At 73.9% G+C, this 40,528-nt stretch carries 38 protein-coding genes (1 of these 38 running past the window's edge); 12 read left to right on the top strand and 26 right to left on the bottom strand.

Going from position 1 to position 40,528, the window contains the following annotated elements; all coding sequences use genetic code 11:
* The 3 genes from H9624_RS10005 to H9624_RS09995 form a co-directional block, all read right to left on the bottom strand.
* Nucleotides 1-3,536 (bottom strand): 3-keto-alpha-glucoside-1,2-lyase-like domain-containing protein (locus tag H9624_RS10005; RefSeq protein WP_251839748.1); only part of this gene is annotated, 3,536 nt, incomplete at its 3' end.
* A gap of 266 nt (nt 3,537-3,802) precedes the next feature.
* The gene (locus H9624_RS16905) at nt 3,803-4,870 is read right to left on the bottom strand and encodes an adenylate/guanylate cyclase domain-containing protein (RefSeq protein WP_251839747.1); all 1,068 of its coding nucleotides are present in this window, start codon (nt 4,868-4,870) and stop codon (nt 3,803-3,805) included.
* Nucleotides 4,867-5,727, bottom strand: coding sequence for a biotin--[acetyl-CoA-carboxylase] ligase (locus H9624_RS09995; RefSeq protein ID WP_251839746.1), 861 nt, complete (start codon nt 5,725-5,727; stop codon nt 4,867-4,869). Before H9624_RS09995 ends, H9624_RS16905 begins: the two co-directional genes overlap by 4 nt.
* A gap of 70 nt (nt 5,728-5,797) precedes the next feature.
* Between H9624_RS09995 and H9624_RS09990 the strand changes: the two genes are divergently transcribed.
* The 3 genes from H9624_RS09990 to H9624_RS09980 all read left to right on the top strand — a co-directional run bounded on the left by H9624_RS09990 (nt 5,798) and on the right by H9624_RS09980 (nt 8,434).
* Nucleotides 5,798-6,505, top strand: a complete 708-nt coding sequence (locus tag H9624_RS09990; RefSeq protein WP_251839745.1) for a DsbA family protein — start codon at nt 5,798-5,800, stop codon at nt 6,503-6,505.
* A 94-nt stretch (nt 6,506-6,599) separates the two neighbouring features.
* Entirely contained in the window at nt 6,600-8,192 is a 1,593-nt protein-coding gene (locus H9624_RS09985) for an acyl-CoA carboxylase subunit beta (protein ID WP_251839744.1), read from the top strand.
* Complete coding sequence (locus H9624_RS09980) at nt 8,189-8,434, top strand: acyl-CoA carboxylase subunit epsilon (protein WP_251839743.1); 246 nt, start codon at nt 8,189-8,191, stop codon at nt 8,432-8,434. Before H9624_RS09985 ends, H9624_RS09980 begins: the two co-directional genes overlap by 4 nt.
* A 43-nt stretch (nt 8,435-8,477) precedes the next feature.
* Here the strand turns inward: H9624_RS09980 and focA are convergent, their stop codons facing one another.
* On the bottom strand, nt 8,478-9,332 hold the full coding sequence (gene focA, locus H9624_RS09975; RefSeq protein ID WP_251839742.1) for a formate transporter FocA: 855 nt from the start codon (nt 9,330-9,332) through the stop codon (nt 8,478-8,480).
* 320 nt (nt 9,333-9,652) lie between these two features.
* On the opposite strand from focA, the gene H9624_RS09970 reads away from it, so the two are divergent.
* From H9624_RS09970 to H9624_RS09955, 4 genes are all read left to right on the top strand, one after another.
* On the top strand, nt 9,653-11,368 hold the full coding sequence (locus H9624_RS09970; protein WP_251839741.1) for a DUF885 domain-containing protein: 1,716 nt from the start codon (nt 9,653-9,655) through the stop codon (nt 11,366-11,368).
* Between the two features lie 40 nt (nt 11,369-11,408).
* Nucleotides 11,409-12,017: a Maf family protein gene (locus H9624_RS09965; RefSeq protein WP_251839740.1), complete on the top strand. Its 609-nt coding sequence runs from the start codon at nt 11,409-11,411 to the stop codon at nt 12,015-12,017.
* Nucleotides 12,018-12,185: 168 nt separating this feature from the next.
* On the top strand, nt 12,186-12,557 hold the full coding sequence (locus tag H9624_RS09960; protein ID WP_251839739.1) for a hypothetical protein: 372 nt from the start codon (nt 12,186-12,188) through the stop codon (nt 12,555-12,557).
* A 318-nt stretch (nt 12,558-12,875) separates the two neighbouring features.
* Nucleotides 12,876-14,690, top strand: coding sequence for an acetyl/propionyl/methylcrotonyl-CoA carboxylase subunit alpha (locus H9624_RS09955; protein WP_251839738.1), 1,815 nt, complete (start codon nt 12,876-12,878; stop codon nt 14,688-14,690).
* A 3-nt stretch (nt 14,691-14,693) separates the two neighbouring features.
* Here H9624_RS09955 and H9624_RS09950 read toward each other — a convergent pair whose 3' ends face one another.
* Nucleotides 14,694-15,617, bottom strand: a complete 924-nt coding sequence (locus H9624_RS09950; protein WP_251839737.1) for an NUDIX domain-containing protein — start codon at nt 15,615-15,617, stop codon at nt 14,694-14,696.
* Between the two features lie 156 nt (nt 15,618-15,773).
* Between H9624_RS09950 and dapD the strand changes: the two genes are divergently transcribed.
* Together dapD and H9624_RS09940 are read left to right on the top strand one after the other, a co-directional pair.
* Nucleotides 15,774-16,727, top strand: coding sequence for a 2,3,4,5-tetrahydropyridine-2,6-dicarboxylate N-succinyltransferase (gene dapD, locus H9624_RS09945; RefSeq protein ID WP_251839736.1), 954 nt, complete (start codon nt 15,774-15,776; stop codon nt 16,725-16,727).
* Complete coding sequence (locus H9624_RS09940; protein WP_251839735.1) at nt 16,720-17,574, top strand: hypothetical protein; 855 nt, start codon at nt 16,720-16,722, stop codon at nt 17,572-17,574. The genes dapD and H9624_RS09940 overlap by 8 nt, the downstream gene beginning before the upstream one ends.
* Here H9624_RS09940 and H9624_RS09935 read toward each other — a convergent pair.
* The 10 genes from H9624_RS09935 to H9624_RS09890 form a co-directional block, all read right to left on the bottom strand.
* A complete protein-coding gene (locus H9624_RS09935) occupies nt 17,571-18,404 on the bottom strand; it encodes a hypothetical protein (protein ID WP_251839734.1) in 834 nt (277 codons plus the stop codon). The two genes, H9624_RS09940 and H9624_RS09935, sit on opposite strands and share 4 nt — an antisense overlap.
* Nucleotides 18,401-19,150 carry an ABC transporter ATP-binding protein gene (locus H9624_RS09930; protein ID WP_251839733.1) on the bottom strand — a complete coding sequence of 250 codons (750 nt, stop codon included), beginning with the start codon at nt 19,148-19,150 and terminating at the stop codon, nt 18,401-18,403. Before H9624_RS09930 ends, H9624_RS09935 begins: the two co-directional genes overlap by 4 nt.
* Nucleotides 19,147-19,776 (bottom strand): YIP1 family protein, encoded by a 630-nt coding sequence (locus tag H9624_RS09925; protein ID WP_251839732.1) that lies wholly within the window; start codon nt 19,774-19,776, stop codon nt 19,147-19,149. The genes H9624_RS09930 and H9624_RS09925 overlap by 4 nt, the downstream gene beginning before the upstream one ends.
* Entirely contained in the window at nt 19,773-20,057 is a 285-nt protein-coding gene (locus H9624_RS09920; protein ID WP_251839731.1) for a hypothetical protein, read from the bottom strand. Before H9624_RS09920 ends, H9624_RS09925 begins: the two co-directional genes overlap by 4 nt.
* A gap of 13 nt (nt 20,058-20,070) precedes the next feature.
* A complete protein-coding gene (locus H9624_RS09915; protein WP_251839730.1) occupies nt 20,071-20,592 on the bottom strand; it encodes a stage II sporulation protein M in 522 nt (173 codons plus the stop codon).
* A gap of 2 nt (nt 20,593-20,594) precedes the next feature.
* On the bottom strand, nt 20,595-21,290 hold the full coding sequence (locus tag H9624_RS09910) for an ABC transporter ATP-binding protein (protein ID WP_251839729.1): 696 nt from the start codon (nt 21,288-21,290) through the stop codon (nt 20,595-20,597).
* The gene (locus H9624_RS09905) at nt 21,250-22,911 is read right to left on the bottom strand and encodes a hypothetical protein (protein ID WP_251839728.1); all 1,662 of its coding nucleotides are present in this window, start codon (nt 22,909-22,911) and stop codon (nt 21,250-21,252) included. Before H9624_RS09905 ends, H9624_RS09910 begins: the two co-directional genes overlap by 41 nt.
* Nucleotides 22,912-22,920: 9 nt before the next feature.
* Nucleotides 22,921-23,265, bottom strand: coding sequence for a hypothetical protein (locus tag H9624_RS09900; protein WP_251839727.1), 345 nt, complete (start codon nt 23,263-23,265; stop codon nt 22,921-22,923).
* Nucleotides 23,266-23,384: 119 nt separating this feature from the next.
* The gene (locus H9624_RS09895; protein ID WP_251839726.1) at nt 23,385-24,542 is read right to left on the bottom strand and encodes a sensor histidine kinase; all 1,158 of its coding nucleotides are present in this window, start codon (nt 24,540-24,542) and stop codon (nt 23,385-23,387) included.
* Between the two features lie 39 nt (nt 24,543-24,581).
* Nucleotides 24,582-24,758, bottom strand: a complete 177-nt coding sequence (locus H9624_RS09890) for a hypothetical protein (RefSeq protein WP_251839725.1) — start codon at nt 24,756-24,758, stop codon at nt 24,582-24,584.
* A gap of 138 nt (nt 24,759-24,896) precedes the next feature.
* Here H9624_RS09890 and H9624_RS09885 point away from each other — a divergent pair, with 138 nt between their 5' ends.
* Nucleotides 24,897-25,562 carry a response regulator gene (locus tag H9624_RS09885; protein ID WP_251839724.1) on the top strand — a complete coding sequence of 222 codons (666 nt, stop codon included), beginning with the start codon at nt 24,897-24,899 and terminating at the stop codon, nt 25,560-25,562.
* A gap of 67 nt (nt 25,563-25,629) precedes the next feature.
* Here the strand turns inward: H9624_RS09885 and H9624_RS09880 are convergent, their stop codons facing one another.
* From H9624_RS09880 to fdxA, 3 genes are all read right to left on the bottom strand, one after another.
* The gene (locus H9624_RS09880) at nt 25,630-26,922 is read right to left on the bottom strand and encodes a citrate synthase (protein ID WP_251839723.1); all 1,293 of its coding nucleotides are present in this window, start codon (nt 26,920-26,922) and stop codon (nt 25,630-25,632) included.
* A gap of 197 nt (nt 26,923-27,119) precedes the next feature.
* Nucleotides 27,120-28,256, bottom strand: a complete 1,137-nt coding sequence (gene dapC, locus H9624_RS09875) for a succinyldiaminopimelate transaminase (protein WP_251839722.1) — start codon at nt 28,254-28,256, stop codon at nt 27,120-27,122.
* A gap of 1 nt (nt 28,257) precedes the next feature.
* Nucleotides 28,258-28,575, bottom strand: a complete 318-nt coding sequence (gene fdxA, locus H9624_RS09870; protein WP_251839721.1) for a ferredoxin — start codon at nt 28,573-28,575, stop codon at nt 28,258-28,260.
* A gap of 259 nt (nt 28,576-28,834) precedes the next feature.
* Here fdxA and H9624_RS09865 point away from each other — a divergent pair, with 259 nt between their 5' ends.
* On the top strand, nt 28,835-29,059 hold the full coding sequence (locus H9624_RS09865; RefSeq protein WP_251839720.1) for a putative acetyltransferase: 225 nt from the start codon (nt 28,835-28,837) through the stop codon (nt 29,057-29,059).
* 1 nt (nt 29,060) lies between these two features.
* On the opposite strand, the gene H9624_RS09860 is transcribed toward H9624_RS09865, so the two are convergent.
* From H9624_RS09860 to typA, 4 genes are read right to left on the bottom strand one after another with little or no spacing between them, the layout of a single operon-like run.
* The gene (locus tag H9624_RS09860; protein WP_251839719.1) at nt 29,061-30,803 is read right to left on the bottom strand and encodes a VanW family protein; all 1,743 of its coding nucleotides are present in this window, start codon (nt 30,801-30,803) and stop codon (nt 29,061-29,063) included.
* A gap of 42 nt (nt 30,804-30,845) precedes the next feature.
* Complete coding sequence (locus tag H9624_RS09855) at nt 30,846-31,343, bottom strand: flavin reductase family protein (RefSeq protein WP_251839718.1); 498 nt, start codon at nt 31,341-31,343, stop codon at nt 30,846-30,848.
* Nucleotides 31,340-32,830 (bottom strand): PIG-L family deacetylase, encoded by a 1,491-nt coding sequence (locus H9624_RS09850; RefSeq protein WP_251839717.1) that lies wholly within the window; start codon nt 32,828-32,830, stop codon nt 31,340-31,342. Before H9624_RS09850 ends, H9624_RS09855 begins: the two co-directional genes overlap by 4 nt.
* Before the next feature lie 37 nt (nt 32,831-32,867).
* A complete protein-coding gene (gene typA, locus H9624_RS09845; RefSeq protein WP_251839716.1) occupies nt 32,868-34,775 on the bottom strand; it encodes a translational GTPase TypA in 1,908 nt (635 codons plus the stop codon).
* Nucleotides 34,776-35,152: 377 nt separating this feature from the next.
* On the opposite strand from typA, the gene H9624_RS09840 reads away from it, so the two are divergent.
* Complete coding sequence (locus H9624_RS09840) at nt 35,153-36,211, top strand: hypothetical protein (RefSeq protein ID WP_251839715.1); 1,059 nt, start codon at nt 35,153-35,155, stop codon at nt 36,209-36,211.
* A gap of 83 nt (nt 36,212-36,294) precedes the next feature.
* On the opposite strand, the gene H9624_RS09835 is transcribed toward H9624_RS09840, so the two are convergent.
* From H9624_RS09835 to H9624_RS09820, 4 genes are all read right to left on the bottom strand, one after another.
* Nucleotides 36,295-36,975, bottom strand: a complete 681-nt coding sequence (locus tag H9624_RS09835) for an ABC transporter ATP-binding protein (RefSeq protein ID WP_251839714.1) — start codon at nt 36,973-36,975, stop codon at nt 36,295-36,297.
* Nucleotides 36,968-38,098 (bottom strand): ABC transporter ATP-binding protein, encoded by a 1,131-nt coding sequence (locus H9624_RS09830; RefSeq protein ID WP_286011028.1) that lies wholly within the window; start codon nt 38,096-38,098, stop codon nt 36,968-36,970. Before H9624_RS09830 ends, H9624_RS09835 begins: the two co-directional genes overlap by 8 nt.
* 85 nt (nt 38,099-38,183) lie before the next feature.
* A complete protein-coding gene (putP, locus tag H9624_RS09825) occupies nt 38,184-39,689 on the bottom strand; it encodes a sodium/proline symporter PutP (protein ID WP_251839713.1) in 1,506 nt (501 codons plus the stop codon).
* A 75-nt stretch (nt 39,690-39,764) separates the two neighbouring features.
* Nucleotides 39,765-40,528, bottom strand: the 3' portion of a protein-coding gene (locus H9624_RS09820) for an ABC transporter permease (protein WP_251839712.1). The gene runs 2,029 nt beyond the window's last position; 764 of the gene's 2,793 nt are visible here — the last part of the coding sequence; its start codon lies beyond the right edge, outside the window — the gene reads right to left on this strand; its stop codon occupies nt 39,765-39,767.

Here is a 40,528-nt window from a genome sequence, read left to right as displayed (position 1 = left end):
TACTCCTGACCGATCGTCTCGACGTACTCGAGCGTCTCGTCGAAGCCCGCCTCACCCACGTCGAAGTGCGAGGACGGGATCTCCAGACCGATCTCCTCGGCCATCGCCCGCACCTGCTCCGCGGTGTAAGGGTTGAGGTTGCCGCCGTAGGGCTCGATGTTCTCCAGCCCGATCTCCGCCAGCCGCGCGAGCACCGTCTGCTGCCCCTCGGCGTTCACCCACGGGATGAGGGAGTACAGACCGATGGAGACCTGGTCCACCGGCACGCGGACCGGCTCGCCGCCCTCGGTGGAGAAGGTGTGGGTCCACTCGGCCGCAGCGCCCTCGGGGAAGGCGAAACCGTCGAGCGGGCGGGCCGTGACGATCACCGTGCCGGCGCCGTCGTACTCGCCGGCCTCGACGACCTCACCGTCGACGACGTACTCGACGCCCTCGACCGCGGGGACCGTGTAGACGTCGTCCTCGGTGCCGTCCTCGTCGGTGAAGGTCACCGGCGCGGGCGTCACCTCGACGACGGCGAGGTCCTTGACCTGGATGTCGCGGTAGAAGACCGTCTCACCGCCGCCGTGGTTCTGGATCCCGATGAAGCCGGCGCTGAGGTCACGGGCCGGGTCGGTGCTCGTGAAGTCGTTGACCAGGACCTCGTTGAGGTAGATCTTGATGTTGTCGCCCTGGACGACGATCTCGTAGCTGTTCCAGCTGCCCACCGGGTTGAGGGCCGCGTCGCGGGCCTCGAGGTCGGCGCCCTGGAAGGTGTAGATCGCACCGGTCGTGCGGTCGTCGGCGTCCGTCGCGTCGATCTGGATCTCGTAGCCCTGGTTCACGGCCACCCACGGGTCGTTGCCCGGGTTGGGGAAGCCGACGAACACACCACCGTTGTCGTCCTTCACGAGCTTCCAGTCGAGCTTGAGGCTGTACTCGCCGAGCTCGTCCTGGTGCCAGAGCAGGCCCATGCCGCCGGTCCCGCGCAGCGAGCAGTCGTCCCAGCGGCCGAAGGACCCGGCGCCGGCGAGCTTCCAGTCGGAGAAGCTCTCGAGCGTGCCGTCGAAGAGGGCGGTGTAGCCCGGCTCCGTCGTCATCGGCTCACAGATGTCGGGCTCGCCGACGGACAGGACGTCGAGGTTGACGTTGCCGTCGTCGCCCTGGTCGTAGCGCAGCGCGATCGTGTTCGCCCCGGCGTCGAGCTCGATGTCACGGGAGGCGGTCGCCCACGTCTTCCAGTCCCCGAGGCGGGGCAGCACCCACGGCCCGACCTTCTCCCCGTTGACGTAGAGGGACATGGTCTTGTCCTTGTCGGACGGGTTGGGGCCGTTGGCGTAGCGCAGGTGGACCGGGTGGGTGCCCGCCTCGTCCACGTTGACGGTGAAGCGCACCTCGGCGCCGACGTTCTGGATGTTCTGGGCGAAGCCGGTGCCGGAGTACCCACTGTGCTCGTCGTGCGTGTTCGCGCCACCGAGGAGGGTGGCCTCCTCCGCCTCGTAGTAGCCACGGTCGGCGGGGCCGACGTAGCCGGGCAGGGAGTTGAGGGTGTACCACGCCTCGGTGCTCCACAGCTCGTCGCCGTTCGCGTCCGTGAAGGGGCGGGGCGAGCGGAAGTGGACGACGTGCCCCGGCTTGAGGCCGTCGATCGCCAGCGTCACGGTCGTGCCGTCCTCGGAGAGGTCGGCACCGGTGACGAGGAGGGACTCCTCGCCCACCTTGGGGCCGCCGTAGGAGGGCGTGGGCACGTAGCGCCACTGGTTGACGTCGTAGGCCTCGGCGAGCCCGTCGACGGTCTCCTCGGAGAGCGGCTGGGTGTACTCGAGCTCGAAGCCGCCGTCGACGACACGGACCTCCTTGATGTCGAAGGTGTCGTCGCCGACGACCTCCAGCTTCTGCAGGCCGTAGCGGAGCTTGCCGGACTCGCCCCAGTTGCCGCCCTCGCCGATGCCGCCGACGTAGATCGAGCCGTCGGGACCGACGATGGTCCGGTTGACGCCGGCCTCGAGGCCCGCGGTGTGGCGGAAGACGGCACCCTGGTACTCGCCGTCGACCTCCTCGAGGAAGGCGCGCTGCAGGCCGCCGTAGGTGACGTCACCGAAGAGCATCTGCCCCGCGAAGGGGCCGTCCGTCAGCTGGAACGGCGCGCTCGGGGAGTTGCCGATCTCGTTCTGCGGCACCCACACGGCGGGCGGGCTCACCGGCTGGTCGTCGAAGGGACCGGCCGGGTTCGTGTAGTGGTTGAAGAAGCGCCCCTCCTTGATGTGGACGAGCTTGGAGCTGGGCAGCCAGTCGCCCTGGTTGTCCATGGCGAAGAGGTCGTCACCGTCGGTGCCACCCCAGCCGATGCCGTTGGGGGTGCGCAGGCCGCCGGCGATGAAGTCGACCTCGCCGCTCTCGCGGTCGATCGAGATCGTCGTGCCACGGTTCTGCGCGGGCTGCGGGTTCGTCGACGCGCCGCCGTTGTTGATGGCGACGGAGAGGTTGACGTAGAAGTTCTCCTCGTCGTGGACGAGGCCGAAGGCGAACTCGTGGAAGTTGCCGCCGTCGGGCCAGGTGGCGAACTTGCCGGTCACCTCCCCCTCGTCGTCCGTGTACTCCGGGTTCCGGACGTACGTCGGGTTCTCCGGGTCCTCGGACTCGGGGTCGGGGACGAGCTCGGTGAGGCCGTCACGCTCGGAGACGAAGATCGAGTCGCCGATGACGTCGACGCCCATGGGGTTGAACAGCCCGTCGTGGACGAGCCGGTAGCTCACGTCCTCGGGCCCGTCGGCGTCCTGGACGCCGTCCATGAGGTAGACCTGGCCGGTGTACGGGTCGGGCTGCCAGCCGCCCGGGCTCACCTGTCCGGCCGTGACGACGACGAGCTCGCCGTCCTCGGTGAAGTCGAGGGCCGAGACGGCGGGGGCGAAGCCCTCGGGGCGCAGGTCGACGAGCTCGTAGTTCGGGTTGACGTCGAACAGGCGCAGGCCGTCACCGGGGGTGTCGGTCGCGCCCTCGCAGAACTTCACGCCCGGGGCCGTGACGCGGACGACGCCGGCCTCGGTGCTGAGCGCGGAGGTCGGGACGACCTCCCACTGGGTGCTGCCCGGCGTCTTCCACGAGAAGGTGAGCCGCTGGCCGAAGCCGCCCTCGTAGTGCTCGATGCGCAGGTCGTGCGTACCGGCGGTGAGGGAGACGGTCGCCTCCACGGACGTCGAGTCCTGGGGGCCGTCGTTCTCGAGGATCAGCTGGTCGTCGAGGTAGACGAGCGCGCCGTCGTCGTTGGTGACGCGGAAGCCGTACTCGCCGTCCGTGGGGACGGTGAGGGTGGCGAGCGCGTGGGTGATGAAGTTGTCGGAGGCGCCGAAGTCGGCGTCGGTGCTCCAGTCGATCGTCGGCATGAGCTTGTCGACGTTCGGAGTGGTAGCCGAGCGGAGGGTGCAGACCCCGCCCGGGTCACTCGCGAGCTGGAAGGTGCGGAGGGTGACGCCTGGCTCCTGGGGAGGGAGGACGTCGGCGGCGGCGGGTGCCGCCATGCCTGCCCCGATGACGGCGGCTGTGGCAAGTGCTGCCACGACCCGGCGCCCGGTGGAGGCTCTCGGCGCGGGGCCGCGAGCGGGCAGGACAGAGGGGATGAGCATCATTACTCCTTCGGTCGTCCACGAAACCTGGCGACACGTCGTCCCTGACGACGCCGCCCGGCAGGTGTGACGCTAGCCCCACTTTTCTAGGCCGTCAACCAACTTCCGATCGCCCAAAAGCAAAAGCCGGGCGTGTTCGAATTGCCCCGATCGAGGCTCTCCCGGCCCGCACGTGACGGTCCGGTGACGCCGGAGCGCGGCTATGCGCGGCGGAGCTCCACGGGGCTCATCTGGCCGATCCCCGCCATGTCGACGGGCGGGAGCGGCACGAGCTGGAACTCCGCAGCCGCCGAGGAGGTCGACAGCCGCTCGCTCGTGGCGGGGTCGGTGATGACGGAGTCCGGCTCGGCGACGTCGGCCAGCCGGGAGGCGAGGTTGACGACCGGCCCGAAGACGTCGCCCGAGCGGGAGATGACCCGGCCCCACACGACCGAGCCGCGCACGGGGAGCAGCCCCGGCCGGGAGCGGATCTCGGTGACGAGGTCGACCGCGACACGGGCGGCCGTGGGGAGGTCGTCGGCGATGAAGAGCACGGCGTCGCCGATGGTCTTGACCACGCGCGCGCCGTGGGAGGTGATGACGTCCCTGGCGGTGAACTCGAAGCCCTGGACGAGCTCCGCCAGCTCCCGGGAGCCGAGGCGGGCGGAGCTGGAGGTGAAGGACACCATGTCGATGAAGCCGAGCGCGCGCGGCAGCGGCAGGGAGTCGCTCGTCGTCTCCTCCACGGACCTGCTCGCGACCTCGGCGTCCATCCGCACGGCGAGTGCTGCGAGCTGCCGGCGCCAGGCGTAGACGAGCTGACCCTCGAACATGCCGGCGATGTCGGCGATGTTGTCGAGGACGACGAGGCGCGCGCCGGTGTCGTCCAGCCGGTGACGGCGGCTCACGTCCTCGACCAGCGCCTCCACCTGCCACAGGGCGAGGCGGTCGGCGAGGTAGCTCTGCGCCCGGAGCAGGGAGACCGCGGTGGCGCGGTCGACGTGGCCGCCGCGGACCAGTGAGTCGATCGACGTCAGCGCCGAGACGTCCCGGTCGGTGAAGGTGACGGCGTCGTCGGCCACGTTCTGGAAGCCCATGGCGCGCCAGAAGAGTCGCGCGGTCGCGAGGTCGACCCCTGTGCGCTCGGCGAGCTCGACCATCGTGAGGCTCGGCGCGCCGCCGACGAGCTCGGCCACGCGCTCCTCGACCGTGGACCGCCCCTGCGGCGCCTCCTCGGAGGGTCGCTCCGCCGGCGCGGTCGTCTCCCCGAGGTCTGCGGCATCCGTCACAGTTCCAGGTTAACGTCCGCCCCGGCCTCCGCCGACCCCGTGTCCGCCCGCACGTGCAGGACGTCCCCTGCCAGCACCCTGTGCAGCACCCCGGCGGCGTCACGCACCGCGAGGCAGCCGTCGGGCTCGAGCGCCTCGGCGCGCCCGTGGAGAACCCGGCCACCCGGCTGCTCGACCCGCACGTCACGGCCCAGGGTGAGGCAGGCGGCGGCCACCTCGGCGAGCAGTCCGGACGCGCACGCGTCACCGTCGTGCTCCTCCCAGCGGCGCACGAGCGGCCCGAGCTCGCGCCCGACGGCGTCGAGCAGGGCCGTGGGCGCGGGCACCGGCAGGCCGGCGAGGGCCATGGATGTCGCCGAGGCCACCGGCAGCGCGCCCGCGTCCTGGGCGAGGTTGACGCCGATCCCGACGACGGCCACCGGGCTGCCGTCGGGTGCAGGCGGGAGGAGCTCGGTGAGGATCCCGCCGAGCTTGCGGGCGGTGCCCCACCCCGCGAGCGCCGGCCCGCCGTCGTCGACGAGGACGTCGTTGGGCCACTTGAGGCCGACGCCGCCGGCCCGGTCCCCGCCACCGGAGCGGACCGCCCGCACGACGGCGAGGCCGGCGAGGAGGGTGAGCCAGGGGACGCGCTCGAGCGGCACCCGCGGGCGCAGCAGCAGCGAGGCGGTGAGCGCGACGCCCGGCGGGGTGAGCCAGCTGCGGCCGGTGCGGCCACGGCCGGCGGTCTGGTGCTCGGCGACGAGCGCGGACAGGTGCGGCCAGGCGGCCGGGTCGGCAGCGACGGCCTCGCGCAGGGCGGTGCTCGTCGAGCCCACCTCGGCCAGCCGGACGACACGCGCGAAGGGCTGCTCGGTCACGCGCCCACCCAACCACAGCGCCGCGGGCCGGGCTTAGCATGGCCGGACCGCCTACCTCTGGAGCCCGTCCATGCCCGCGTCCCGCGCCCGCATCCTCGTGCCCGTCCTGCTCCTCCTCGTCGTCGTGGCGGTGGTCGGCGGGCTCCTTGTCGGCAGCACCGGCGACGAGGACGCCACCCCCTCCGCGGTCCCGGTGACGACGCCGCCGGCCCCCTCCGCCGCCCCCACCGAGTCCACCGCGCCCGCGCCGGCCCCGGACCTCACGAGGCGCCTGGAGGGAGACCCCATGGCCGCGGGACCTGTCGACGCTCCGGTGGGCGTGGTCGTCTTCTCCGACTACAGCTGCCCCTACTGCCAGCGCTGGGTGGTGGAGACGCAGCCGACGGTCCTCGAGTACGTCGAGGAGGGCTCGGTGCGCCTCGAGTGGCGCGACATCAGCATCCTCGGTGAGGACTCCACGCGCGCCGCCGTGGCGGCCGCTGCCGCGGCGGAGCAGGGCCGCTACCAGGAGTTCCACGAGCTGCTCTTCGCCGACATGGACGCCCGCTCCCCCGAGCAGCTCACCGCCATGGCCGAGCAGCTGGGCCTGGACCTCGAGCAGTTCGGCGCCGACCTCACCGACCCCGCCGTCCTCGGCACCGTGCAGCGCAACGTCGACGAGGCGCAGAGCCTGGGCCTGCAGTCCACGCCGAGCTTCGTCGTGGCCGGGACGCCCGTCGTGGGCGCACAGCCGGCGGAGGTCTTCGTCGAGCTCATCGAGGCGGCCCTCGCCCCGTAGCGAGCACCGTTTGTCGGGGCCCCACAACACCGCGTCGCCGAAACGCCGCGTCCAGGCAGCGAGGGTGGTGGCCCGCCACACGTACGCTCGCCGGGTGACCTCCGAACCCACAGACCTCACCGGCACCGCTGCCCGGCTCGCCGATCTCACCGCCCGGAACACCGAGCTCGAGCGCGCCGAGGCCGTGGCGCAGGAGAAGCAGCACGGGCGCGGCAAGAAGAGCGCCCGCGAGCGCATCGAGGGGCTGCTCGACGAGGGCAGCTTCGTCGAGCTGGACGCCTTCGCCACCCACCGCTCGACCAACTTCGGGCTGGACAAGCGCAAGGTGGCCGGTGACGGCGTCGTCGTCGGGTACGGGACGGTCGACGGCCGCCAGGTGTGCATCTACTCCCAGGACTTCTCCGTCTTCGGTGGCAGCCTCGGTGAGGTCCACGGGCAGAAGATCACCAAGGTCATGGACCTCGCCCTGCGCACCGGGGTGCCGCTCATCGGGATCTCCGACGGCGGAGGCGCCCGGATCCAGGAGGGCGTGGCCGCGCTCACCCAGTTCGCCGAGATCTTCCGCCGCAACGTCGCGGCCTCCGGGGTCATCCCGCAGATCTCCCTCATCCTCGGCCCCAGCGCCGGCGGCGCCGTCTACTCCCCCGCCCTCACCGACTTCATCGTCATGGCGGACAAGACGTCGAACATGTTCATCACCGGCCCCGACGTCATCAAGGCGGTCACCGGTGAGGAGGTCGGCTTCGAGGAGCTCGGCGGCGCGGCCACGCACAACGAGCGCTCCGGCGTCGCCCACTACCTCGCCGAGGACGAGGAGGACGCGCTCGACTTCGTCCGTGCCCTGCTCGCCTTCCTCCCCGCCAACAACCTCAGCGAGCCGCCCACCTGGCCGGCGGAGAACGAGCCGCTCGAGGTGACCGACGCCGACGTCGAGCTCGACGCGCTCGTCCCGGACTCCGACAACCAGCCCTACGACATGCGCACCGTCGTCGAGCACGTCGTCGACGACGGCGAGCTCCTCGAGGTGCAGCAGCTCTACGCGCAGAACATCATCACCGCGTTCGGGCACGTCGAGGGTCGTCCCGTCGGGATCATCGCCAACCAGCCGCTGCAGATGGCCGGGACGCTCGACATCAACGCCGCGGAGAAGGCGGCCCGCTTCGTGCGCACCTGCGACGCCTTCAACATCCCCGTCCTCACCTTCGTCGACGTGCCGGGCTTCCTGCCGGGCACCGACCAGGAGTGGAACGGCATCATCCGCCGCGGCGCCAAGCTCATCTACGCCTACGCCGAGGCGACGGTCCCGCTCGTCACCGTCATCACCCGCAAGGCCTACGGCGGGGCGTACATCGTCATGGGCTCCAAGCAGCTCGGCGCGGACGTCAACCTCGCGTGGCCCACCGCCCAGATCGCCGTCATGGGCTCCGGCGGCGCGGTCAACATCCTCCAGCGCGGCGCGCTGAAGAAGGTGGCCGACGAGGGCGGCGACGTCGAGGCGGAGCGGGCGCGGCTCACCGCGGAGTACGAGGACGCGATCGTCAACCCGTGGGACGCGGCCGCGCGCGGCTACGTCGACGCCGTCATCGCCCCGTCCGAGACGCGTGTCCAGGTGGTGCGGGCGCTGCGTGCGCTGGCCACCAAGCGCGCGACGCTGCCGGCGAAGAAGCACGGGAACATCCCGCTGTGAGCAGCGCGACGGGCGAGTCCGGGGACCTCACCGCCGCGCAGCTGCGCGTCGTGCGGGGCGTGCCCGACGACGTCGAGCTCGCGGCCCTCGTCGCGGGGATCGTCGCGGCGCGGGCCGCGGCGGCCGACGCCGCCGGCGCAGCCGCCGCCCGCGTCCCGTCCCCGTGGTCCGACCACGGGCGCCGGCTCGGCCGCCGGCCGGTGGCCGGCCCCGGCGCCTGGCGCTGGTCCCTGCACCCCTGACGCAGCCCGTCCCCACAGCCCGACGCGGGGGACCCGACGTCGGTCACCCCGCCGACGGCGCGTGGCGGGCAGGTCGGCGGAAGATGGTCCAGTACATGAGGCCGATCATGACGCCGCCGCCGACGACGTTGCCCAGGGTCACGGGCAGCAGGTTCCCGAGCAGGACCGCGTCCCACGTCACCGCGGCGTAGTCGCCGGCGAGCTCGGCACCCGCGGTCCCGCGCAGGAGCAGCGCGAGCGGCAGGAGGAACATGTTCGCCACCGAGTGCTCGAACCCGGCGGAGACGAACAGCGCGATGGGCAGGGTGAGGGCGAGGACCTTGTCGGTCGTCGTGCGCCCCGAGTACGCGGCCCACACGGCCACGCACACCATGAGGTTGCACAGCACCCCGAGGACGAAGGCCTCGACGGCGGAGTGCCCGACCTTGCCGACGGCGGTGTCCAGGATCACCCGGCCCCAGGCGCCGTCGGCGGCGTGCCACGTGCCACCGGCGTAGACGAGGGCGACGACGGTGAGGGCACCGAGGAAGTTGCCCGCGTAGACGACCGCCCAGTTGCGCAGCAGCTGCGCCCAGGTGATCCGGCCGCTCGCCCGCGCGGTGAGGGTGAGCGTGGAGGACGTGAACAGCTCGGCGCCGGTGAGGACGACGAGCACGATGCCGGTGGAGAAGACGAGCCCGCCGAGCACCCTGGCCACGCCCCACGGCAGCGCCTGCGCGCCCACCTGGCTCGTCGTCCAGAAGACGAAGGCCAGGGCGATGTAGCCGCCGGCGGTGACGGCGAGGAGGAAGGAGCCGAGCGGGCGGCCGGTGGCCTTGGCGCAGGCGGCGTCCTCCGCCGCCCGGGCCAGCTGCGCCGGGGAGGGGATCCCCGGGGACTCCGACACCGTGCCGGTCATGACTCTCCCGTCCGCGCCGGGGGGCCCGGCGCGTCCCCGATCCTCGCGCGCCGCAGGAGCGCGGACGGGGGCCCTTGGACCCGGGCCACCCGCGAGACGCACACCGGCGAGCCAGGGCGGCGCGGCGCGTCCTTGCCGAGCCGATCACGACGGAGCGGCCGCCCCTCCTTTGGGAGGGCCGGTTGACCTCCTTCCGACGGAGGGTGGGCGCTTCACCCCGGCTCTCACCCCGGCCCCGCGTCGAGCGTGACCTGACTCTCAACCCGTGCGCACGTGTGGCACCGTCCGGACGGCGCGTGTAAAGGAATACGCTCGACCGCGTGACCAATCCCCGCGGCAGCACCGCCCTCGACGCCATCGCCGAGCAGTACGTCGTCCGTCTCGCCGAGCTCGACCCGGTCGCGGCCACCTCCCTGGGGATCCCCGGTCACGACGACGAGCTCCCCGACCTCTCGCCCGACGGTCAGCTGGCGCGGGCCGAGGCCGCGATGGAGTCGGTCGCCCGGGTGGCCGCCACCGACGCCGTCGACGAGGTCGACGCGACGACGAAGGCCGCCATGGCCGAGCGCCTGGGCCTGGAGGTGGAGCTGTACATGGCCGGCGAGCTCGGCCGCGAGCTCAACGTCATCGCGTCCCCGGTCCAGGACCTGCGGGACGTCTTCGACCTCATGCCCACCGACACCGCCGGTGACTGGGAGTGCGTGGCGCGCCGGCTGGCCGCCCTGCCCGAGGCGATGTCCGGCTACCAGGAGTCGCTGCGCGCCTCGGCCGCCGACGGGAAGATCGCCGCACTGCGCCAGGTCGAGGCGTGCATCGTCCAGGCTGAGGAGCTGGCCGCGGAGGGCACCTCCTTCTTCGACACCTTCGTCGACGGCGCCCGGCCGGACGGTACCGAGCCCACCGGCGCTCTCGCCGAGGCGCTGATCGGCGGCGCCGCCGCGGCGCGCCGCGCCTACGGCGAGCTCGCCCAGATGCTGCGTGAGGAGCTCGCGCCGCGTGCCGGCGCGCAGGACGCCGTCGGCCGCGAGCGCTACTCGCTGTGGTCGCGCCACTTCCTCGGCGCCGTCGTCGACCTCGACGAGACCTACGAGTGGGGCCTGGAGGAGCTCGCCCGCGTCACGGCCGAGCAGGAGGCCGTCGCCGCCCGGCTCTACGGGCCGGGCACGAGCCCGGCCGAGGCGATGGCCCGCCTCGACGCCGACCCGAGCCGCCAGCTCCACGGCACCGAGGCGCTGCGGGCCTGGATGCAGGAGACCTCCGACCGCGCGGTGAGCGAGCTCAGCGGCACGCAGTTCGACATCCCGGAGCCGGTCCGCCGCCTCGAGTGCCGCATCGCCCCGACGCAGAGCGGCGGCATCTACTACACCGGCCCGAGCGCCGACTTCTCCCGCCCCGGACGCATGTGGTGGTCCGTGCCCGCGGGCGTCACGGAGTTCAGCACGTGGCGCGAGCTCACGACCGTCTTCCACGAGGGCGTCCCCGGGCACCACCTCCAGATCGGCCAGACCGCCTACCGCTCGGAGCTGCTCAACACCTGGCGCCGCCTCGCGTGCTGGGTGAGCGGCCACGGCGAGGGCTGGGCGCTGTACGCCGAGCGCCTCATGGCCGACCTCGGCTACCTCGACGACCCGGCCGACTACCTCGGCATGCTCGACGGCCAGCGCCTGCGCGCGGCGCGCGTGGTGCTCGACATCGGCGTCCACCTCGGCAAGCCCGCCCCCGCCCAGTGGGGCGGCGGCACCTGGGACGCGCCCAAGGCGTGGGAGTTCCTCAAGGAGAACGCGAACATGGCCGAGGGCTTCCTCGCCTTCGAGCTCGACCGCTACCTCGGCTGGCCCGCCCAGGCGCCGTCCTACAAGGTGGGTCAGCGGCTGTGGGAGCAGCTGCGCGACTCCGCCCGGGACCAGGCCGTCTCGCGTGGGGAGACCTTCGACCTCAAGTCCTTCCACCGGCGGGCGCTCGACGTCGGCTCGGTGGGTCTGGACGTCCTGCGCTCCGCCGTCCTCGGCCGCCCCGAGGCCACCGCCCGCGCCTGACGGCGGGCGCGAGGGCGAGGCTCACGTAGGCTCGTCGCCCGTGAGACTCGTCCTCGGTTCGGCCTCGCCCGCCCGCCTCGCCACCCTCCGCGCCGCCGGCCTCGACCCGGAGGTCCACGTCTCCGCCGTCGACGAGCCGGCCCTCCTGCGCGCGGCGGGCGAGGACGCGACCCCGGCCGACCAGGTGCTGCTCCTCGCCCGCGCCAAGGCGCGGGACGTCGCGCCCACCGAGCGGGACGCCGTCGTCGTGGGGTGCGACTCGATGCTCGAGCTCGACGGCGAGGTGCACGGTAAGCCCGCCGACGCGGCCGAGGCCGTCGCCCGCTGGCGGCGCATGCGCGGCCGCTCCGGCGTCCTCCACACCGGGCACTGGCTCGTCGACACCCGCGAGGCCCCCGCCCCGGAGGTCGGCGCGGTCTCGTCGACCACCGTCCACTTCGCCGACCTCAGCGACGCGGAGATCGACGCCTACGTCGCGACGGGCGAGCCGCTCGTCGTCGCCGGCGCGTTCACCGTCGACGGGCTCGGCGGCCCCTTCGTCACCGGCATCGAGGGCGACCACCACGGCGTCGTCGGCATCAGCCTGCCGCTCCTGCGCACGCTGCTCGCCGAGCTCGGCGTCTCCGTCACCGACCTCTGGGCCCGCTGACACACTCCTCATCCCCCTCCCTCCCGCCCCCTCCGCCTCTCCCCCCTTCCTCTCCCTCCGCCGACAGCTGGATTCCGCGCGGCCCGGTGCGCGGAGGCCGCCCACGGCCCGCTCCCCCGGGGAGTGGGACTTGTACTGTCGGCGGGAGGGCGAGGGACGGGTGATGGTGTGAGCGACCTGCAGTGTGCGGCGACGCTCGTCGTCGTGGACACGGCCGCTGCCGGCGAGGCACTCCGCGCCCGGCGTGCGGCAGCCGTCGTCTCGACGCCCGGCGCGCTCGACACCGCCGCCGACCTCGCCCAGCGGCTCGAGGTCGCCCGCCGGGACCTGCCGGAGGACGCCACCTCGCCCGAGATCCTCGTCCGCGCCCTCGATGACCTCGCCGACGAGTACCGCGGGGAGTGTGTCGCCGTCGTCGTCACGGCGGAAGCGCTCGCCGCTCTGGCCCGGCTCGTGCTCCCTGGCGGAGGCGGTGCTCTCGTCGTCGAGATCGACGGGGACGGTCACCGGTGGGGACCCTGGGCTGCCGGCGGCAGGTGAACCCGGGAATAGCCGGCTGTCGGGGGTAGGTGGGCTCTCGGCGGGACGGGGGACCGGGGCGGGATCCAGCTGTCGACGGGGAGGGTTGAGCGGCGGACGAGGCGCAGGCTGTGCGGGCGCGACAAGCGGACGCACCGGCGCCGCACCCTTGCCGCACTGCGCTTGTAGGGTCGCCACAACCGACCTGGTGGCAACCTGCGGCTGCCGACAGACTTCCCCGGGACGGCGGGTGGTGAATAGGACCGGCGCCGCCTGGCGGCTACCGTGGGTCGGTCCGGGCGCTGGCCCCGGGGTCCTGGCGAACAGATCGGAGCATCCATGACGAGCACCTCTGGAGCGTCGTCCACCCGGCGCCCGCTGACGAAGGTGCTCATCGCCAACCGCGGCGAGATCGCGGTGCGGGTCGCGCGCGCCTGCACGGACGCCGGCATCGCCTCCGTGGCCGTCTACGCCGACTCCGACCGCGACGCCCTGCACGTGCGGCTCAGCGACGAGGCCTTCGGTCTCGGCGGCTCCCGTGCGGCCGAGACCTACCTCGACGCCGGCAAGCTCCTCGACGTCGCCCGCCGCAGCGGCGCGGACGCCGTCCACCCCGGCTACGGCTTCCTCTCCGAGAACGCCGAGTTCGCCCAGCAGGTCCTCGACGCGGGCCTCGTGTGGATCGGCCCGCCGCCCGCGGCCATCCGCGCCCTCGGCGACAAGGTGAGCGCCCGGCACATCGCCAGCGCCGCCGGCGCGCCCCTCGTCGCGGGCACGCCCGACCCCGTCGAGTCCGCGGACGAGGTCCTCGCCTTCGCCGACGAGCACGGGCTGCCGGTCGCCATCAAGGCCGCCCACGGTGGTGGCGGCCGCGGCCTCAAGGTCGCCCGCACCCGCGAGGAGATCCCCGAGCTCTTCGACTCCGCGGTGCGCGAGGCCAAGGCCGCGTTCGGCCGCGGGGAGTGCTTCGTCGAGCGCTTCCTCGACCGTCCCCGCCACGTCGAGACCCAGTGCCTGGCCGACGAGCACGGCACCGTCGTCGTCGTCTCCACCCGTGACTGCTCCCTCCAGCGCCGGCACCAGAAGCTCGTCGAGGAGGCGCCCGCCCCCTTCCTCACCCCCGAGCAGGACGCCCTCCTGCGCGAGGCGTCGACCGCGATCATGCGCGAGGCGGGCTACGTCGGGGCCGGCACCTGTGAGTTCCTCATCGGGGCCGACGGCACCGTCTCCTTCCTCGAGGTCAACACCCGCCTGCAGGTCGAGCACCCGGTGACCGAGGAGGTCACCGGCATCGACCTCGTCCGCGAGCAGCTGCGCGTCGCGGCCGGTGAGCCGCTCGGCTACACCGAGGTGCCCACCCGCGGCCACAGCATCGAGTTCCGCCTCAACGGCGAGAACCCGGCCGCCGGGTTCCTCCCCGCCCCGGGCACCATCTCCTCCCTCACCTGGCCCGGTGGCCCGGGCGTGCGCGTCGACACCGGCGTCTCGGCCGGCGACACCGTCTCCGGGGCCTTCGACTCCATGCTCGCCAAGCTCATCGTCACCGGCGCCGACCGGCAGCAGGCGCTGCAGCGCGCCCGCCGGGCGCTGCGCGAGCTGGAGATCACCGGCATCCCCACGGTCGTGCCCTTCGCGCGCGCCGTCCTGGACGCGCCGGAGTTCGCCGCCGCGGACCCCTCCTCCTTCACCGTCCACACGACGTGGATCGAGTCCGACTTCGCCGAGCGCCTCTCGCAGCTCGGGGCTCCGGAGGCTCCCACCGCGGTCACGCCCGACACCCCCGAGGACGCCACCGAGCGGGTCGTCGTCGAGGTCGGGGGCAAGCGGCTGGAGGTCGTGCTGCCCGCCGGCCTGGGCATCGGCGCCGGCCGCGGAGGCCGCGGTGCGGTCCGCCGTCCCGCCCGCCGCAGCGGCGCACGCGCCGCCGCCGCCTCGAGCAACGGCTCCCTCACCTCCCCCATGCAGGGCACGATCGTCAAGGTCGCCGTCGAGGACGGCGCGACGGTCGCGGCCGGTGAGCTCGTCGTCGTCCTCGAGGCGATGAAGATGGAGCAGCCGCTCGTCGCCCACCGGGCGGGCACGGTGCGCGGCCTCCAGGCCGCCGTCGGCGAGACCGTCTCGGCCGGCACCGTCATCTGCGACATCGACGAGTAGCGCCTACCCGAGCACGAGGGACGGTCCGGCGGTCCGGGCGCCGCTCGCCTCGACGCGTCCGCGCAGCTCACGGTCGGCCGTGACGACGACGACGTCGGCCCCCTCCCGCACGTGCCGCTCGGCCTGGGCAGCGATCTCGTCGTCGCCCTCCCCCGGCGCGTCGACGACGTCGACCCGGCCCACGCCGTCGGCCGGCGGGATCCCGGCGGCTCCCCTCCCGCGTCCCTCGGCGACGAGGACGACGTGCGGGTACCAGGTGTGCCCGGGCAGGCCGAGGCGCTCGGCGGGCAGGCCGGTCGTCGCGAGGGTGAGGAGCTCGTCGCGCAGCCGGGTGGTCGCGGCGGCGCGGTCGCGCCACCAGCCGTCGGGCCGCGAGCCCATCGTGTTGGCGCCGTCGACGACGAGCACGAGCCGGCGCCCGAGCAGCGCGCGCAGCGCCGGGAGCGCGTCCGCGAAGGCCGGGAGCAGCCGGCGCTCCCGCACGGCGGCGCCCTCGACCCACGCCACCCCCAGGCTCTCCGGGTCGCTGACCCGCGGCTCGAGGTCCTCCACCGCCTCCGCGACGACGGTCGTGTAGGACCAGTCCGGGTGCTCGAGGCGGTGGCTCGCGCGCACCGCCACGCCCGACGGCGGGAGGCCCGCCTCCTCCTGGGCCTCGCGCAGCGCCCCCTGGACGTCGGTCTCACCGGGGTCGACCGCGCCGCCCGGCAGACCCCAGGTGCCGCCGTGGTGGCTCCACAGCGCCCGGTGCTGGAGGACGACGGCGTAGTCGTGCGGGCCGGTGGCCGGGTGGCGCAGCGGCCGCCACAGCAGCAGCCCCGCGGCGCCGTGACGGCCCCAGTGCCGGTGCCCGCAGCGGCACTCGACCCAGCCGTCACCGGGCCGGTGCGGCGAGCGCGGGTCCGGCGGGGTCAGCGAGTCGGCCACCGCCCCACCCTGTCCCGCCACACCCGACCTCCGCAATCGGTGGGTCCCTGCGCCGCCCCGCTGCCGGGCACGAGCCGGCGCCTCGGGAGGGCGGCGTGAGGCGGCGCACACGGACGGCGTCCGGGCACGTCGCCGAGCCCTCGTAGGCTGTCCCCCATGACGGCACGTCTCGCACGCGGAACCGGTCTGGCCACGGTCACGGACGAGGGCACGGTCCTCGACGTCTGGTACCCCGACCCCACGGTCGACGGCGCCGAGGGGGCGGGCTCCACGGCCACCACCGCCCTGCCGGTCGCCGAGCGCCGCGACGAGGCCCGCGGCGTCCACAGCCGGGTCGTCACCGCGGAGATCGACCTCGACGCCCCGCCCACGAGCACCGTGGACGCCTACCTGCGCCTGCACCTGCTGTCCCACCGCGTCGTGGCGCCGAACTCCCTCAACCTCGACGGGATCTTCGGCGTGCTGCCCAACGTCGTGTGGACCTCGGCCGGCCCCTGCGCGGTGGAGGGCTTCGACCAGACCCGGGTACGGCTGCGCGCCCGCGACGGCCACCTCACCGTCCACGGCGTCGACAAGTTCCCGCGGATGACCGACTACGTCGTCCCCAGCGGCGTGCGCATCGCCGACTCCTCCCGGGTGCGCCTGGGCGCCCACCTCGCGCCGGGCACCACGGTCATGCACGAGGGCTTCGTCAACTTCAACGCCGGGACGCTGGGCCGCTCGATGGTCGAGGGCCGCATCTCCCAGGGCGTCGTCGTCGGTGACGGCACGGACGTCGGTGGCGGCGCCTCGATCATGGGCACGCTCTCCGGCGGCGGCGAGGAGCGCATCACCCTCGGCCAGCGCTGCCTGCTCGGCGCCAACAGCGGGATCGGGATCTCCCTCGGTGACGACTGCGTCGTCGAGGCCGGCCTGTACGTCACAGCCGGCACGAAGGTGACCGTCCAGACGGCCCCCGGGGACTCCTCCGCCTCGCCCACGGTCGTCCCCGCCCGCGAGCTGTCGGGCCTGCCCAACCTGCTCCTGCGGCGCCACTCCGTGACCGGCGCCGTCGAGGCACTCACCCGGACGGGGACGGGCATCACGCTCAACGACGCCCTCCATGCGTAGCAGGCTGCTGCGCGGCACCGTCGGGGTGCTCGCACTGGTCGTGCTCGCCGTCGGCGCCGTCGCCCTCCTTCTCACGCGGCTGGTGCCGGACCGCGTGAGCGAGACCTGCGCCGTCGTCCTCGACGACGGCACCCGCCACGTCCTGGACGCGGACCAGGCGGACAACGCCGCCCTCATCACCGCCGTCACCGTCCGCCGGGGGCTGCCCGCCCGCGCCGCCACGATCGCGCTCGCGACCGCGGTCCAGGAGTCGAAGCTGCGGAACATCGACTACGGCGACCGTGACTCCCTCGGGCTCTTCCAGCAGCGCCCCTCCCAGGGCTGGGGCACGCCGGAGCAGGTGACCGACCCGGTGTACGCGACCAACGCCTTCCTCGACGGCCTCGTCCAGGTGCCCGGGTACACCGAGCTGCCGATCACCGAGGCCGCCCAGACCGTCCAGCGCTCGGGCTACCCCGAGGCCTACGCCGACCACGAGCCGGAGGGCCGCGCCTTTGCGTCCGCCCTCACCGGGCACTCCCCCGCCTCCCTCACCTGTCACCTGCCCGAGCCCGACGCCGCCGCGTCCCCGGCCGAGGCGGCCAGCGCGCGGCTGGAGCAGGACTTCGGGATCACGGCGACGGCGGCCGACGGCGCCGTGGTCGTCGGGGCCGCCGCACTGCCCGGGGACGCCCCGCAGCGGCTGGCCTGGGCGGTGGCGCACTGGGCGGTGGCGACGGCGGTGGACACCGGCGTGACGACGGTCGAGGTCGCCGGCCAGGTGTGGCAGCGGTCCGACGGCAACGAGGCGGGCTGGGCGCCGGCCGACGGCGGCGGCCCCGACGACGGCGGCGTCCGGATCTCCTAGCGGCACACCCGGGCGCGCAGGGCGGGCGGCGCGACCGCGAGGCACGCGGCGGTGACGGCGAGCGCCCCGAGCACGGTGAGCACCCACCCGCCGTCGACGTGCTGGGAGCTCCAGGCGAGCGCCTTGAGGTGGGTCCCGGGCAGCAACCGGGGCTCGGTCGCGACGACGAGCAGGACCGGCTCGACGAGCACCGACCACCCGAGCACCAGCGCCGCCGCCGCCATGGGCGAGCCCGTCGCGAGGACGAGGACGAGGGAGACGGCGAGGACGAGCGCCCCGAGCACGACCGCCCCGGCGAGCACGGAGCCGACGAGCAGGACCGTCTCCGCGTGGAGCCAGCCGCCCAGCCCGCGGCCCCGCGCGACGAGGATCACCGCGGTGCCGGTGACCGTCCCCGCGGTGGCCGCCCCGGCCAGGGCCGCCCAGCGGCGGGTGGCGTGCAGCCACGCGGCGAGCACGAGCTGGCGCGGTGCCAGGCCGGTGGACAGCTGCACCTGGGCGACACGGCTGCGCAGGTCCCGGCCGACCGACGGGGTGATGAGGAAGACCGCCAGCACCGCGACCTGGGGCGCGAGGAAGCGGGCGACGGCGCTCGCCCCGGCGGGCTCACCGAAGCCGCCCACCGTGTAGGGCAGGCCCGCGCCCTCCGACGGCACGGTGCCGCCCGTGACGGCGGCCAGCCCGGTGACGAGGACGGCCACGAGCAGCCCGAGCACGACGGCACCCGCCACCGCCGGGCGCACGCCCCGGGCCTCCCGCTTGAGCGACTCCGCCGCCCACGCCCGGCGCAGCCCACCGGCCGGAGCGCTCGCGGCAGCGATGGCGCTCATGCGACGACCCCCATGCCGGAGGCGCCCGCCGGCGCCATGAGCGCGCCGAGCCGGTCCGCCAGGCCGGGCACCGCCGGCGGTGCGGGCGGCCCGCCGAGCAGCTCGGCCAGCTCGCCCTCGTGGACGGCGCGGCCCCCGCGGAGCACGATTACCCGGTCGCACACCCGCTCGAGCAGGTGGACGTCGTGGCTGGTGACGACCACGCAGCGCCCCTCCGCCGCGGCGGCACGGATGATCGTGGCGAGGCCGAGGACGGCGACGGGGTCCAGGCCGTTGGTGGGCTCGTCGAGGAGGACGACGTCGGGGTCGCGCAGGAGCACGGTGGCGAGGGACAGGCGCTGGCGCATGCCCATCGACAGCCGCCCCGCGCGCACGGCCGACGCCCCGGCGAGGCCCACCTGCTCCAGGGCCTCGGCGGCCCGCCCAGCCGGCACCCCGGCCGAGGCCGCGACGACCTCGGCGTTGCGCCGGACGCTGTGCCCGTCGAGCAGGGCGGGCCCGTCGATGACGGCGCCGACCCGGTGGACGTAGCGGTGCGGCGCGTCCAGCGGGTGGCCGAGGACGCTCCCGCCTCCCGCCGTCGGGCGCAGGAGGCCGCACAGCACCCGGAGGAGGGTCGACTTGCCCTCCCCGTTGGTCCCGACGAGGCCGGTGACGCGCCCCGGCGGGAAGGAGGCGCTGACGCCGTCGAGCACCCGGCGGGTCCCGCGCGCCGCGACGAGGCCCTCCAGCACGACGCCGCTCATCCCAGCACCGCCTCGGCGAGCGGGCTGAGCAGGCCGACGAAGCTCGAGAGGAAGGTGACGACGACGCTCGCGGTGCGGCCCAGGCCCAGCGCCCGGCGGCAGGCGAGGAACAGCAGGACGGCCGTCCACACGAGGAAGGGGTCGGCCATCTGGACGAGCCAGGACCGCTCGGCGTACCAGTCCGCGCCGGCCACGAGGGTGACGCCGGAGATGACGACCTGCCGCAGCACGAGGGGCAGGATCGCGAAGAGCCAGGCCGTGGTGATGCGGCGGACGCTCGCCTCGGTACCGGCGACCCGCACGGAGAGGCTGAAGACGAGCAGGTGCATGAGGAGGAGCACGAGCTGGAGGACGAGCGCGGCGACCCCCAGGGCCACGGCGATGAAGGGGGCGTTGGGGACGAGCTCGACCGTCTCCGGGTTGCCCGCGAACTCCCGCGCGAGCGCGTCCCCGGCCACGACGCCCGTGAGGAGCGGGGCGAGGGGCAGGACGGCGAGGAGGAGCAGCACGACCGGGCGGGCGGCGCCGTCCCGGTCGAGGGAGGCGAAGAGCCGGGAGGGGGAGCCGAGCACCACGAGCAGCGGTGCCCGGACCGCGGCCGGCGCGGGCGCGGGCGCGGCGGTCATGACGTGTGCTCCAGCACCATGACCCCCGTGGCGACGGCGAGGTAGCCGACGACGACGGCGGACAGCGCCACCCGCATGGCCGTCGAGCGCACGAAGGGCAGGAGGAACAGCAGGCTCACGGCGAGGACGCCCAGGCCGACCGTGATCCCGAGGACGCCGGGGACGAGGAGGATCGCGACGAGCGCGAGGAACGGTGCGGCGCCCACCGGCAGGAGTCGCAGCAGCACGTTGCCCGGTGGCTGCGCTCCCGTGCTGGCGGACCGGTCGAAGAGCGTGTCCATGGGGTCTCCTTGGTCAGATGACGGTCGACTCGAGCGCCGCGGCGGCGACGAGCAGGACGGTTCCCGCGGCGGTCCACGCCGTGGCGGCGAGGACGGCGCGGGTGAGGGCGCGGGCAGGGGCAGCCCCGCGGACGTAGGACCACACCCACACCGCGCCGTGGAGCCCGGCGCCGGTGAAGGCGACGAAGGCCAGCAGCTCGGGCACGAGGTGCGGGACGAGGGCCAGGGTGGCGCCCCACCCGAGGTCGGCGACGTGGGCGCCGAGGACGTAGCCGGAGGCCACCGAGCCGACGGCCGCCACGCCGGCGGCACCGACCCCGAGGGTGAGCCAGCCGAGGACGCCGATCGCCAGCCCGAGGCGCAGGTTGTGGCGCAGGACGTCGAGCCCGCCGAGGTCGGTGCCGCCGGGGGCGACCTGCTCGACCTGGTGCCCGACCGCCCCGGCGACGAGCAGCGGGAGGAGGACGACGACGGCAGCCGTCACGCCCAGCACCGCCTCGCGCTTCCCGGGGGCCGCTCGCGGCGGCGCGGGCACGCTCACCACCTCGTCCGCCCGGCCGGCCCGACGGCGTCGGGCAGCTCGGCCGGCCCGTCGGCGGTGACGGTGCCCCGCTCGACGACGACGCGGCGGCGCGCCACCCCGCGCATGTCCCCCACCGTGTGGGCGACGACGACGACGGCCCCACCGCGCTCGGCCCAGGTGGTGATGAGCCCGCGCAGCAGCTCGGCGGTGTCGCCGTCGAGCCCGTTGAACGGCTCGTCCATGAGGACGAGCTCGGGCTCTCCGACGGTGAGCAGGCCGAGGGAGAGCCGCTGACGTTCCCCGAGGGAGAGGTCGCGGCCGAAGGAGCGGGCCACGTGGTCGAGCCGCAGATGCGCGAGCAGGGCGGCGGCGTCGACGCGGCGCTGCCAGAAGCGGGCGAAGAACTCGACGTGCTCGGTGACGGTGAGGACGTCGTAGAGCACGGGCGCGTCGCCGAGCAGGGCGGCGCGCAGCCCCGGGCGGGTGGTGACGGTGCCGTGGGACGCCGCCACCTCACCGGCGAGGAGCCGGAGCAGGGTGGACTTCCCGGCACCGTTGGGGCCGCTGACGAGGACGACGTCCCCGGCTACGACGGTGAGGTCGACGTCCTGGAGGATGCGCGAGTCGCCGATCTCGACCCCCGCTCCGGTGAGGTGGGCGAGCACCGGGTCAGACCCCGGTGGCGGCGCGTCGGCGTGCTGCAGTCGCACGGGTGTCTCCCTTCACGAGGTTGCGGTGGACCGCCGGGGCCAGTCGGCCGGCGGTGGCGTGCGCGACGGGGACCGCGGCGAGGACCGCGAGCACCGTGAGGGCGACGGGCACGGCCCCGGTCCACACCGAGGCGAGCACGACGAGCGGGGTGGTGGTGGCGACGACGACCGCGGTGACGACCCCGCTCGCCAGCCGCACGGAGGGCTCGAGGTCGGCGATGCCGAGGTCCTTGCGGAAGAGTGCCGGACGGTGCGCGGACCCGACGACGACGCAGACGGCCTCCCCCACGGCCGCGACGACGGCGACCGCGGCCATCGCGCCGAGCGCCGCCCCGGGCCACGGCGCGACGACGTGGACGAGCCCGGCGCAGGCGAGGCCGACGACGGTGAGGATGGTGGCGGCGACGGCGGACTTCGCGGCGAGGTAGCCGCGGTAGGCGGCCGGGTGCCAGCGCAGCAGGCGCAGCGTGGGGCCGTCGGCGTCGGAGGTGAGGAGCGGGGTCAGCGCCTCGGAGGCCATGCCGAGGATGACGACGACGAGCCCGGCGTTGGCCAGGGTGGCGAGATGCCCGAGGAAGGGGTCCGCGGAGGTGGCGGCCACGACCTGCCCGGCGAGGCCGACCCCGACGAGCACGGGCAGGAGGGTGAGGACGTCGTCGAGGAGCTGCCAGGCGGGCAGGCCGCGGCGCAGGAGGAGACGCAGGTCCTTGTCCGCCGTCGCCCGGGCCGGCGTGAGCGGGAAGGGCCGGGTGGTGCGCCACCGGTGCCCGCCGGACAGCCGGCTGCGCACCCGGTGGAGGTTCGCGGGCAGCGCGAGGTGGGCGGCGGCCAGGCCCGCGGCGAGCGCCAGCACGGTCGCGAGACCGCACAGCGCGAGGCCCTCGGGGGTGCGGAGGACGGCCAGGACCGACTCGACGCGCGGGTCGGCGAGGAGGGCGCCGGGCCAGGACGTGAGGTCCCCGCCCTCGCGCCCGGCGGCGAGGAGCACGGGAGCGACGGTGACGGCGAGCGCGGTGAGCGCCACCGGGACGAGCAGCCCGAGCCCGAAGAGTCCCGGGCCGACGAGGACCGGCGGGAGCCGCAGGACGAGGGTGAACAGGAGGCAGGACAGCGTCATGGCGAGTCCGGACGCGGCGACGTACAGCAGACCGGCGCCCCCGAGGGGCACGAGTGCCCGTACCGGCGTGCCCGTGACGAGGGCGGCGACGGCGACGGCGAGCCCGAGGAGGAGGAGACCGGCGGCCTGCGGGACGAGCTGGGTGAGCCAGACCCGCCCGAGGTAGAGGTCGGCGCCGCGCAGGGGCGTCCGGGAGACCAGCCGGAGGTCGGCCTGCTCGTAGGCGGTCACGGCGCCGGCCGGGCTCAGCCCGGTGAGCACCCGGAGCAGCGCGAGGACGAGCAGGAGGGCGGCACCGCCCTCGAGCAGCCGGTCCCGGCCCTCCCCCGCGGCGGGCAGGACGCCCACGAGGAGGAGGCACGTCGCCACGGTGACGGCCACGGCGAGCGTGACCACCAGCGCGACGACGTGCCGGCGCGTGGGCAGGAGCCCGGGCACCCGGACCGTCCAGGCACGCTGACGACGGAGGACGTCCATCCGCCACAGCACCCACGCGTTCCTCATGTCAGCGCCTCAGAAGTTGAGGGCGGCCTTGCGGGCCGCCGTCTTGCCGAGCTGCCGGACGAGCGCGGCGAAGGTGAGACGGATGGTCACGGCCCACGCCCCGAAGCCGAGCGGGACCAGCGCCAGCGACAGCGCCATCGCCCACGGGCTGTTGAAGGCGTTCCAGATGCCGATGGCGGCGGCGCCGCTGATGCCGAGGTGGACCTTGAGGTCCGGGGCGAGCTCCGCCGCCCCGAGGAGGCTACTGGTGCCCAGGGCGGGCGTCAGCAGCAGGATGGCGACGGCGAGCAGCGTGACCGCCCCCGCGACGCCGGCGGCCCGGACGGCGTCCGTGCCGATGGATGAGGTCTTCATGTGCGCACTCCTTCGTGTGGTTCCGGACGGTGTTGTCCGTGGGAACCGACGCTAGGGAGGGCGGCGTCGCCGGCGCGATACCCGATCCGCGACTCCGACCCCGACCTTCGTCGAGAGAGTCAGGCGACGGGGACGACGCAGCGCAGCACCCAGGTGCCGCCCTCGCGGGACCCGGTGACCGTCCCGCCGTGCTCCCCGGCGCGGGCGCTCATGTTGCCCAGCCCGAGCCCGGAGGAGGGCAGGTCCGACACGGCACCGACCGCGTTGCGCAGCTCCAGGCACAGCCGGCCGCCCTCCCGGGTCGCGCGCAGCGCGACCGGCTCACGGGGGTCGGCGTGCTTGACGACGTTCGTCGCCGCCTCCTGGAGGATCCGTCCCAGGGCGACGTCGAGCTCCAGGGGCAGGCCCTCGAGGACGGCGGGGTCGTAGTCGACCTCCGTGCGCAGCCCGAGGGCGTGGAGGTGCTCGCGCACGGCCGCCATGGTCGCCTCCAGGCGCAGCGACTTCTCCCCCGGCCCGGCGAGCTCCTCGGGCGTCTGCAGCACGCGCAGCATCCAGCGCAGCTCGGTGAGGGCCTGGCGGGTGGACTCGGCGATGACACGCAGGGACCTGTCCCGCTGCTGGGCGTCCTCCGACATCGAGACGACGTCCGCGTGCATCGACGCCATCGTCACGTGGTGCGCGACGATGTCGTGCAGCTCCCGGGCGATCCGGTCACGCTCCTCCGCGAGCGAGCGGGCACGCTCCTCCTCGAAGCCCGAGATCCGGTCCGCGGCGGCGGCGCTGCGCTGCGAGAGCGCGGCGTACGCCGCGCCGACGCTCACCGAGGCGACGAGGACGGCCACCGGGACGAAGGCGACGGCACGGGAGTTCTCGTGGGCGAGGAGGACGAGGACGAGCCACAGGAGCGAGGCGGTGACGTAGCCCGCGGCGAAGCGGGGCGTCGCCTTGCCGACGACCACCCCGCTGAGCGCGAGACCGATGATGCCCGTCGGGAGCCACAGCTCGGTGGTGGCGCTGACGAGCATGACGAGCATGACCGCGGCCGCACCGAGGGTGACGCGGTAGGCGACGAGTGCCAGCGAGAGGTAGACGGCGACGACGACGACCGCGTCGAGCGTGCCCTCCCCGTCGGCGAGGACGTCGGCGACGTCGAGGGTGCCGACAACCGCCGCGGCGACGACGACGAGGACGCGCGCCCAGGTGGCGAGCGGCGCACTCGTCCACAGGCCCGCTCGCCGGCTGCCGGCCGGCGGCGGGCGGTACCCCCCGTCCACAGCCCGAGGCTACCGGCCGAGGGGCCGGGGCGGGGCGCCTCAGCAGCGCTTCTTGAGAACCACGCACATGAGGTCGTGGAAGAACCCGTTGGTGCCCCGGCTCTCCTCGGCGACGGCGATCGAGCTGCCGGGGCCGTCGGCCGGGGCGCCCACCGCGGCGGCCGAGGGGCCGGCGACGAGGAGGACGGCGACGAGGGCGGAGACTGCAGTCTTCATGAGAGCTCCTTCGGTGGACCGACGTTGGTCGCGGCAACTGTCTCAGCGGGGCGCCCCGCCGAGCCCTCGACTGTCCGCTACGCCCGCCTTGACCTTCGTCTAGCGGGCGGGCTCACGGCTCGCCCTAGACTGCCCGACATGGAGCACATCCGGGTGCTGATCGTCGACGACCAGCCGCTCATGTCCGAGGCGCTGGCCGTCTTCGTCAACAGCGCCGAGGGCATGGTGTGCGCGGGGGTCGCCCCCAACGGCAAGGTCGGGATCGCCATGGTCGAGTCCCACCGTCCCGACGTCGTCCTCATGGACCTGGAGATGCCGGTCGTCGACGGTGTCGCGGCGATGGAGGTGCTCAGCCGGGAGCACCCGGAGGTCCCCGTCATCGCGATGACGACGTTCAGCGGCCAGGAGCACGTCGTCGCCGCGCTCAAGGCCGGGGCGGCCGGCTACCTCGTCAAGGACATGGGCCCGGCGGACATCACCGCGGCGATCCGCAAGGTCCACGCCGGGGAGGCGGTGCTCGCGCCGTCGATCGCGCTGGCGCTCGTCCGCAGCGTCCGGGAGAGCACGTCCGCCCGCGTCGACGAGTCGGTGCTCGGAACCCTCACCGTGCGGGAGCGCGAGGTCCTCCAGCTCCTCGCCCGGGGCCTCAACAACGCGGAGATCGCCGAGCGCATCCACTTCTCCGAGGCGTCGGTCAAGGCGCACATGACCCAGATCATGAGCAAGCTCGGGGTGCGTGACCGGGTGCAGACCCTCATCCGGGCCTCCCAGCTCGGCCTGGTCGACCTCTCCCTCGAGTCCTGACGACAGCGCCCCGGAGGCCCGTCCGCGAGGGGACCGGGCCGCCGGGGCGGCGTCGTCGTGCGTGGGGTCAGCGGCCGGCGGGGTACTCCCGCTCGGTCTCACCGGTGTAGACCTGGCGCGGGCGCCCGATCTTCGTCGTGGGGTCGGCGATCATCTCGCGGTACTGGGCGATCCACCCGGGCATGCGGCCCATCGCGAAGAGCGGGGTGAACATCTGGGTCGGGAAGCCCATGGCCTTGTAGATGAGGCCGGTGTAGAAGTCGACGTTCGGGTAGAGCTTGCGCTCGATGAAGTAGTCGTCGTTGAGGGCGATCTCCTCCAGGCCCATCGCGATGTCGAGCAGCTCGTCGGACTTGCCGAGCTTCCCGAGCACCTCGTGGGCGGCCTCCTTGACGATGGCCGCGCGCGGGTCGTAGTTCTTGTAGACCCGGTGGCCGAAGCCCATGAGGCGGACGCCGTCCTCCTTGTTCTTCACCTTGCGCATGAACTCCGAGGCGTCGCCGCCGGAGGCCTGGATCGTGGTGAGCATCTCGAGGACGGACTCGTTCGCGCCGCCGTGGAGCGGGCCGGACAGGGCACCGACGCCGGCGGAGACCGCGGAGTAGATGTTGGCGTTCGAGGAGCCCACCATGCGCACGGTCGACGTCGAGCAGTTCTGCTCGTGGTCGGCGTGGAGGATGAGGAGCATGTCCAGCGCCTTGGTGAGCGCCGGGTCGACGTCGTGGTCCTGGTAGGGCAGGTGGAAGGTGAGCCGGTAGAAGTCCTCGACGTAGGACTTCGAGGCGTCCGGGTAGAGCAGCGGCAGGCCCAGGGCGCGCTTGGCGATGTAGGCGATCATCGTCGGCACCTTGGCCATGAGCAGCACGGTGGCGAGCTCGACCTGCTCCTCGTCCCGGGGGTCGAGGGTGTGCTGGTAGTACGTGGCCAGCGCGGAGACGCCGGACTGGAGGATCGCCATCGGGTGCCCGTTGGCCGGGAAGGCGGTGAAGAACGCCTTGAAGTCCTCGTGGAGGAGACGGTGCTTGTGGATGCGCGCCGTGAACGACTCGAGCTCCTCCGCCGTCGGCAGCTCGCCCTTGATGAGGAGGTAGGCCACCTCGAGGAAGGAGGAGCCCTTGGCGAGCTGGTCGATCGGGTAGCCGCGGTAGCGCAGGATGCCGGCGTCACCGTCGATGTAGGTGATCGCCGACGTCGTGGACGCGGTGTTCATGAAGCCGGGGTCGAGCGTGACGAGGCCGGTCTCCTTGAGCAGCGAGGAGATCTTCACCCCGTCGTTGCCCTCGGCCGCCGGCACCCGGTCGAACTCCAGTCGCGTTCCGTCGACCTCGAACGTTGCCGGGGTAGGGGTGGCCTCGGACATGTACTGCCTCCTCAAGGATCGGTACGCCGGGTGCTCGTGGCCCCGGCACCGTCCGCACCGTCGGAGGCGGAGGCCTCATCGGTCCGCACGGTCGTGTTGGGTGGTTCCTCCATGAAGGGTAAGCCATGCCACCCGCTGGACCGGAACCGGGGAGCCGCCGGACTTGTCCGTCACGGCGTGACGCGCGACACCCCGTCTCAGGGCAGCAGCGGCCCCGTCGAGAGCCGCTCGGCGGCCGCCGCGACCCGCTCGTCGCTCGCGGTGAGCGCGATGCGCACGTGCCGGGCGCCGGCGGGGCCGTAGAACTCCCCGGGCGCCGCGAGGATGCCCCGCTCGGCCAGCGCCGCGACGATCGCGCGGCAGTCGGCCTCCCCCGCGGTGGTGGCCCACAGGTAGAGGCCGGCCTCGCTCTCGGGGGCGACGACCAGGCCCGCAGCCGCGCAGGCGGCGAGGAGCACCTCGCGCCGGGCCCGATAGCGCTCGCGCTGGACGGCGACGTGCTCGTCGTCGTCCATGGCGGCGGCGAGGGCGGCCTGGACCGGGCCGGGCATGATCATGCCGGCGTGCTTGCGCAGCTCGAGGAGGCGACGCACGAGGACGGGGTCCCCGGCCGCGAAGGCGGCGCGGTAGCCCGCGAGGTTGGACTGCTTGCTCGCCGAGTACAGGACGAGCAGGCCCTCGTGGCTGTCGCCGCACACGCGCGGGTCGAGGAGGCTCGGCACGCCCTCCGACGCCCACGGCTCGGCCCAGCCGAGCTCGGCGTAGCACTCGTCGCTCGCGACGACGGCGCCGCGCGCCCGCGCCCACTCGACCACCTTGCGCAGGTGCTCGACGCCGAGCACCCGGCCGGTCGGGTTGGACGGGGAGTTGAGCCACACGAGCCGCACCGGGCCGGGCCCGACGGCGGTGGTCGCGTCCGCCGGGAAGGGCTCGGCACCGGCCAGGCGCGCCCCGACGTCGTAGGTGGGGTAGGCGATCTGCGGGTGGACGACGACGTCCCCGGCACCCAGCCCGAGCATGGCGGGCAGCAGCGCCACGAGCTCCTTGGAGCCGATGGTCGGCAGCACCTGCTCGGGGGTCAGCCCGGGCACGCCGCGGCGGCGGGCGAACCAGCCGGCTACCGACTCACGCAGGCGGTCGGTGCCCTGCGTCGTCGGGTAACCGGGTGAGTCGGCCGCGGCGACGAGCGCGTCCTGGACCACCTGGGGGGTGGGGTCCACCGGCGTGCCGACCGAGAGGTCGACGATCCCACCGGCGTGCGCCCGCGCCCGGTCCCGCGCGCCGGCGAGGCTGTCCCACGGGAAGCTCGGCAGCGCGTCGCCGAACAGCGCCACCTCAGGCCTGCGGCGGGAGGGCGGCCACCAGCGGGTGGTCCCTGTCGATGAGGCCCATCTTGGCCGCACCGCCGGGGGAGCCGATGTCGTCGAAGAAGTTGACGTTGGCGCCGTAGAAGGCCGACCACTGCTCGGGGGTGTCGTCCTCGTAGTAGATCGCCTCGACGGGGCACACGGGTTCGCAGGCGCCGCAGTCGACGCACTCGTCGGGGTGGATGTAGAGCATGCGCTTGCCCTCGTAGATGCAGTCCACGGGGCACTCGTCGACACATGCCAGGTCCTTGACGTCCACGCAGGGCTGCGCGATGACGTAGGTCACGGGTTCCCTCCCTCTGCGGCGTCGAGCCGCCGCCTGTCGGTGCGCTCCCAGTATCCCTCATCCGACCGGCCCTGCAGCGCGTCGCCCACCCCCACACGCCGACAGCCGGATTCCTCCCACCCCCACACGCCGACAGCCGGATTCCTCCGCGGAGGAATCCGGCTGTCGGCGAGGGAGGGGGATGGGGTGTCGCCCCACGGCCCGAGGAACCCGGCTGTCGGCGAGGAAAAGGGCGTCGGGGCTGGGGGACAATGGCCGGGTGAGACCTCTGTGGGCGGACTGGCCGGTGGGCACGCGCGTGGTCATCCGGTACCGGCGCGCCGAGGGCGGCTTCTCCGACGCCCTCGGTGACCTCGTGGCGGCCGACGACGACGCCGCCGTCGTCCACACGCGCCGCGGTCCGGTGCGAGTGGCCGCGGCGGACGCGGTCGTCGGCAAGCCGGTGCCGCCGCCCCCGCCGCGGCGCGCGCCCCGCCGCGACTAGCTCAGTCGCCGCTGGGTGCGGAGCCGCACACGACGCGGTCCCACGGGATGTAGCGCGTGGTCCACGAGTTGCTGTCCACCTCGGCGCCGTCGAGGGACACGGTGCGCGACACCGTCACGCTGAAGCCCCGCTCGGGCGAGCTGTTCGGGACGCAGCTGGACGAGGAGTTGTAGACGGTCGAGGGCTGGGTGAAGTTGAACCGGTCGCTCGTGGTGGTCGAGACGTCGAAGTGCTCGGTGCCCCACAGCCGCACGTGGAACTGCCCGCCGGACACCCAGGCCTGGACGAGCGCGCCGTAGGGCGTCGTGTTCGTCCAGCGCAGGTCCACGCTCGGGGTGAAGAGCGTGGCCTCCCGGCCCTCGGGGTAGCGCGGGTAGTGGTGGGAGTGGGTCTGGAACTGGTCGAGCTGCATGCCGGCGAAGAAGGCGGCGTTGAACACCGTGGTCGAGACCTGGGAGAGGCCGCCGCCCATCCCGCTCGTCTCCAGGCCGTCGACGACGACGCCGGATGCTACGAAGCCCCGCTCCGCCGTGATCGGGCCGAGCGCGTCGATGAGGCTGAAGGTCTCCCCCGGCTTGACGAGCGTGTTGGAGATCTTCTCGGCGCCGACGACGAGGTTGCGCGTGCGCTGGGCGTCGTTGTGGAACGGCGTGGAGAACTCGGAGACCACCTCGGTGACCCGCAGGGCCTCGGCGTCGGCGACCGTGAACTCGGGGGCGACCTCGACGAGGCGCGCCTCGGCGGTGCGGTTCGACCCGGAGACGGCGGCCGCGGAAACGGTCTCGACGAGGACCTCCTCGTCGATGTCCATCCCGGTCGCCCCGGGCACGATGGTGGGGCGCCCGCCCTCGAGGACGATGCGGGCGTCGCGGGCCTCGGTGCGCACCTCGGGGTCGAGCTCGAGGACGAGGTCGACGAGCGCCTCGCCGTCGAGCCGGAGCTCGAGGGCGCCGTCGTCCGTGGGCTCGAGGGTCGACACGGAGGTGAGGTGCGCGGGGGTGAGCTCGATGAGCCGGCCGTCGATGTCGACGGCCACCGGCGAGCGGGTGAGCGGGCGGGCGACCTCGTCCATCGCCGTCTGGACGGCCTCGGCGGTGATGGCGGGCGTGACCTCCTCGCCCGGCAGCTCGAGCGGGCGCTCCCCGGTGATCCAGGTGTCGGCGACCAGCTCGACGGCGGCGTCGAGGTCGACGGACGTGCCGGCCACCGGCTCGGTCACCTGCGCCTCGCCGTCGGTGAGGGCGATGGCGCCGTCGACGGGCGCGATGTCGAGGGTCTCGGCGACCCGCTCGACCTCGGCGCGCAGGGCGGCCTCGTCCACCCGGACGACCGGGTCGTGGTCCTCGGTGCCGAAGAGGTGGGCGACGACGCTGCGCGGGTCGAAGGACAGGCCCGAGAGGCGGTCGACGGTGGCGGCGGCGTCCAGCTCGAGGCCGGCGGCGGCCGGGTCGAGGGTCGTCTCGTTCTCGGCGAGGGAGACGGGAACGGGCTCGGTGGCCGTGTCGGCGAGCGCCTCGTCGAGCCGCTCGGTCGCCTCCTGCGCGGTGAGGCCGCCGATGTCGACACCGGCGACCGTCGCGCCGCGCGGGACGCGGTCACCGAGGTACCAGGCCGCGCCGGCGTAGGCGGCGAGCAGCAGGACGAGGACGACGAGGGCGATGATCCACCCGCGGCGACGGCGTCGCGGGCTCTCCTCCTCGAAGTCGACGAGCAGTGAGTCGTCGGTCGACGTGTCCGTTCCCATACGTGTTTCCCTCCGGGATCGCGTCACGGTGCGACGCGCAGATCAAGCGTCCCCGAGCGGCCGCAGCCGCCCGAGGTAGTGGACGAGGGCACCGGTCGCGGTGCGGCCGAGCGAGGCGTCGAGGACCTCGCCCACGACGACGTCGTGGTCGCCGGCGGTGCGGATCCAGTGGGTGCGGCACTCGAGCCAGCCCTGGGCCTGGTCGACGAGCGCGGCGCCGCTGAGCGGCCCGCGGCTGTGGTCGACGCCGACGAGCTGCCCGATCGCGGGGCGTCCGGGGCTGGAGAGGCGGTCGGCGGCGACCTTCGCGTCGGCGTCGAGGATGCTCACCGCCCACGTGTCGACCTCGTCCAGCGCCTCGCGCAGCCGGGCGTCGGTGTGGACGCAGAAGAGGACCATCGGGGGGCGCAGGGACACCGAGGTGAGCGCGGTGGCCGTCATCGCGAGGTCGGTGGTGCCGTGGCGCACGGAGACCGCCGCGACGCCTCCGGCGAGGCGCTGCATGGTCGTGCGGTACCGCTCGACGAGCTCCTCGGTCACGCCCGCCTCCCCCGCGTTCCGTCGCCGAACCAGCGGGCCGGCAGCAGCGCCGCGAGCACACAGGCGATGGGCGCACCGAAGAGCCAGGCGTAGCTGATGGCCTCGTTGGTGACGAGGACGTCGCCGCCGGGTCGGAGGAAGGCCATCGCCTGGGTGACGCCGACGACGGCGAGCGCGGCGAGGAGGAGGCCGCCACCACCCGCGATCGCCCGTGCCGCGACGGCCGCCGCGAGCACGCCGGCCAGCCCGAGGACGATGCCCAGGGGGAGGTCGTTGACGGTGAAGCGGTGGACGACGGTGCCGAGCGCGCCCATGACGAGTCCGGCGAGGAGGGAGACGAGGACGCCGACCGTGCCGCCGCTCGTGACGAGCCGGCCCAGGACGCCGCGGCGCGGTGCGGGGGCGGCGGGGGCATCGCCGGCGGCGACGGCGGGGCCCGCCGGGGCTGCCTGCGGCGCGGAGAGGACGGGTGCGGGGGCGACCGGCGCCGCCGACGGGGCGGGGGTGGCGCCGTCGGCGTTCGCGAGGACCGCGGCCAGCGCGGTGGCGTCGGAGCCGGGGGCGGCGCGCAGGTGGACGCGGTCGAGGACCGGCACGAGCGCCGCGTTGCTCAGCCCGAGGTAGCCGACGAGCCGCCGGCCGTCGATCGGCGCGACGGCCTGGACCTGGGTGCGGTGCTGGCGCAGCGCCGCGAGGACCTGCTCGGCGACGGGCCGCACGTCGAAGGACGCGGTGACCTCCGAGGCGGGCACGGCGAGCGAGGACAGCTCCCCGGCCGGGTCGACCACGGTGAGGACGGTGCCGTCCGGGGCGTGGAGCGGCGCGTGGTGGCCCAGGACGTCGCTGAGCTCGGCGAGCGCCGCGCGCAGGTGGGACTCCTCCTGCGCGGCCCACAGGACGGTGGGCACCTGCCACGGCGCGAGCCCACCGAGCGGCTCGGCGGCGTCGGCGGCGATCTCGACGGCGCGGGCGGTGACCCGGTGCGCCTGGACGTGGTCCGGGTGCCCGTACCCGCCGCCCGGCTCCTCGGTGAGCACCGCCGTCGGGCGCACGTGGCGGACGACGACGGCGAGGAGACCGGCGGCGACGTCGACGTCGAGGGTGCTGAAGGCGTCCGGTCCGGCGTCCTCGGCCGGGCCGGCGAGGCCGGGACGGACCCACCGCATCCCGGAGTCGCGGAAGCGGGCGGGCCGCTGCCCCTCGAGGGTGGGGACCTGGTCGAGGAAGAGGTGGCGGTGCGCGCCGAGCTCGGCGAGGGCGGCGGACAGCTCCGCCTCACGGCGACGGGCGAGCTGCTCGGGGTCGTCGGCGAGGTGGGCGAGGTCCGGCGGGATCACTTCGCCGCGCTCACCGCGCGTGCAGGTGACGACGGAGACGTCGACACCGGCGCGGGCGGCGAGCGCGAGCAGGCCACCCGCACCGATCGTCTCGTCGTCGGGGTGGGCGAAGACGGCGAGCAGCCGGTGCTCGGGTTGCGTCGTCATCATCACCCCATTCTTGCCCAGGCCGCCGTGCGGCCCGGTGTCAGGCGCGGCGCAGGCGGGCCGCCGCCTTGGCGCGCTCGGTCGCGTCGAGGACGACCTTGCGGATCCGGATGGACTCCGGCGTCACCTCGACGCACTCGTCGTTGCCGGCGAACTCGAGCGACTCCTCGAGGGTGAGCTTGCGCGGCGGCACGAGGTTCTCGAAGGTGTCCGAGGAGGCTGCGCGCATGTTCGTCAGCTTCTTCTCCTTGGTGATGTTCACGTCCATGTCGTCGACACGGGAGTTCTCACCGACGACCTGGCCCTCGTAGACGATCGACGTGGGCTCGACGAAGAAGGAGCCGCGCTCCTGGAGGTTGATCATCGCGAAGGGGGTGACCGAACCGGCGCGGTCGGCGACCATCGAGCCGTTGGTGCGCAGCTCGATCGGGCCGTGCCACGGCTCGTAGCCCTCGGCGATCGAGGAGGCGATGCCGGTGCCGCGGGTGTCGGTGAGGAAGCGCGTGCGGAAGCCGATGAGGCCGCGGGCCGGCACGACGAACTCCATGCGCACCCAGCCGGTGCCGTGGTTGGTCATCGTCTCCATGCGGCCCTTGCGCATGGCGAGGAGCTGGGTGACGGCGCCGAGGTACTCCTCGGGGACGTCGATGGTCATGCGCTCCATCGGCTCGTGGACCTTGCCGTCGATGGTCTTGGTGACCACCTGCGGCTTGCCGACGGTGAGCTCGAAGCCCTCGCGGCGCATCTGCTCGACGAGGATCGCCAGCGCGAGCTCGCCACGGCCCTGGACCTCCCAGGCGTCGGGGCGGTCGGTCGGCAGGACCTTGAGGGACACGTTGCCGATGAGCTCGCGGTCGAGGCGGTCCTTGACCTGGCGTGCGGTGACCTTGGCGCCCTTGACCTTGCCGGCCAGCGGGGAGGTGTTGATGCCGATGGTCATCGAGATCGCGGGGTCGTCGACCGTGATGAGCGGCAGCGGGCGCGGGTCCTCGAGGTCGACGAGGGACTCGCCGATCGTGATGTCCTCGATGCCGGCGACGGCGACGATGTCACCGGCGTGGGCGACCTCGGCCGGGACGCGCTCGAGGGCGACCGTCTTGAGGAGCTCGGAGATGCGGACGGGCTTGAGGGTGCCGTCGCGGCGCGCCCAGCCCACGCTCTGGCCCTTGCGGAGCTCGCCGTTGAAGACGCGCAGCAGCGCGAGGCGCCCGAGGAACGGGGAGGCGTCGAGGTTGGTGACGTGCGCCTGGAGGGGCGCGCCCTCCTCGTACGTCGGGGCGGGGATGTTCTGCAGGATGGTCGCGAAGAGCGGCTCGAGATCCGGGCTGTCGGGCAGCTCGCCGTCGAGGGGCTGGTCGAGCGAGGCGCGGCGGGCCTTGGCCGAGGCGTAGACGACGGGGACGTCGAGGACCGAGTCGAGGTCGAGGTCGGGGACCTCGTCGGCGAGGTCGCTGGCCAGGCCCAGGAGCAGGTCGGTGGACTCGGCGACGACCTCGGTGATCCGGGCGTCGGGCCGGTCGACCTTGTTGACGACGATGATGACCGGGAGCTTGGCGGCGAGCGCCTTGCGCAGGACGAAGCGGGTCTGGGGCAGCGGGCCCTCGGACGCGTCGACGAGGAGGACGACGCCGTCGACCATCGACAGGCCGCGCTCGACCTCTCCACCGAAGTCGGCGTGGCCGGGGGTGTCGATGACGTTGATGGTCACGCCGTCGGGGGCGCCGTGCGCCGCGGCCGCGGGGCCGGTGTACCGCACGGTGGTGTTCTTCGCGAGAATGGTGATGCCCTTCTCGCGCTCGAGGTCACCGGAGTCCATCGCCCGCTCGTCGACGTGCTGGTGGTCTCCGAAGGCGCCCGACTGCCAGAGCATGGCGTCGACCATGGTGGTCTTGCCGTGGTCGACGTGGGCGACGATCGCGACGTTGCGCAGGTCGGAACGAACGGGCATACGCGGAGCTCCTCCGGTGAAGGGGTGCCCGGGCGGCGCCGGCATCGCTCGAAGAGCGGGAACGGTGCGCCGAGTGACGGGCAGGATTGGCACCCGAGGCCCGAGTGCCGCCGATGAATTCTACAACCGCAGGGCGGTGAAGAGCACCGGGTGTGACCAGCCCCATACCACCCCCTCGCACGTGCCACCCCCTCGCACGCGCGCGCTGACCTCCCCGGTTGTCCTCTCACCTCCCCCCTCCGAGCACGTCTGGCTGAGGTGAACCGGGGAGGTCACGCCCCGGCGCGCTGCTCCACAGGTTGCGTTCCCGCCTCTCCGGTCACCGCAGGGCTGCGAGCCGCCCGAACCGCCCTCCCGCTGTCGGCACGCTCGTGGTCATGGCCGTGATGATCAGCCCGAAGGAGCCCCCGCCCGTGCTGCTCAGCCGTGAGCTCGGGAAGAACGCCGTCCGGCATGCCGTGAGCACCGGGCTCGTGCAGGTGGCCCGCGGGGTCTTCGTCGATCCTCTCGACAAGGACGAACCCCCGTGGCACCAGACGGAGCACCTCGCGCTCGCCCGCGTCGCGGGCGTCGCCCGCCGCACGGTCGCGCGGCCGGTGTTCAGTCACCGGACGGCCGCGCTGCTGCACGGCCTCTGGCTCGTCGATGACGACACGCTGGTGCACACCTCCCAGAAGCGCCTTCCGAGCCGGTCCGTCGCCGGGCGGGTGCGCCACGTGCGGGACCTGCCGGCCGATGACGTCACCGAGGTCAGCGGCCTGCGGGTGACCACGATCGAGCGCACGATCGTGGACTGCGCCAAGTCGATGCACCCACGGCACGCACTCGTCATCGCCGACAGCGGCATGCGCGCACTCGTCGCCCCTCGGCGGGACACTCCCAGCTCGAACGCCAAGCGGACGGCGACGCTCAGGGCACGGCTCCTCGCGATGGTGGAGCAGGGCGACCGGCGCCACCTGCGTCGCGCCCGGGCGGTCGTCACCTGGGCCGACCCGCTCGCGGAATCGCCGTACGAGACGATCCTCCGGTGGGTCGGCGTCTCCAGGGGCCTGCCGCGGCCCGTGCTGCAGCCCCGGTACGAGGTCGAGGGACACGTCTACTACCCCGACGTGCGGTGGCGGCTGCCGGTCACCGAGCACGGCGCCCTCACCGAGACCATCACGCTCCTCGGGGAGTACGACGGCGAGGTGAAGTTCCTGCCCGACGATCCCGACGGGGCCGACGCCCGCCGCCGGCTCTCGGCGCGCGTCATGGCCGAGCGGAGACGTCAGAACAGGCTGGCGAGCCTCCCCGGCACAACGGTCGAGCGCTTCGACCGCACTGACCTCTCCGACGAGGACGCCGTGTTCCGGCGGCTGTGCCGCCCCTTCCCGCCCGGCTGGGTCGCCACCCTGAGCCCCGTGCCGGAGCTCCTCGGCACCTCGCCCCGCCGGTGAGCTACCCGCTTCACCTCACCGCGGCGTGTTCGAAGGAGGGAGCTCTGAGGACAACCGGGGAGGTCAGCGCAACGGCGACACCGCTACGCCGCGGGGTGGCCGTCGCGGAGGGTGACGACCTTGTCGGCGCGTTGCATGAGGACGGGGTCATGGGTGGAGACGACGGCGGCGAGGCCGCGGGCGTGGGTGAGGTCCTGGAGGAGCTCCATGATCGTGGCCGCGGTGCGGGAGTCGAGCTGGCCGGTGGGCTCGTCGGCGATGAGGACCTCCGGCTCGGCGACGAGCGCGCGGGCGATCCCGACGCGCTGCTGCTGGCCCCCGGACAGCTCGTAGGGCCGCTGGCGCACGTGGCCGGAGAGCCCGACGAGCTCGAGGGCGTCCGCCACGCGCTCCTCGCGCTCGGCGGGGTCGACCTCGAGGAGACGCAGCGGGATCTCGACGTTCTCGGCGGCCGAGAGCACGGGGATGAGGCCGAAGGACTGGAAGACGTAGCCGATGCGGGTGCGGCGCACCTCGAGGACGTCCTTCTCCGGCAGGGCCGAGAGCTCGCGGCCGTCACCGAGCAGCACCCGGCCGCTCGTGGGCCGGTCCAGCCCGCCGAGCAGGTTGAGCAGCGTCGTCTTGCCGGAGCCCGACGGTCCGCGCACGACGACGAGCTCGCCGCGCGTCACCTCCATGCTCACGTCCGTGAGCGCGTGGACCTCACCGGCGCCCGTGGTGAAGACCCGGCTCACGGCGTCGGCGGTCAGCAGCGCCTCAGTCATCGTTTCCCTCCCCGCGCAGGTCGCGCCGACGCGGCCGCGCGGCCGACGCCGCCGTGGAGCCGCCCGCCGCGCTCGTCGCGCCTGCGCTCCTCAGCGCGTCCGGGTCGCCGGTCGCACCCACGGTCCCGGCCCGCTCCGCGTCACCCGCCGCACGGCCCGTCCGGGCCTGCTCCGCGTCGCCGCCCGCACCACTCGACCCGCCCGCGCCCGTCGCCCCGGCCGGGTCGGAAGCCGTCCGTCCCGCGCCGTCCGGCCACACGCCGACGTGGTCGGTCTCCAGGGCCAGCCGCACCCGCTCGCGCAGGTCGAGGGCGCTGACGAAGTCCTCCGGCAGCTGGAGGCGCCCGGTGCGGTCGAGCACGGCGAACTCCTCCGCGACGTGCACCTCGGCGCCGGAGTCGTCGCGCTCGGTGCGCCGCAGCACCTCGGTGGAGGTGCGGCCGTCGCGGATCTGGACGGTGCGCCGCACGTGCTCGGACACGGTGGGGTCGTGGGTGACGATGAGGACGGTGACGCCCAGGCGCTCCGACGCCCCGCGCAGCGCCTCGAGGACCTCGGCGCTCGTCGCGTCGTCCAGCTCACCGGTGGGCTCGTCGGCGAGGAGGACGCGCGGGGAGTTGGCCAGCGCGACGGCGATCGCGGTGCGCTGCTGCTCCCCGCCGCTCATCTGCTCGGGCCGGCGGTCACGGCAGTGCTCGATCCCGAGGAGCCCGAGCAGCTCCTCCACCCGCTCCGTACGCGCCTTCGCGCCGGACAACACGAGCGGCACCGCGATGTTCTCCGCGGCAGTGAGGTAGGGCAGGAGGTTGCGGGAGGTCTGCTGCCACACGAAGCCGACCGTGTGCCGCTGGTAGCGCACCCGGTCCGCCCGGCTCATCGCGCCGATGTCCGTGCCGGCGACGACGGCGCTGCCGCCCGTGGGCCGGTCCAGCCCGGACAGGATGCTGAGGAGGGTCGACTTCCCCGAGCCGGACGCCCCGACGATCGCGACGACGTCGCCGCGCTCCACCCGCAGGTCCAGTCCCTGCAGCGCCTGCACCTCCACGCCCTCGGTGGAGAAGATCCGCACGAGCCCGTGGCACAGGATGTCGGGCTCACGGGCCTGCTCGGTCGTCGTCGTCATGCGCACCTCGTCACTGTCGTCCGGCCGGTCGCAGGCGCCATCGTCTCACCGCGCGCGTGCCCACCGTGCCGGTCCGCGTGGCGGGCTACACCGCCGGGGCCCGCCTCGCCCCCTGGGCCGCCGCCGTGAACTCCCGCTCCATCTCCTCGTCGGGCTTGTAGGTGCGCCTGCTGACGACGACCGCGACGAGCAGGTTGGCCAGGAAGCCCGGCACGATCTCGTACAGCGTCGCCCCGAAGATCTCCGGCCCGAACTGCTTCCACAGGATGACCGTCACCGCGCCGGTCACCATGCCCGCGAGCGCGCCCCAGGTGGTGAGCCGGCGCCAGAAGAGGCTGAGGAGGATCGCCGGGCCGAAGGAGGCACCGAAGCCGGCCCACGCGAAGGCGACGAGATTGAGGATGGTGTCGGCGGGGTTGAGCGCGAGGACCGTGGCGATGACCGCCACCGCGAGCACGGCCACGCGCCCGAGGACGACGAGCTGCCGCGGCGAGGCGTCCTTCCTGACGATCCGGTAGAGGTCCTCGACGAAGGCCGAGGAGCACACGATGAGCTGGCTCGAGACGGTGCTCATGATCGCGGCGAGCGCGGCGGCGAAGATCGCCCCGACGAGCAGCGGGTGGAGCAGGGCCTGGGACAGTGCCAGCACGATCTGCTCGGGGTCACTGAGGTCCAGGCCGATCCGGTTGACGTAGGCGATGCCGAGCAGGCCGGTCACCACCGCGCCGACGAGCGAGATGACCATCCAGCTGATCCCGATCCGCCGCGCCCGGCCGGCCGAGAGCGCGTCCCGCATCGCCATGAAGCGCACGATGATGTGGGGCTGGCCGAAGTAGCCCAGGCCCCACGCGAGCGCCGAGACGACGCCCACGACCGACGCCCCGGTGACGCCCTCGCCCGCCAGCGGCGACAGGCGGGCGGGATCGACCTCGCGGATCCCCTCGAGCGCCTCCCCCACCCCGCCGAGCGAGACGAGCACGACGATGGGCACCATGATGAGCGCGACCATCATCATCGTCCCCTGGACGACGTCGGTCAGGGAGGCGCCGAGGAATCCGCCGATGAGCGTGTAGGCCAGCGTGACCCCGGCGACGATGAGCATGCCCGTCCGGTAGGACGTGCCGAAGGCGACCTCGAAGAACACCCCGCCGGCGACCATCATCGACGAGACGTAGAAGGTGAAGAACACGAGGACGATGGCGCCGGAGGCGACCCGCAGCGACCGTGAGGTGTCGTGCAGGCGGTTCTCGAAGAAGCTCGGGATCGTGATCGAGTTCTTCGCCGTCTCCGTGTACGAGCGCAGCCGCGGTGCGACCAGGCGCCAGTTGAGGTAGGCGCCGATGGTGAGCCCGACGGCGATCCAGCCCTCGATGAGCCCGCTGACGTAGATCGCGCCCGGCAGGCCCATCATGAGCCAGCCGGACATGTCGGAGGCGCCGGCGCTGAGCGCCGCCGTCGTGGGCGACAGGCGGCGCCCGCCGAGCATGTAGTCCTCGTGGCCGCTGGTGCGGCGGTAGGCGTAGTAGCCGATCGCGAGCATCGCCACGAAGTACGCGACGAGCGCGATGAGCTGGTAGGTGCGGTCAGACATCGTCGTCTCCTCCCCGAGAGCACTGTCCGCCCAGTGTGGCATGCGCCACAGACACGCCCGTCCCAGCCCGCCGGGTCAGGTCTCCTCGCCCATCCGCAGCTCGCTCGCGACGTCGGCCCGGCTGCTCACCACGGTGGAGACGAGCACCGCCAGCGCCGTGACGAGGAGGATCCCGCCCAGCACCCCGCCGACGACGAGCGGGTCGACGACCAGCCCGGGCTGCTCCTCGCCGCCGGTGAGCGCCCGCAGGTCCATCCTCCCGAGCACGACCCACGGCACGAGGACGCCGAGCAGGCCGCCGGCGAGCACCGACACGACGGCCAGCGGCACGAGCTCCCAGGCGACGATCCCGCGGGCGCCCCGCCGGTCCAGCCCGAGCGTGCGCAGCACCGCGAGCAGCCGCGCACGTGCGGGGGCGCCCACGAGCTGGGTCATGACGACGGCGACGACGACGAGCGCCAGGCTGAGGACGACGGCGACCGTCAGCGCCGCGTTCATCCCCCCGGCCATCGGGGAGGAGAGGAAGCCGCTCGCGTCGCCCGCCGGGTTCTGGGCGAGGGCGACGGGCTCCACCTCGCGGACGCGCTCGAGCACCGCCGTCGGGTCCTCGCCGTCGGCGACGTCGACGAGGGCGATGCGCGGGAGCACGGTCCGCTCGGTGGCTGCGGTGAAGGCGGCGGCGTCGACGACGACGTCCCCGGTGGTGCCCGCGCCGGCCAGCCGCTCGACCGTGCCGACCACCTCGAGCGTGACCCCGTCCCCGACGGCGGCCTGGAGGGTGTCCCCGACGCCCGCCCCGAGCGCCTCGACCGCCTCCGCGGACAGCACGGCCGGGACCG

Source organism: Oceanitalea stevensii (assembly GCF_014837105.1).
Classification (GTDB): Bacteria; Actinomycetota; Actinomycetes; order Actinomycetales; family Actinomycetaceae; genus Oceanitalea; species Oceanitalea stevensii.
Note: the sequence above shows the minus strand (reverse complement) of the source record. Positions and strands in the feature narration are given on the sequence as shown.

Coding starts and splice junctions, on each gene's coding strand:
- H9624_RS09990 (WP_251839745.1), top strand. CDS start 5,798: ATGCCCGCGTCCCGCGCCCGCATCCTCGTGCCCGTCCTGCTCCTCCTC.
- focA (WP_251839742.1), bottom strand. CDS start 9,332: ATGACCGGCACGGTGTCGGAGTCCCCGGGGATCCCCTCCCCGGCGCAG.
- H9624_RS09955 (WP_251839738.1), top strand. CDS start 12,876: ATGACGAGCACCTCTGGAGCGTCGTCCACCCGGCGCCCGCTGACGAAG.
- dapD (WP_251839736.1), top strand. CDS start 15,774: ATGACGGCACGTCTCGCACGCGGAACCGGTCTGGCCACGGTCACGGAC.
- H9624_RS09940 (WP_251839735.1), top strand. CDS start 16,720: ATGCGTAGCAGGCTGCTGCGCGGCACCGTCGGGGTGCTCGCACTGGTC.
- H9624_RS09935 (WP_251839734.1), bottom strand. CDS start 18,404: ATGAGCGCCATCGCTGCCGCGAGCGCTCCGGCCGGTGGGCTGCGCCGG.
- H9624_RS09930 (WP_251839733.1), bottom strand. CDS start 19,150: ATGAGCGGCGTCGTGCTGGAGGGCCTCGTCGCGGCGCGCGGGACCCGC.
- H9624_RS09925 (WP_251839732.1), bottom strand. CDS start 19,776: ATGACCGCCGCGCCCGCGCCCGCGCCGGCCGCGGTCCGGGCACCGCTG.
- H9624_RS09920 (WP_251839731.1), bottom strand. CDS start 20,057: ATGGACACGCTCTTCGACCGGTCCGCCAGCACGGGAGCGCAGCCACCG.
- H9624_RS09905 (WP_251839728.1), bottom strand. CDS start 22,911: ATGAGGAACGCGTGGGTGCTGTGGCGGATGGACGTCCTCCGTCGTCAG.
- H9624_RS09900 (WP_251839727.1), bottom strand. CDS start 23,265: ATGAAGACCTCATCCATCGGCACGGACGCCGTCCGGGCCGCCGGCGTC.
- H9624_RS09890 (WP_251839725.1), bottom strand. CDS start 24,758: ATGAAGACTGCAGTCTCCGCCCTCGTCGCCGTCCTCCTCGTCGCCGGC.
- H9624_RS09885 (WP_251839724.1), top strand. CDS start 24,897: ATGGAGCACATCCGGGTGCTGATCGTCGACGACCAGCCGCTCATGTCC.
- H9624_RS09880 (WP_251839723.1), bottom strand. CDS start 26,922: ATGTCCGAGGCCACCCCTACCCCGGCAACGTTCGAGGTCGACGGAACG.
- H9624_RS09860 (WP_251839719.1), bottom strand. CDS start 30,803: ATGGGAACGGACACGTCGACCGACGACTCACTGCTCGTCGACTTCGAG.
- H9624_RS09850 (WP_251839717.1), bottom strand. CDS start 32,830: ATGATGACGACGCAACCCGAGCACCGGCTGCTCGCCGTCTTCGCCCAC.
- typA (WP_251839716.1), bottom strand. CDS start 34,775: ATGCCCGTTCGTTCCGACCTGCGCAACGTCGCGATCGTCGCCCACGTC.
- H9624_RS09840 (WP_251839715.1), top strand. CDS start 35,153: ATGGCCGTGATGATCAGCCCGAAGGAGCCCCCGCCCGTGCTGCTCAGC.
- H9624_RS09835 (WP_251839714.1), bottom strand. CDS start 36,975: ATGACTGAGGCGCTGCTGACCGCCGACGCCGTGAGCCGGGTCTTCACC.
- H9624_RS09830 (WP_286011028.1), bottom strand. CDS start 38,098: ATGACGACGACGACCGAGCAGGCCCGTGAGCCCGACATCCTGTGCCAC.
- putP (WP_251839713.1), bottom strand. CDS start 39,689: ATGTCTGACCGCACCTACCAGCTCATCGCGCTCGTCGCGTACTTCGTG.